Source organism: Sphingomonas sp. OTU376 (genome assembly GCF_038440415.1).
Lineage (GTDB): Bacteria > Pseudomonadota > Alphaproteobacteria > Sphingomonadales > Sphingomonadaceae > Sphingomonas > Sphingomonas kyeonggiensis_A.
In genome coordinates, this window is sequence record NZ_JASATQ010000011.1 from 1 (window position 1) to 56033 (window position 56033).

51 protein-coding genes (1 of these 51 running past the window's edge) are annotated in these 56033 nt (G+C 66.9%); 20 read left to right on the forward strand and 31 right to left on the reverse strand.

Annotated features, from left to right (window positions below; translation table 11 throughout):
* Positions 1-83: 83 nt before the first annotated feature.
* Entirely contained in the window at positions 84-1772 is a 1689-nt protein-coding gene (locus tag AAHM44_RS06875) for a hypothetical protein (RefSeq protein ID WP_342249494.1), read from the forward strand.
* On the opposite strand, the gene AAHM44_RS06880 is transcribed toward AAHM44_RS06875, so the two are convergent.
* Positions 1753-2766, reverse strand: coding sequence for an SGNH/GDSL hydrolase family protein (locus AAHM44_RS06880; protein WP_342249495.1), 1014 nt, complete (start codon positions 2764-2766; stop codon positions 1753-1755). The two genes, AAHM44_RS06875 and AAHM44_RS06880, sit on opposite strands and share 20 nt — an antisense overlap.
* 134 nt (positions 2767-2900) lie before the next feature.
* Here AAHM44_RS06880 and AAHM44_RS06885 point away from each other — a divergent pair, with 134 nt between their 5' ends.
* The 3 genes from AAHM44_RS06885 (at position 2901) to AAHM44_RS06895 (ending at position 8154) form a co-directional block, all read left to right on the forward strand.
* Positions 2901-4412, forward strand: a complete 1512-nt coding sequence (locus tag AAHM44_RS06885) for an acetyl-CoA hydrolase/transferase family protein (protein ID WP_269573045.1) — start codon at positions 2901-2903, stop codon at positions 4410-4412.
* Positions 4413-4455: 43 nt separating this feature from the next.
* Entirely contained in the window at positions 4456-6822 is a 2367-nt protein-coding gene (locus tag AAHM44_RS06890; protein WP_342249496.1) for a GH92 family glycosyl hydrolase, read from the forward strand.
* Positions 6823-6894: 72 nt separating this feature from the next.
* Positions 6895-8154 (forward strand): GGDEF domain-containing protein, encoded by a 1260-nt coding sequence (locus tag AAHM44_RS06895; RefSeq protein WP_342249497.1) that lies wholly within the window; start codon positions 6895-6897, stop codon positions 8152-8154.
* A gap of 3 nt (positions 8155-8157) precedes the next feature.
* Here AAHM44_RS06895 and AAHM44_RS06900 read toward each other — a convergent pair whose 3' ends face one another.
* A complete protein-coding gene (locus tag AAHM44_RS06900) occupies positions 8158-9039 on the reverse strand; it encodes an alpha/beta hydrolase (protein WP_342249498.1) in 882 nt (293 codons plus the stop codon).
* Between the two features lies 1 nt (position 9040).
* Complete coding sequence (gene murA / locus AAHM44_RS06905) at positions 9041-10324, reverse strand: UDP-N-acetylglucosamine 1-carboxyvinyltransferase (RefSeq protein ID WP_184164208.1); 1284 nt, start codon at positions 10322-10324, stop codon at positions 9041-9043.
* Between the two features lie 145 nt (positions 10325-10469).
* Between murA and AAHM44_RS06910 the strand changes: the two genes are divergently transcribed.
* Positions 10470-11204, forward strand: coding sequence for a Crp/Fnr family transcriptional regulator (locus AAHM44_RS06910; protein ID WP_311768416.1), 735 nt, complete (start codon positions 10470-10472; stop codon positions 11202-11204).
* Between the two features lie 361 nt (positions 11205-11565).
* On the opposite strand, the gene clpS is transcribed toward AAHM44_RS06910, so the two are convergent.
* From clpS to AAHM44_RS06925, 3 genes are all read right to left on the reverse strand, one after another.
* Positions 11566-11898 (reverse strand): ATP-dependent Clp protease adapter ClpS, encoded by a 333-nt coding sequence (clpS, locus tag AAHM44_RS06915; RefSeq protein ID WP_184165141.1) that lies wholly within the window; start codon positions 11896-11898, stop codon positions 11566-11568.
* Between the two features lie 229 nt (positions 11899-12127).
* Positions 12128-12880 carry a phasin family protein gene (gene phaP, locus AAHM44_RS06920; protein ID WP_184164205.1) on the reverse strand — a complete coding sequence of 251 codons (753 nt, stop codon included), beginning with the start codon at positions 12878-12880 and terminating at the stop codon, positions 12128-12130.
* A 118-nt stretch (positions 12881-12998) separates the two neighbouring features.
* Complete coding sequence (locus AAHM44_RS06925) at positions 12999-14747, reverse strand: PHA/PHB synthase family protein (RefSeq protein ID WP_446745965.1); 1749 nt, start codon at positions 14745-14747, stop codon at positions 12999-13001.
* A gap of 122 nt (positions 14748-14869) precedes the next feature.
* Here AAHM44_RS06925 and AAHM44_RS06930 point away from each other — a divergent pair, with 122 nt between their 5' ends.
* The 3 genes from AAHM44_RS06930 (at position 14870) to AAHM44_RS06940 (ending at position 17413) form a co-directional block, all read left to right on the forward strand.
* Positions 14870-16075, forward strand: coding sequence for an LL-diaminopimelate aminotransferase (locus AAHM44_RS06930; RefSeq protein ID WP_342249500.1), 1206 nt, complete (start codon positions 14870-14872; stop codon positions 16073-16075).
* Between the two features lie 12 nt (positions 16076-16087).
* A complete protein-coding gene (locus tag AAHM44_RS06935; RefSeq protein ID WP_269576518.1) occupies positions 16088-16864 on the forward strand; it encodes a sulfite exporter TauE/SafE family protein in 777 nt (258 codons plus the stop codon).
* A gap of 129 nt (positions 16865-16993) precedes the next feature.
* Positions 16994-17413, forward strand: coding sequence for an acyl-CoA thioesterase (locus tag AAHM44_RS06940; RefSeq protein ID WP_269573051.1), 420 nt, complete (start codon positions 16994-16996; stop codon positions 17411-17413).
* Between the two features lie 37 nt (positions 17414-17450).
* Here AAHM44_RS06940 and AAHM44_RS06945 read toward each other — a convergent pair whose 3' ends face one another.
* Positions 17451-17951: a winged helix-turn-helix transcriptional regulator gene (locus AAHM44_RS06945; RefSeq protein ID WP_184164193.1), complete on the reverse strand. Its 501-nt coding sequence runs from the start codon at positions 17949-17951 to the stop codon at positions 17451-17453.
* Between the two features lie 150 nt (positions 17952-18101).
* Here AAHM44_RS06945 and AAHM44_RS06950 point away from each other — a divergent pair, with 150 nt between their 5' ends.
* The gene (locus AAHM44_RS06950) at positions 18102-18413 is read left to right on the forward strand and encodes a CC_3452 family protein (protein ID WP_184164190.1); all 312 of its coding nucleotides are present in this window, start codon (positions 18102-18104) and stop codon (positions 18411-18413) included.
* Between the two features lie 115 nt (positions 18414-18528).
* Positions 18529-20619 carry a RelA/SpoT family protein gene (locus AAHM44_RS06955; RefSeq protein ID WP_269573052.1) on the forward strand — a complete coding sequence of 697 codons (2091 nt, stop codon included), beginning with the start codon at positions 18529-18531 and terminating at the stop codon, positions 20617-20619.
* Here AAHM44_RS06955 and AAHM44_RS06960 read toward each other — a convergent pair.
* The 4 genes from AAHM44_RS06960 to AAHM44_RS06975 form a co-directional block, all read right to left on the reverse strand.
* Positions 20616-21053, reverse strand: a complete 438-nt coding sequence (locus AAHM44_RS06960) for a Fur family transcriptional regulator (protein WP_342249501.1) — start codon at positions 21051-21053, stop codon at positions 20616-20618. The two genes, AAHM44_RS06955 and AAHM44_RS06960, sit on opposite strands and share 4 nt — an antisense overlap.
* Entirely contained in the window at positions 21004-21414 is a 411-nt protein-coding gene (locus AAHM44_RS06965; protein ID WP_269573054.1) for a MerC domain-containing protein, read from the reverse strand. The genes AAHM44_RS06960 and AAHM44_RS06965 overlap by 50 nt, the downstream gene beginning before the upstream one ends.
* Before the next feature lie 58 nt (positions 21415-21472).
* On the reverse strand, positions 21473-23467 hold the full coding sequence (locus AAHM44_RS06970; protein ID WP_342249502.1) for a TonB-dependent receptor domain-containing protein: 1995 nt from the start codon (positions 23465-23467) through the stop codon (positions 21473-21475).
* A 91-nt stretch (positions 23468-23558) separates the two neighbouring features.
* The gene (locus AAHM44_RS06975; protein WP_269573056.1) at positions 23559-23978 is read right to left on the reverse strand and encodes a DUF2946 family protein; all 420 of its coding nucleotides are present in this window, start codon (positions 23976-23978) and stop codon (positions 23559-23561) included.
* Positions 23979-24170: 192 nt separating this feature from the next.
* On the opposite strand from AAHM44_RS06975, the gene AAHM44_RS06980 reads away from it, so the two are divergent.
* A complete protein-coding gene (locus AAHM44_RS06980) occupies positions 24171-25742 on the forward strand; it encodes a tail fiber domain-containing protein (RefSeq protein WP_342249503.1) in 1572 nt (523 codons plus the stop codon).
* Between the two features lie 96 nt (positions 25743-25838).
* Here the strand turns inward: AAHM44_RS06980 and AAHM44_RS06985 are convergent, their stop codons facing one another.
* The gene (locus AAHM44_RS06985) at positions 25839-26795 is read right to left on the reverse strand and encodes a DUF6607 family protein (RefSeq protein ID WP_342249504.1); all 957 of its coding nucleotides are present in this window, start codon (positions 26793-26795) and stop codon (positions 25839-25841) included.
* A 23-nt stretch (positions 26796-26818) separates the two neighbouring features.
* Positions 26819-29035 (reverse strand): TonB-dependent hemoglobin/transferrin/lactoferrin family receptor, encoded by a 2217-nt coding sequence (locus tag AAHM44_RS06990; protein WP_342249505.1) that lies wholly within the window; start codon positions 29033-29035, stop codon positions 26819-26821.
* Between the two features lie 413 nt (positions 29036-29448).
* Between AAHM44_RS06990 and AAHM44_RS06995 the strand changes: the two genes are divergently transcribed.
* Positions 29449-30471, forward strand: coding sequence for a glycosyltransferase family 2 protein (locus tag AAHM44_RS06995; protein ID WP_342249506.1), 1023 nt, complete (start codon positions 29449-29451; stop codon positions 30469-30471).
* A 37-nt stretch (positions 30472-30508) separates the two neighbouring features.
* Here the strand turns inward: AAHM44_RS06995 and AAHM44_RS07000 are convergent, their stop codons facing one another.
* Together AAHM44_RS07000 and AAHM44_RS07005 are read right to left on the reverse strand one after the other, a co-directional pair.
* Positions 30509-31240 carry a class I SAM-dependent methyltransferase gene (locus AAHM44_RS07000; RefSeq protein ID WP_342249507.1) on the reverse strand — a complete coding sequence of 244 codons (732 nt, stop codon included), beginning with the start codon at positions 31238-31240 and terminating at the stop codon, positions 30509-30511.
* A gap of 1 nt (position 31241) precedes the next feature.
* On the reverse strand, positions 31242-31658 hold the full coding sequence (locus tag AAHM44_RS07005; protein WP_311768414.1) for a GtrA family protein: 417 nt from the start codon (positions 31656-31658) through the stop codon (positions 31242-31244).
* Between the two features lie 127 nt (positions 31659-31785).
* Here AAHM44_RS07005 and AAHM44_RS07010 point away from each other — a divergent pair, with 127 nt between their 5' ends.
* Positions 31786-33624, forward strand: coding sequence for an AcrB/AcrD/AcrF family protein (locus AAHM44_RS07010; RefSeq protein WP_342249543.1), 1839 nt, complete (start codon positions 31786-31788; stop codon positions 33622-33624).
* A gap of 92 nt (positions 33625-33716) precedes the next feature.
* Here the strand turns inward: AAHM44_RS07010 and AAHM44_RS07015 are convergent, their stop codons facing one another.
* The 7 genes from AAHM44_RS07015 to AAHM44_RS07045 form a co-directional block, all read right to left on the reverse strand.
* The gene (locus AAHM44_RS07015) at positions 33717-34358 is read right to left on the reverse strand and encodes a MarC family protein (protein WP_184164160.1); all 642 of its coding nucleotides are present in this window, start codon (positions 34356-34358) and stop codon (positions 33717-33719) included.
* On the reverse strand, positions 34355-34969 hold the full coding sequence (locus tag AAHM44_RS07020; protein ID WP_269573061.1) for a hypothetical protein: 615 nt from the start codon (positions 34967-34969) through the stop codon (positions 34355-34357). The genes AAHM44_RS07015 and AAHM44_RS07020 overlap by 4 nt, the downstream gene beginning before the upstream one ends.
* Positions 34966-35841 carry a bifunctional methylenetetrahydrofolate dehydrogenase/methenyltetrahydrofolate cyclohydrolase FolD gene (gene folD / locus AAHM44_RS07025; protein ID WP_269573062.1) on the reverse strand — a complete coding sequence of 292 codons (876 nt, stop codon included), beginning with the start codon at positions 35839-35841 and terminating at the stop codon, positions 34966-34968. Before folD ends, AAHM44_RS07020 begins: the two co-directional genes overlap by 4 nt.
* Positions 35831-36139: a DUF167 domain-containing protein gene (locus AAHM44_RS07030; protein ID WP_269573063.1), complete on the reverse strand. Its 309-nt coding sequence runs from the start codon at positions 36137-36139 to the stop codon at positions 35831-35833. The genes folD and AAHM44_RS07030 overlap by 11 nt, the downstream gene beginning before the upstream one ends.
* Positions 36140-36146: 7 nt before the next feature.
* The gene (locus tag AAHM44_RS07035) at positions 36147-36443 is read right to left on the reverse strand and encodes a YggT family protein (protein ID WP_184165130.1); all 297 of its coding nucleotides are present in this window, start codon (positions 36441-36443) and stop codon (positions 36147-36149) included.
* A gap of 88 nt (positions 36444-36531) precedes the next feature.
* Positions 36532-37428, reverse strand: coding sequence for an acetylglutamate kinase (gene argB / locus AAHM44_RS07040; RefSeq protein ID WP_269573064.1), 897 nt, complete (start codon positions 37426-37428; stop codon positions 36532-36534).
* Between the two features lie 38 nt (positions 37429-37466).
* Positions 37467-38456, reverse strand: coding sequence for a DUF1176 domain-containing protein (locus AAHM44_RS07045; protein ID WP_342249508.1), 990 nt, complete (start codon positions 38454-38456; stop codon positions 37467-37469).
* 59 nt (positions 38457-38515) lie between these two features.
* Here AAHM44_RS07045 and AAHM44_RS07050 point away from each other — a divergent pair, with 59 nt between their 5' ends.
* Positions 38516-39385, forward strand: coding sequence for a 3-hydroxyacyl-CoA dehydrogenase NAD-binding domain-containing protein (locus AAHM44_RS07050; RefSeq protein WP_269573066.1), 870 nt, complete (start codon positions 38516-38518; stop codon positions 39383-39385).
* On the opposite strand, the gene AAHM44_RS07055 is transcribed toward AAHM44_RS07050, so the two are convergent.
* Together AAHM44_RS07055 and AAHM44_RS07060 are read right to left on the reverse strand one after the other, a co-directional pair.
* Positions 39382-39975, reverse strand: a complete 594-nt coding sequence (locus AAHM44_RS07055) for a PilZ domain-containing protein (protein ID WP_342249509.1) — start codon at positions 39973-39975, stop codon at positions 39382-39384. The two genes, AAHM44_RS07050 and AAHM44_RS07055, sit on opposite strands and share 4 nt — an antisense overlap.
* A gap of 512 nt (positions 39976-40487) precedes the next feature.
* The gene (locus AAHM44_RS07060; protein WP_184164135.1) at positions 40488-41783 is read right to left on the reverse strand and encodes a NupC/NupG family nucleoside CNT transporter; all 1296 of its coding nucleotides are present in this window, start codon (positions 41781-41783) and stop codon (positions 40488-40490) included.
* A 464-nt stretch (positions 41784-42247) separates the two neighbouring features.
* On the opposite strand from AAHM44_RS07060, the gene AAHM44_RS07065 reads away from it, so the two are divergent.
* Positions 42248-42925 carry a queuosine precursor transporter gene (locus AAHM44_RS07065; protein ID WP_184164132.1) on the forward strand — a complete coding sequence of 226 codons (678 nt, stop codon included), beginning with the start codon at positions 42248-42250 and terminating at the stop codon, positions 42923-42925.
* A gap of 79 nt (positions 42926-43004) precedes the next feature.
* Here the strand turns inward: AAHM44_RS07065 and egtD are convergent, their stop codons facing one another.
* The 7 genes from egtD to gluQRS form a co-directional block, all read right to left on the reverse strand.
* Positions 43005-43982 carry an L-histidine N(alpha)-methyltransferase gene (egtD, locus tag AAHM44_RS07070; protein WP_269573068.1) on the reverse strand — a complete coding sequence of 326 codons (978 nt, stop codon included), beginning with the start codon at positions 43980-43982 and terminating at the stop codon, positions 43005-43007.
* A gap of 136 nt (positions 43983-44118) precedes the next feature.
* On the reverse strand, positions 44119-45384 hold the full coding sequence (egtB, locus tag AAHM44_RS07075; RefSeq protein WP_342249510.1) for an ergothioneine biosynthesis protein EgtB: 1266 nt from the start codon (positions 45382-45384) through the stop codon (positions 44119-44121).
* A 270-nt stretch (positions 45385-45654) separates the two neighbouring features.
* Positions 45655-46200, reverse strand: a complete 546-nt coding sequence (locus tag AAHM44_RS07080; RefSeq protein WP_269573070.1) for a cob(I)yrinic acid a,c-diamide adenosyltransferase — start codon at positions 46198-46200, stop codon at positions 45655-45657.
* Between the two features lie 43 nt (positions 46201-46243).
* The gene (locus tag AAHM44_RS07085; RefSeq protein WP_342249511.1) at positions 46244-47113 is read right to left on the reverse strand and encodes a class I SAM-dependent methyltransferase; all 870 of its coding nucleotides are present in this window, start codon (positions 47111-47113) and stop codon (positions 46244-46246) included.
* Between the two features lie 46 nt (positions 47114-47159).
* Positions 47160-47795 carry a LysE family translocator gene (locus AAHM44_RS07090; protein ID WP_342249512.1) on the reverse strand — a complete coding sequence of 212 codons (636 nt, stop codon included), beginning with the start codon at positions 47793-47795 and terminating at the stop codon, positions 47160-47162.
* A 41-nt stretch (positions 47796-47836) separates the two neighbouring features.
* Complete coding sequence (locus tag AAHM44_RS07095; protein ID WP_184000342.1) at positions 47837-48070, reverse strand: twin transmembrane helix small protein; 234 nt, start codon at positions 48068-48070, stop codon at positions 47837-47839.
* A gap of 9 nt (positions 48071-48079) precedes the next feature.
* Complete coding sequence (gluQRS, locus tag AAHM44_RS07100; protein WP_342249513.1) at positions 48080-48928, reverse strand: tRNA glutamyl-Q(34) synthetase GluQRS; 849 nt, start codon at positions 48926-48928, stop codon at positions 48080-48082.
* A gap of 98 nt (positions 48929-49026) precedes the next feature.
* Here gluQRS and AAHM44_RS07105 point away from each other — a divergent pair, with 98 nt between their 5' ends.
* The 5 genes from AAHM44_RS07105 to AAHM44_RS07125 form a co-directional block, all read left to right on the forward strand.
* Positions 49027-49593 (forward strand): HNH endonuclease, encoded by a 567-nt coding sequence (locus tag AAHM44_RS07105; RefSeq protein WP_184164112.1) that lies wholly within the window; start codon positions 49027-49029, stop codon positions 49591-49593.
* 162 nt (positions 49594-49755) lie between these two features.
* Complete coding sequence (locus tag AAHM44_RS07110; protein WP_342249514.1) at positions 49756-51342, forward strand: serine hydrolase; 1587 nt, start codon at positions 49756-49758, stop codon at positions 51340-51342.
* 279 nt (positions 51343-51621) lie between these two features.
* The gene (locus AAHM44_RS07115; protein WP_446745966.1) at positions 51622-53748 is read left to right on the forward strand and encodes a transglycosylase domain-containing protein; all 2127 of its coding nucleotides are present in this window, start codon (positions 51622-51624) and stop codon (positions 53746-53748) included.
* Between the two features lie 291 nt (positions 53749-54039).
* On the forward strand, positions 54040-54738 hold the full coding sequence (locus AAHM44_RS07120) for a hypothetical protein (RefSeq protein ID WP_342249516.1): 699 nt from the start codon (positions 54040-54042) through the stop codon (positions 54736-54738).
* Positions 54739-55072: 334 nt separating this feature from the next.
* Positions 55073-56033 carry the 5' portion of a threonine aldolase family protein gene (locus tag AAHM44_RS07125; protein WP_342249517.1) on the forward strand. Its footprint extends 41 nt past the window's final position, so only the first 961 of its 1002 coding nucleotides appear in the window; the start codon lies at positions 55073-55075; the stop codon falls past the right edge of the window.

Genomic DNA, 56033 nt, shown 5'->3' on the forward strand with positions numbered 1-56033 from the left:
CTCCCCCGGGGGAACTGCCAGGGAGACTGATTGAGGTTAGGGCTCGAAAGGCGTATCCTGCCGGTCCGAGGGGGAACTCGGCCATGATCCGTCTTTCGCGCTTTCTCGCACTGCTCGCCGCACCGCTGCTGGCCCCGCCTGCCGTCGCCCAGACGAGCGACATGGCCGGCATGCACGCCGGTCACGGCTTCCCCCAGACGCTCACCGATTGGGCGGCCGGCGCCCAGCTCTTCCCCGATCTCGGCAGCTTCCACCGCGATGCGGGTACCAAGGTCCTCGCCGCCCAGGCCTATTTCGACCAGGGCATGCGCCTGCTCTGGGCGTTCAATCATGACGAAGCCGCGCGCAGCTTCGCCAGGGCCGCCGAGGCCGATCCGAAATGCGGCATCTGCTATTGGGGCGTCGCACTGACGCTGGGTCCCAACTACAACATGCCGATGATGGCCGAGGGGCGCGCGCGGGTTGCCTGGGACGCGCTCAAGAAGGCCGAAGCCTTGGCGCCCTCCGCGACCCCGGCGAACCGCGCGCTGATCCTCGCGCTGGCGAAGCGCTACACCGGCCCCCAGCCGGTCGATCCGACGAACAGCGCCCCCCTGCTCGCCGCGTTCGGCGACGCGATGCGCGATGCCGCCAGGGCCTTCCCCAAGGATGACGACATCCTGACCCTGTTCGCCGAAGCGCAGATGAACCGTACGCCGTGGAAGCTGTGGAACGCCGACGGCACCCCGGCCAGGGATACGCCCGAGATCGTGACGACGCTGGAGACGGTGCTCGCCCGCAACCCGCATCATCCCGGCGCCAACCATTATTATATCCACGCCGTCGAGGCCTCGACCGCGCCGGGCAAGGCCATCGACTCCGCCGAACGGCTCAAGGCGATGATGCCAGGCGCCGGCCATGTCGTGCACATGCCCTCGCACATCCTCCAGCGCGTGGGCCGCTACGAGGAATCGGCCGAGGCCAATCGCCTCGCCGATGCCGCGGACAAGGCCTATTACGCGAAGACCGCGGCGATCGATTATTACCCGATGTATTCGGCGCACAATCTCCAGTTCCTCGCCGCCGCCGCATCGATGGAGGGTCGCAGCGCCGAGACGATCAAGGCGCTGCGCGACGTCCGCAAGGTATTCACCGACGATCAGGCCGCCGCGATGCCCGGCATGGATTGGAGCATCGGCTATCTCTACGAGGCGCTGATCCGCTTTGGCCGCTGGGACGAGATGCTGGCCGAGCCCCAGCCCGACGCCCGGTTGCTCGACCTTACCGTCAACTGGCTCTCCGCCCGCACCATCGCATTCGCCGCCACGGGCAAGCGCGAGGAAGCCAGGGCGGAACTGGCAAAGCTCAAGGCGAAGATCGCCGGCGCCCCTGCCGATGCGCTGGCCGGCATGAACATGGCCGCCCCGCTGTTCCGCATCGCCGAGCTGCGCGCGGAAGCGCGGATCGCCTGGGACAGCGGCGACAAGCCGGCTGCGCTCACGGCGCTACGCGAAGCCGTGAAGGTCGAGGATACGCTCTCGTACAACGAGCCTTCGGACGCGTTCTTCCCGAGCCGCCACTTGCTCGGCGCAGCCCTGCTCGGCAGCAACACGCCGGCGGAAGCCGAGGCAGTGTATCGCGAGGACCTCAAGCGCAATCCGCACAACGGCTGGGCGCTGTTCGGCCTCGTCCAGGCATTGAAGGTGCAGGGCAAGGATGCCGGCACGGCGGAAAAGGACTTCGCCGCCGCCTGGGTCCGCGCCGATGTGAAGCTCAGCGCTTCGGCGTTCTGAGCGTCGCAGCGAGCAGGTCCGCCATCACCCGGTGATCCTTGAGCGACGGGTGCCAGTTGCACCCGGTCATTTCGAGCGCTGGCACCTTCACCGGTGTTGCCGCCGTCGCGGCGGCGACGGCGGCAACATCGGCGTAGAAATTCTCGGCGCCCATCAGGAGGACGCGCGCGCCAGGCTGCGCTGCCTGCCGGGCCCTGACGAATGCGATGTATTTGGCCCGGTAGTCCGCCCGAAGCGCCGCGTCATCCGCCCAGGCCTCACCGGCATGGACCGGCGTCGAGAAATCGTTGGTACCGAGGTTGATGACGATCACGCCCGGCCGCCAGCCCTTGTCCGGCGCGGCGGCTCCGGCCTCGCCCGGAATGGCACGCGCATAGAGATAGGGCAGGTTCTCGCCCGGGAACTTGCCGGCATAGTTGCGGACGATGCCGTAGCCCGAATAGGCGATCACCCGGTAGTCCGCGCCCAGCCGCTTCGCCAGGACCGGCCCGAACGCCGCGCTGGTATCGGTCGTATCATGCACCTGCTGCGACTTGCAGTCGCGCGTGGGCGAGGTGTTGCCATAGCCGACGCTGTGCGAATCGCCGATGAACTCGATCTGGTTGCGCAGCGCCGGCGCCGCCATCGGCGTGCCGCTGGTGAAGAAGCCCAGGAAGATGCCACCGCCCGACTGGCTTTCGGTCAGCTTCTCCAGCCGGACCGTGTGCACACCGGGCTTGAGCCCCTTCACCCGCAGCTCGGTCCGCTCAGGCTTGGTCAAGGTCTGGAAGACCTTGCCGTCGATCAGCACGCGATAGAAATCGGTCCTGGTATCGAAGGCCACGGTCACGTCGGTGCCGCGGAAGCGTCCTTCGAAATAGGTTCCCGGCCAGCCGAAGCGCAGCGCCTTCCCCTCGGCCACGGCGCGGCCGCCGATATGCACCGGCAGGCGCTTGCCCTGCTCGGGCGCGGGAACCGAAAGGGCGACGGGCAGCAGCAGCGCGGCGATCTTCATGCCGCCAGCCTAGAGCGCCGGATGCGCCGCGTCAGCCCCCGTGCTCGCCTCGCGCATGCAGCATGCGAAACCTGCATTCGTGCATGCATCCGCCGTGCGCTAGCGAGCGGGCGACATCGCCCGAGAGGATGCCCATGACTTCGCGTATCGCCCATCCCGGACTTGCCGCCAAGGTCACCAGCGCCGAGCAGGCCGCCAGCTTCATCGACGATCACATGACCGTCGGCATGAGCGGTTTCACCGGATCGGGTTATCCCAAGGCGGTGCCGATGGCGCTGGCGAAGCGGATCGCCGACGAGCGCAAGGCAGGGCGCAACCTGCGGGTGAAGGTGTGGACCGGCGCCTCGACCGGCCCCGAGCTCGACGGCGCGCTCGCCGCGGCTGACGGCATCGAGCTGCGCCTGCCCTATAACTCCGATCCCACCGCGCGCGAGCGGATCAACAAGGGCGAGATGGAATATCTCGACATGCATTTGAGCCAGGTCGCACCGATGGCCTGGGAAGGTTTTCTCGGCCCGCTCGACATCGCGGTGATCGAAGTCGCCGGCATCAATGCCGATGGCTCGCTGATCCCCTCCTCCTCCGTCGGCAACAACAAGACCTGGCTCGATCGTGCCCATGCCGTGATCCTCGAGGTCAACAGCTGGCAGAACCCCGCGCTCGATGGGATGCACGACATCTATTACGGCACGGCGCTGCCGCCCAACCGCGTGCCGATCCCGCTGGTCCGCCCCGACGATCGCTTCGGCCAGCCGAGCTTCCGCTGCGATCCGGACAAGGTGATCGCCGTAGTCGAGACCGATGCGCCCGATCGCAACCTGCCCTTCGCCAAGCCAGACGAATGCGCGATGGCGATCGCCGGCCACATCATCGAGTTCTTCAAGCACGAAGTCGGCAAGGGCCGACTGCCCCCGAACCTGCTGCCGATCCAGTCGGGCGTAGGCAACATCGCCAATGCGGTGCTCACCGGGCTGCTCGATTCACCCTTCACCGACATGACTGCCTATACCGAAGTGCTGCAGGACGGGATGCTCGACCTGCTCGCCTCGGGCAAGCTGCGCATGGCGTCGTGCACCGCCTTCTCGCTCAGCCCGGATGCCGCGGCGCGGCTCAATGCAGAGATGGCGCAGTTCCGCGATCGCATCATCCTGCGCCCGCAGGAGATGAGCAACCATCCCGAGCTCGTCCGCCGCCTGGGCTGCCTCGCGATGAACGGGCTGATCGAGGCCGACATCTATGGCAACGTCAACTCGACCCATATCATGGGCTCGCGCATCCAGAACGGCATCGGCGGCTCGGGCGATTTCGCGCGCAACGCCTATCTCTCGATCTTCATGACCGGCTCCACCGCCAAGAACGGAAAGATCTCCACGATCGTGCCACATGTCAGTCATGTCGATCATATCGCCCAGGACGTGCAGGTGATCGTCACCGAACAGGGCCTGGCCGATCTGCGCGGCCTCGCCCCGCGCCGCCGCGCCGAGCTGGTGATCGAGAAATGCGCGCATCCCGACTATCGCCCGATGCTCCGCGATTACTATGACCGCGCGCTCAAGGGCAGCTACGGGTTGCAGACGCCGATGCTCTGCGGCGAGGCGCTGTCCTGGCATCAACGGTTCATCGATACCGGCACGATGAAGCTCTGATCTCGCTTGGACGCGGGCGCGGGCCATGCTCTAACCCGCGCTCATGAACGCCCCGCTCCGCACCGGCCTCGCCGCGCTCGCCCTGTCGCTCACCTTCGCGCCGGCATGGGCGCAGACCAGTCCGGATGCCGGCAGCGCATCACAGGGCGAACCGGTGCCGCCGCCCTGGTTCGAAGCGCCGCTGGTCGGCACCGGCGGCGAAGGACACACTTTCCCCGGCGCGGTCGCGCCCTTCGGCATGATCCAGCTCAGCCCGGACACCGATACCGGCTGCAAGATCCGCGAATGCTATGCGCACGCCGCCGGCTATCGCTACGAAGACCCGACGATCCAGGGCTTCTCGCTGACCCATTTCTCGGGCGCCGGCCATTCGGACCTGGGCGACTTCCTGATGATGCCGGTCGCGGGCGACACGGTGCCGCTCGAGCCGGGCGACCCCAAGCAGCCGGGATCGGGCTATCGTTCGCGCTTCAGCCACAGCCGCGAGATGGCGCGGCCGGGCCTTTATTCGGTGGTGCTCGACGATTCGGGCATCGGCGCCCGGCTGACCGCGGGCACCCGCGTCGGCGTCCAGCAATATGTCTTCCCCAAGGGCAAGGCCGCGCATCTGGTGCTCGATCTGCGCAGCTCGCTCTACAATTATCCGGGCAAGACGCTCTGGTCGTCGATCCGCATCCGCGCGGACGGCACGATCACCGGCTCGCGCGAGACCCGCGGCTGGGCGCCGGCGCGCAAGCTGTTCTTCGCGATCCGTCCTTCGGCGCCGCTGACCGGCCATGCCTTCCTGAACAAGGAGGAGAAGGTCGAATATAAGGGCTTTCAGGGCCCGAGCCGCGGCGCGGACGATGCTGCCCAGCTCGCCGGCCGCGCGCTGGTGGCGCAGCTCGACTTCGGCATGCTCGACCAGCCGCTCGAAGTGAAGGTCGCGATCTCCTCGGTCGACGAGGACGGCGCGATCGCCAATCTGGAGAGCGAACCGGGCGACTTCCGGGAAATCTCGAACAAGACGACCGCCGACTGGGACAAGGCGCTGGGTGCGATCCCCGTCCAGGGCTCACCAGCGATGGTGAAGACCTTCTACGCAGCGCTCTATCACACGATGATCGCCCCCAGCGTCTTCTCCGACGCCGACGGCCGCTGGCGCGGGCCGGACGATCAGGTCCATGCCGCCAAGGGCTTCACCTTCCACTCCACCTTCTCGCTCTGGGATACGTTCCGCGCCGAGCATCCGCTGCTGCTTCTTACGCAGGGCGAGCAGAAGAACGCCGATTTCGTCAATTCGCTGATCGCCAGCCAGCAGGTCAGCCCCTTCGGCATCCTGCCGGTCTGGCAATTCCATGGCCGCGAGACCTGGACGATGATCGGCTATCATGCCGTCCCGGTGATCGCCGATGCCTATCTCAAGGGCATCAAGGGCTTCGATCCGAACGCCGCGCTCGACGCGATGGTGAAGAGCGCCACCTACGGCCCCTATGGCGGCCTCGATCAGTATATGAAGCTCGGCTACGTCCCGATCGACAAGGAGCCGGAAGCGGCCTCCAAGACAGTCGAATATGCCTATGACGACTGGACCATCGCTCGCATGGCGAGCGCAATGGGCAAGGCCGACATCGCCGCGACCTTCGAGAAGCGCGCGGGCAACTGGCGCAACAGCTTCGACGCGAAGACCGGGTTCCTGCGCGCCCGCAAGTCGGACGGCAGCTACCGCATCCCCTTCGACCCCACGGCGATCAACTATGGATCGGACTATACCGAGGGCAATGCGTGGCAATATTCCTGGTTCGTGCCCCAGGACCAGGCCGGCATGTTCAAGCTGCTCGGCAACGACGCCGCGGTGGTGAAGAAGCTAGATGCGATGTTCGACTTCGACAATTCGAAGATCGACTACAGCCATGCCGAGGACATTGCCGGGCTTATCGGCCAGTATATCCACGGTAACGAGCCGAGCCATCACGTGGCCTATCTCTACAGCTATGCCGGCCAGCCCTGGCGCACCCAGGAGCGGCTGAAGCAGATTGTCGAGAGCCAGTACAAGCCGACGCCGGACGGCCTGTCGGGCAATGACGATCTCGGCCAGATGTCGGCCTGGCTCGTCTTCACCGCGCTCGGCTTCTATCCGGTCGCACCGGGCTCAAATCAGTATGTGATCGGCCGCCCCTTCCTCGATCGCGCCGCGCTCAACCTGCCGAACGGCAAGCGCTTCACCGTGGTTGCCGAGGGCCTGTCGGATGCCAACAAATATGTCGGCAAGGTCACGCTCAACGGCAAGCCGCTGGCCCGCGGCTATCTGACCCATGGCGAGATCGTCGCCGGCGGCGAGCTGAAGTTCACCATGTCCGCCACTCCCAACAAAAGCTGGGCGACCGGCAAGGCCGCCCGCCCCTATTCGATGAGCACCGCCACCCGCTGAGCCACCCCATCCGAGATCGCCCTATAATGAGTGGGTATGCCCGTTCGAGCGGGTACTCTCGGATGGGTGAAGATGAACTCGAAGTCCTCCCAAGCGCTTGACCGGCTGATGCGCGTCGTGCCGGCAGCGCTTGCCGGTTCGGTCGTCCTGATGATGGTCGCGCGCGGCACGAGCATGTTCGTGCAGGGCGAACTCGACCAGTTCATCGCCTATGCGGTCGAGATGCTGGCCGGCAGCGTCGCCCTGGCGATCCTGGTCTTCGCCACGCCGCGCAACAACGAAGGCCTGGAGCAGCGCCGCCTCGCCGCGGTCGAAGCCGAGGCGGAGCGCCGCCGCGTCCAGCGCCTGCTCCAGATGACCGACATGCTGCAGAGCGCCAATGGCTATGCCGACGCCAATGCCGTGCTGCGCGCCACGGTCGAGACCCTGCTCGCCGGCTTTTGCGGCGCGCTCTACATCTTCAACAATTCGCGCGACCGGCTCGAGCTGTCGACGAGCTGGAACTGGCCGGAGGACGAGCGGCTACTCAAGACGCTCTCGCCCTCGCTCTGCTGGGCACTCAAGCGTGGCAAGGCGCATATCAACGGCAACGGCCCCGGCATGCTCCGCTGCGAGCATCATGCGTCGGGCCTGACGGTGCTCGAAGTGCCGATGATGGCCCATGGCGAGATCCAGGGCATGCTCAAGGTCGCCACCAGCGCGGAGGACGCCACGGCGCGCCTCGCCGAGATCCGCCCGCTCGCCGAAGCGGTCGCCGACGCGATGTCGCTCGCCGTCTCCAATATCGCGCTGCGCGAGAAGCTGCGCACCCAGGCGCTGCGCGATCCCCTGACCGGGCTCTACAATCGCCGCTACATGGAAGATGCCCTGGAACGCTATGCCAGCCTTGCCGAGCGCAGCGGCACGCCGCTTTCGGCGATCATGATCGACCTCGATCATTTCAAGAAGCTCAACGACGAGCACGGCCATGCGATGGGCGACGCCGTGCTGCGCGCGGTCGCCGGCGCGATCATCGGCGCACTGCGCCCCTCCGATGTCGCCTGCCGCTATGGCGGCGAGGAGCTGGTGGTGATCCTGCCCGAATGCGACCATGCCGATGCGATGCAGATCGGCGAGATGCTGCGCACCCGCATCGAGGCGCTGTCCGCGATCCACGATGCCAGGATCTCGGCTTCGTTCGGTGTCGCCTCGATCCCCGAGACCACCCGCACCGCCGGCGACCTGCTCACCATGGCCGATGCGGCGCTCTATCAGGCCAAGGAGAATGGCCGGAACCAGGTCGCCTCGGCCCATCGCAAGGACCTGCCGCCGATCGCGATCGCGGCGGAATAGCCGCTAGGGCGCCCCGATCGTCCCGCGCAGGAAACCGCTCACCCGCCGGGCCCATTCGGCATCGTGCAGGTTGCTGACCTCGCCGTGGCTCAGCCCCGGCACCAGCCACAGCCCCTTGCGATGCGGCGCCGCCTCGAACAGCGCGCGGGTTTCCGTCGGCGGCGTGTAGCGGTCCGACGCCCCGCCGATCACCAGCACCGGCGCGGTGAAATCGCGGATCGTCGCGATCGGCGCGATGCGCCCGGGCCAGACGCCGTAGCGCGGCAGCGACTGGAAACTGAGCAGCGGCTCGGCGATCGTGCCGCCCACCGGCGTCAGCACCGAAGCCATGCGGTTGTAGATGGCGTGGCGGATGTCCGGGAACACGGCGACCAGCACCAGCGCGTCGGCCGGCACCGGACCGTCGCGGCCGATCAGCGCCGCCGCCCCGCCCAGCGAGACGCCGATCACCGCCACCTTGCCGCGATGCTGCCGCGCCTTCAGCCAGTCGAACGCGGCGCGTGCGTCCAGCCCCTCGTCGAGGCCATAGCTGTGATCGGTGATCGTCGATGCGCCATGCCCGCGCAGGTCGATCGCCAGCGCCGCATAGCCCTGCGCGACCAGCGCCTCGGCCATCGGCGCGGTCTGGTTGCGCGAGGCGCCGACGCCGTGGAGCAGCAGCACCGCCGGCGCGTTCGCCGTTCGGCCCGGCCAATAGGTGCCGGCGATCGCGACGCCGTCTCGTGCCGTCAGCTTCACCTGCTCGGCCGGCGCCGCTGCCGGCGTCACCACCGATGCATGGCCGGCGGCGATCTTGGAGGCGAGGAACCAGCTTGCGGCAAGCACAAGGGCCGGCAGCAGCGCCGCCGATCCCATCGCCAGCCTGATGCCCCGCCCCCGCGGCATCCTAGCCGTCGCCGACGCGCTCGATATCGGCGCCCACGGCCTGCAGCTTCTCCTCGAGCCGCTCATAGCCGCGGTCGAGATGATAGACGCGATTGACCTGGGTCTCGCCCTCGGCGGCCAGGCCGGCAAGGATCAGGCTCATCGAGGCCCGCAGGTCGGTTGCCATCACCTGGGCACCGACCAGCCTGGTCGGCCCGTGCACCACGGCGGTGCGGCCGCGCACGTCGATATGCGCGCCCATGCGGGCGAGCTCGGGCACGTGCATGTAGCGGTTCTCGAAGATCGTCTCGGTGAACACGCTGGCGCCCTCGGCAACCAGCTGCATCGCCATGAACTGCGCCTGCATGTCGGTCGCGAAGCCCGGGAAGGGCGCGGTCGACAGCGTCAGCGGCTTGAGCGGGCCATTGGCCGCGACGCGGATGCCGCCCTTGGTCTCCTCGACCGTGACGCCGGCCTGCACGAGTGCATCGAGAGTCGCGCGCATGTCGTTCGCCTCGGCGCCGACCAGCTCGACGTCACCGCCGGTGATCGCGGCGGCGCACGCATAGCTGCCGGCCTCGATCCGGTCGGGCATCACCGCATAGGTCGCCCCGTGCAGACGATCGACGCCTTCGATCTCCAGCCGCTCGGTGCCGATGCCGCTGATCTGCGCGCCCATCGCGACGAGCAGGTTGCACAGGTCGACGATCTCCGGCTCGCGCGCCGCGTTGTCGAGCACGGTGGTACCCTTGCAGGTCACCGCCGCCATCAGCGCATTCTCGGTCGCGCCGACCGAAACCACCGGGAAGCTGAAGCGCCCGCCCTTGAGTCGCCCGCCCGGCGCGCTTGCCTTCACATAGCCGGCAGCGATCTCGATCTCGGCGCCCATCGCCTCGAGCGCCTTCAGGTGCAGGTCGATCGGGCGGTTGCCGATCGCGCAGCCGCCGGGCAGCGAGACGGTCGCCTCGCCGGCACGGCCGAGCAGCGGACCCAGCACCAGGATCGAAGCGCGCATCTTCCGCACGATGTCATAGGGCGCGACCGTCGAGGTCAGCTTGCCCGCGCGCACCGTCATCACCCGCCCGAAATCGGTCGGCCGCGTGCCCTCGATCGCCGTCGAGGCGCCCAGCTCGTTGAGCAGGTGGCCGAAGCTGTCGACGTCGGCCAGGCGGGGCAGGTTGCGCAGCGTCAGCGGCTCGTCGGTGAGCAGCGCGCAGGGCATCAGCGTGAGCGCGGCGTTCTTGGCGCCGGAGACGGGAATCTTGCCGGAGAGGCGATTGCCGCCACGAATGAGAATACGGTCCATGCCGGGCTTCTAGTCGCTCGCCCGCTGCACGCAAGTCTGAGGGGGCGCTCCGCTCGGGTGAAGGCGTTTTTTGCGCCCTTGATCGATTTTAATGCATTGATTCAATTGCACTGCTTTGCATCGGCGCGTGGGGGGAAGCCATCGCGTGTCCGGCAGTTGTTTTGCGGAAAAGCTGAGCGAGCTGATCGATCTGACCGAGATCGAGCAGAATGCGCTCGAAAAACTGGAGGAACGCCAGCGGCATGTGCGTCGCGGGGCGGTGCTCCAGCGTGAGAATGAGGGCTGCAGCGAGCTCTACATCCTGCGCAAGGGCCTGATGATGAGCTATGTGCTGCTCGACGACGGCAGCCGCCAGATCCTGCGCTTCATGTTCCCGGGGGACATGCTCGGCGTCTCCAGCGCCGTCTATCAGGAAGCCCCCGAGACACTCGCCGCGCTTTCGGACTGCGTCGTATGCCCGTTCGATCGCGGCGTGCTGTCGGATCTGATGCTCGCCCATCCCCGCCTCTCGGCGATGGTGTTCGTCTATTCGCAGATCGAGCGGGTGGCGCTCACCGACCGGCTCGCCGCGCTCGGCCGCACCAGCGCCAAGGCGCGCGTCGCCGCCCTGCTGCTCGAGCTGCGCAATCGCCTGCGCGCCACCGACAAGAGCCTGGCCAATGTCTTCTCGCTGGGACTGACGCAGGAGGAAGTGGGGGACGCCACCGGGTTGACCGCCGTGCACGTCAACCGGATGCTGCGCCAGCTCGAGGAGGAGCATTTGATCGCGCGCGAAGGCGGTCGCGTCACCTTGCTCGACGAACGCGCGCTCGCCCGCGCCGCCAATTACGTCAATCGCTATGAAGGGCTCGATCTCAGCTGGCTCCCCAGGGCGCGCTGAGCGGCATCCATCGATTCTCGGAAAAAGTCGGGCCGGACGTCAGCGGTGACAAGTCGCGCCGTCCGGCCCTGCGTTCCCGCCCAAAACCCCCCGGTTCCCAGGAACTAAGGGCCTTTTACCGATTCGCCCCGAAGCTGTGTCGCCCGGAAAAACGCCTACGCGGACAAGCCCTTAGGCGGGGGTGTAACGATCAAAGGGCCCGTCATCACGGGTCCAGCGGGCGATCATACGCCGTTCCCCGGCGGAGGCCGGGATCCAGTATCAACCAACGGTCGACGGCGCCGGAGACTCTCGAACTGCACTGCGGCTGGGCCCCGGCCTTCGCCGGGGAACTCCAATCACGCGAAAAGTCAGGAAAGGATCAGGCCTTTTCCAGCGTGCACTGGAGCGGGTGCTGATTCTGCCGGGCGAACTCGATCACCTGGCTCACCTTGGTCTCGGCGACTTCATAGCTGAACACCCCGCACACGCCCACGCCGCGCTGGTGGACGTGGAGCATCACCCGAGTCGCCTCTTCCATGTCCATCCGGAAGAAGCGCTGCAGGCACAGCACGACGAACTCCATCGGCGTGTAATCGTCGTTGAGCATCAGCACCCGATAGGGCGTCGGCTTCTTGGTGCGCGTGCGAGTACGCGTGGCGAGGCCGATCGAGGGGTTGTTGCCCCGATCGTCGTCATTGCCGTCCTCGGCCATGCGCAGCGGCATGTTGGTGTCGAATGTCACGGGATCTGTCACGCCGCGGAAAATATGGGCTCGCGTCCCCAAGGGCAAGGCCACGCCGCACGCGTAAACCCTGATTGAGAACAGCCGGGTGCTTTTCGCAAAAGGAAAGGGCGGCCCTTCCCGAAGGAAAGGCCGCCCTGATCCTGTGTCTTCCGGCGCCGATTTGTCCGGCTTGCGCCGGTTGGCGGGAAGCGCCGGCTTACGCCGCGGTCTTCACCTTCTCGGCGGCGACGGCAACGCGGTTCGACAGCGGCTGGGCCGCGTCGCTGGCGAGCTTGATCAGCGCCTCGGTGTTCTTCGAAGCCTCGGCGACGTACGAGTCGAACGCGCCGCGGAAATAGTCGCTCTGCAGCTTGAAGAAGTCGGCCGGCGTCTTGGCCGACGAGAAGCTCTTCAGCGCGGCAGTCGCGCTTTCGAAGCTCTTGCGGCTATACTCGGCGGCGTCCTGGCCAAGGCCTTCGAAGCCCTTGGCGGCGATGCGGCCCGACTCGACGAGTGCCTCGACATTGCCCTTGGCGAAGTCATTGGCTTCCTCGACCAGCTTGGTCGACTTCTCGACAGCGGCCTTGGTGCGGTCGTTCCACTCGGCGAACAGAGCCTGGGCCTTGCCGGTGGCGTTCTCGATGGTGGTCATCACTTTTTCCTTCACTGCCGGCGCGGCGACCGTCTCTTCGACGATCTCCACGGCGGTGGTTGCGGTTTCCGTGACGGCCTCGACGATCGGCTCGACCACGGCTTCAACAGTTTCAGTCACTTCCTGCGTTGCGTCCGCAAGGACCGGTGCCGGCTCGGCGACGGGGGCTTTCACGATCGTCTCGACGATCGGTTTGGCAACCTTCTCCTGCACGGGCGTCTCAGCCTTGGGCGCAGCAACCTTCGCCGGCGCGGCCTTGGCGCGCGCCGCAGGCTTCGGAGCGGCTGGCTTGCCGGTCTTCGGTCCCTTGGTGGCCATGATATGCCTTCCCTAAAAGCTATTGCTGCGATGCAACATGTAGGCTTTTCCGGCAGGCATTGCAAGCATTATTGTGCAGTGCACAAAAATACACAAAGCGTTAAAATTAGATGATAAATCAGCGCGTACGCACGTAGCTGCCGGGCGCATCTTCCAGCGCCGGAAGCTTCCCCTTGCCGGGCACGCGAGCGCCCTTTGGCGGCACCTTTTCCGAATCGATTGCTGCAAGCCATTCGATCCAGTCGGGCCACCAGCTCCCCTTAGTCTCTTTTGCGCCCGCAAAGAACTCCGCGAGCGTCTCAACCTTGTCCGAATTGGTCCAATACTGGTATTTTTGCGCCGAAGGGGGGTTCACCACCCCCGCGATATGGCCGGAGCCCGCCAGCACGAACTTGAGCGGCCCCTTGAAGTAATGGGTCATCTTCCAGACGCTCTGCGCCGGCGCGATATGGTCCTCGCGCCCGGCCTGGACATAGGTCGGCGTCAGCACCTTTGAGAGGTCGAGCGGCGTCCCGTTGATCGTCAGCGCGCCGGGCTGGACCAGCTTGTTGTCGCGGTACAGGTCGGTCAGGTAGCTCATGTGCCAGCGTGCCGGCAGGTTGGTCACGTCCGAGTTCCAGTGGAGCAGGTCGAACGGGGCATAGTCCTTGCCCATCAGGTAGTTGTTGGTGACGTAGTTCCAGATCAGGTCGCGGCCGCGCAGCAGGTTGAACGTCGCCGCCATGTAGCGCCCGTCGAGAAAGCCGTCGGCGCTCAGGTTGCGGATCATCGCCAGCTGGTCGTCATCGACGAACATGCCGAGCTCGCCGGCCTCGGAGAAATCGACCTGCGCGGTGAAGAAGGTCGCGCTCGCCACCTTCCTTGCCTCGCCCCGCGCGTGCAGCACCGCCAGGGTCGCCGCGAGCGTGGTGCCGGCGACGCAATAGCCGATCGTGTGCACGCCCTCGACGCCGAGCAGATCGCGGACCGTGTCGATCGCGTCGATCTGCCCGCCTTCGACGAAATCGTCCCACACCACGTCCTTCATCGTGGCATCGGCGGACTTCCACGAGACGACGAACACGGTCAGCCCCTGCTCCACCGCCCAGCGGATGAAGCTCTTCTCGGGGTTGAGATCGAGGATGTAGAAGCGGTTGATCCAGGGCGGGAAGATCAGCAGCGGGGTGGCGTAGACCTGCTTGGCGCCCTCGGCCGGCGCATACTGGATCAGCTCGTAGAGCGGCGTGCGCTTGACCACCTTGCCCGGCGTCATCGCCAGGTTGCGGCCCAGCTCATAGGCGCCTTCCGCCGTCTGGGTCATCTGGCCCTTGGCCATGTCGCCCATCATGTTGGACAGGCCCTTGAGCAGACTCTCGCCCTTGGTCTCGACGATCTTCTCGAGCACTTCGGGATTGGTCGCCGGGAAGTTGGTCGGGCTCAGCGCATCGATGAATCCCCTGGTCGCGAAGCGCACCTGCTCCTTCTGTTTCGAATCCATCCCCTCCATCGCGTCGATGCCACGCAGCATGTGATCGGCGATCACGAAATAGCTCTGGCGCAGGAAGTCGAACACCGGCTCCTCGCGCCATTGCGGCGCCTTGAAGCGCTTGTCGCGCGCCTGCTCGGGCGATTCCTCGAAAGGCTCGGCATGGCTCGGGTCGAGGAAGCGCTGCCACAGCTTCATCGTGTCCGCCCAGAAATCGGTGCTCGCCTTCACCGCCGCCGTCGGATCGAGCAGCGCGCCGAACGGCGGCGCCGCCGGCATGTGCTCCACCCAGTCGAAGCCGTGTTCCAGCATCATCTGCTGGGCCCGGCCCAGCACCCAGGTCCAGTGCTGCAGGTCTTCCAGGTCGGGAATCGGCGGGGTCGTCGTCTCGGCCATGCGCATCCTCTTCAAGCGCTGCTTTAGCGCACCACATCCAACTCGTCATTCCCGCAGACGCGAACATGGCGTAGGGAACCCGAACGGTACAGCGTCGTGCCGCGCTCCAACCCCTGAGAGATGAGGAAATGTCCGAAGAATTCTACCGCATGAAGCGCCTGCCCCCGTATGTCATCGCCGAAGTGAATGCGATGCGGGCAGCGGCGCGTGCGGCGGGAGAGGACATCATCGATCTCGGCATGGGCAACCCGGACCTGCCGCCGCCGCCACACGTGATCGAGAAGCTGGTCGAAGTCGCGCAGAAGCCCGATGCGCACGGCTATTCCCAGTCGCGCGGCATTCCCGGCCTGCGCCGGGCCCAGGCGAATTACTACGCCCGCCGCTTCGGGGTCGAGATCGACCCCGAGACCGAAGTCGTGGTGACCATGGGCTCGAAGGAGGGCCTGGCCAGCCTCGCCACCGCGATCACCGCGCCGGGCGACGTCGTGCTGGCACCCAACCCCAGCTACCCGATCCACACCTTCGGCTTCATCCTCGCCGGCGCGACGATCCGCGCGGTGCCGACCACGCCGGACGAGCATTATTTCGAGAGCCTCGAGCGCGCGATCGCCTTCACCGTGCCGCGCCCCTCGATCCTGGTGGTCAACTATCCGTCGAACCCGACGGCGGAGACGGTCGGCCTCGCCTTCTACGAGCGGCTCGTCGCTTGGGCGCGCGAGAACAAGGTGTGGATCCTTTCCGACCTCGCCTATTCCGAGCTCTATTTCGACGGCAAGCCTACTGTCTCGATCCTGCAGGTCAAGGGCGCCAAGGACGTGGCAATCGAGTTCACCTCGCTCTCCAAGACCTATTCGATGGCCGGCTGGCGCATGGGATTCGCGGTGGGCAACAAGAAGCTGATCGCGGCGATGACCCGAGTGAAGTCGTACCTCGACTACGGTGCCTTCACGCCGATCCAGGCCGCTGCCTGCGCAGCGCTCAACGGCCCGCAGGACATCGTCGAGGCGAACCGCCAGCTCTACCACAAGCGCCGCGACGTGCTGGTCGAGAGCTTCGGCCGCGCCGGCTGGGATATCCCCAGCCCGCCCGCCTCGATGTTTGCCTGGGCACCGCTGCCCCCGGCGCTGGCGCATCTCGGCAGCCTCGAATTCTCCAAGCAGCTGCTCACCCATGCCAAGGTCGCGGTCGCGCCCGGCGTCGGGTACGGCGAGAATGGCGAGGGCTTTGTGCGCATCGCGATGGTCGAGAACGAGCAGCGCCTGCGCCAGGCGGCGCGCAACGTGAAGCAGTATCTGAAGTCGATGGGCGTCAACACCCCGGCAAAGGCAGGCTGAGCCCAGCCAGTGCTGCATATCGACCTGCTCTATTCGCTGGCCGGGATCCTGGTCGGCCTGCTTGTCGGGCTGACCGGGGTTGGCGGCGGATCGCTGATGACGCCTTTGCTTGTCCTCGCCTTCGGCTTCCACCCGGCCACCGCGGTCGGCACCGACCTGCTCTATGCCTCGGGCACCAAGGCGGTTGGCACCGCCGTCCATGGCTGGCGCGGCTCGGTCGATTGGCGAGTGGTCCGCCGGCTGGCGACCGGTAGCGTACCCGCGACGATCCTCACCTTGCTCTATCTCGCCGCCGCCCACCGCGACGCCAAGGATACCGGGCACCTGATCTCCGTCATTCTCGGCGCCACGCTGGTATTCACCGCAGTTGCAGTGCTGTTCCGTGTCCAGATCGTCCGCGCCGCGGGCCGGCGCTTCGCCAAGCTCGACGAGCAGGTGGTGGCGGCGCTCACCGTGCTGCTCGGCGTGGTACTTGGCGTGCTGGTCTCGCTCACCTCGGTCGGCGCCGGCGCGCTGGGGATGACCGCCCTGCTCGTCCTCTATCCCGGCTCGCCGGTCGCCCGGCTGGTTGGCTCGGACATAGCGCACGCCGTGCCGCTCACCTTCATCGCCGGGCTCGGCCACTGGTCGATGGGCTCGGTCGATCTGAACCTGCTGGTGGCGCTGCTGCTCGGCTCGATCCCCGGCATCGTCGTCGGCAGCCTTATCGCGACCCGCGTGTCCGACCGGGTGCTCACGCCGATCCTGGCGACGGTGCTGGCGATCGTCGGCGTCAAGCTGCTGACCTAGCCTTCCCTCCTGTTCCCCGGAAGCCGGGGCCCAGGGCCTCAGGCGACACGGAAGCGAAATCCTGCCCCCGGCCTTCGCCGGGGAACCGCCCAGGTTGACGCGCCGCCCACACCGCGCCAACCCACCGCCATGCGCCCAGGCTTCCAATTCTCCACCCGCTTCCGTGTCCGCTATTCCGAGATCGACGGGCAGAAGATCGTCTTCAACTCGCGCTATCTCGAATATGCCGACGTCACCCTCGGCGAATTCTGGCGCTGGGCGGACCTGGGCGATATCGGCCCCGACTGGCTCGACGCCGAGTTCAACGTCGTCAGAGCGCGCGTGGATTACCGCAAGCCCTTCGTCTTCGACGACATGGTGGAAGGCTTCGCCCGCGTCGAGCGCATCGGCACCTCGAGCATGACGATGCGCATCGAACTCTGCCACGCCAGTACCGGCGAGCTGCACACCGAGATCGAGATGGTCAGCGTCCATGTCGACCTGGAAACGCGCAAGTCGAAGCCGATCCCGGATGGCGTCCGCGCCCGGCTGGAGGCGTTGGGCGGTTAACCTTCAGTCCTTCCCCGCCAGGGGGAGGATAAGAGATTTACTCCGCCGCCTTCACCTCGGCCAGTTCCTCGTCGCGCACAACGTCCTCGGGCAGCGCCCAGAGCAGGTCGCCCTTGCCCAGCGCGCGCCCGTCATGGCTCAGCACCTGCACCGGCCGGATCGGGCGGCTGTCGCGGGCATCGACCAGCACTGGATAGGCCGGGGTGCCGGTCTCCCAGCGCTCGCCCCATTGCCTGAGCGCGATCATCGCCGGCAGCAGCGCATAGCCTTTGTCGGTCAGGCGATATTCGATCTTGCGGCGATCGTCGGCGCAGGGCTCGCGGACCAGGATTCCCTTGTCGACCAGACGCGCCAGCCGATTGGCGAGGATGTTGCGCGCGATGCCCAGCTCGGACTGGAATTCCTCGAAATGGTGAAGCCCGTTGAACGAGCCGCGCAGGATCAGGAACGACCAGCGCTCGCCCATCGCTTCCAGTGCCGCCGGAAGGCTGCAGTCATTCGCCAGCTGGCGCAGGGACTCTCGAATGGCACCACCCATGACTTGTCACCCTATCGCAATTTATGACGCTACGGAATGCCGTAACTTCTTGCATTGCAGCAATAGTTTCTCGTTGCAACTTACCTTTGTGTCAATTAGATATTGAGTCGCAACACCCGTTGCAGTGTGATTCGACCCCAGGAGGTTTCCATGACCCGCTTCTTCGCCGCAGCGGCCGCGGCCACGCTGGCCCTCGTCCCCGCCGCCGGCATCGCGCAGGGTGCCCCGAACGGCTATTACGCCGCCACTCCGGTGAGCGCGCCGGCCAAGGCCAGCCTCGTCACCCGCTCGACCCTCTGGAAGTGCAATGGCGGCACCTGCACCGCCGCCAAGGCCAATGCCCGCGACGGCATCGTCTGCGAGCTCGTCGCCCGTGAAGTCGGCAAGCTTTCGGCCTTCCGCGCCAATGGCACCGATTTCGACGCTGCCAGCCTCGAGAAGTGCAACGCCAAGGCGCACTGAGCCTATGGCGCCGGCGCCACACCAGTTCGGCTAAAGTGATTGAGCGCGGTCCGAAATTCCCGGATCGCGCTCAATTTCATTGCAAAGCAGCAGCGCAGCGCCCCATTTAGATATCGTGCTGCGTCAATATGAACTTGTAGACCGGGTCCTCAGCTACGACCCCGATGCCGATGAAGCTATGCTCAACCGGGCCTATGTCTTCTCGGTGAATGCGCACGGCACCCAGAAGCGCGCCTCGGGCGACCCCTATTTCAGCCACCCGATCGAAGTGGCCGGCATCCTCACCGACCTGCACCTCGATGACGAGACGATCGTCACGGCGATCCTGCACGACACGGTGGAAGACACGGTTGCCACGCCCGAGGACATCCAGCGCCTGTTCGGCGACAATGTCGCGCGCATGGTCGATGGCGTCACCAAGCTCTCCAAGATCGAGGCGCAGACCGAGAGCGAACGCGCCGCCGAGAATCTGCGGAAATTCCTGCTCGCCATGTCGGACGATGTCCGCGTGCTGCTCGTCAAGCTGGCCGACCGGCTGCACAACATGCGCACGCTGGTCCACATCAAGAACCCGGACAAGCGCAAGCGCATCGCCCGCGAGACGATGGAGATCTACGCGCCGCTCGCCGAGCGGATCGGCATGTACGAGTTCATGAAGGAGATGCAGACGCTCGCCTTCCGGGAGATCGAGCCCGAAGCCTATGAATCGATCTCCAAGCGGCTCGACAGCCTCAAGGTCGAGGGCGAGGACCGGATCGCCAAGATCTCCTCGGGCCTGAAACTGCTCCTCTCGCGCGGCGGCATCGATGCCGAGATCACCGGCCGAGAGAAGCATCCCTATTCGATCTGGAAGAAGATGTCGGAGCGGCACGTGTCGCTCGAACAGCTTTCGGACATCATGGCCTTCCGCGCGATCGTCGATACCGAAGAGGAATGCTATCGCGCGCTTGGCGTGATCCACCGCCGCTGGCCGATGGTGCCGGGCCGGTTCAAGGATTACATCTCCACGCCGAAGCGCAACGGCTATCGCTCGCTGCACACCACGATCATGCATGCTGGCGACACGCGCATCGAAATCCAGATCCGCACGCGCGACATGCATGCCCAGGCCGAGTACGGCCTCGCCGCCCACTGGGCCTACAAGACCAGCAATGTCCGTCCGGATACCCAGGTCAGCTGGATCAAGGACCTGATCGAAATCCTCGAGCATGCCGACAGCCCCGAAGAACTGCTCGAGCATACCCGGATGGCGATGTACCAGGACCGGATCTTCGCCTTCACGCCGAAGGGCGAGCTTATCCAGTTGCCCAAGGGCGCGACGCCGATCGACTTCGCCTATGCGGTGCACTCGAACCTGGGCGACCAGGCGGTGGGCGCCAAGATCAATGGCCGCGTCGTGCCGCTGCGCACCGAGATCGAGCAGGGCGACCAGGTCCAGATCCTCCGCTCCAAGGCGCAGGAGCCGCAGGCCAACTGGCTCAACTTCGCGATCACCGGCAAGGCGCGCGCGGCGATCCGTCGCCATATCCGCCTGAAGGAGCGCGAGGAGACGATCGCGCTCGGCCGCAAGCTCTATGACGAGATCGTCGAGCGCCTGCCGACGCCGCCGGGCGAAAGCGCGATCCCCGATGCGCTCAAGCGCCTCAAGGTCCAGGACGAGGCGACGCTGATGGAAGCGATCGCGCGCCGCCAGTTCACCGATTTCCAGGTGATGGAAGCGCTGATGCCCGGCTCGACCGAGGGCGAGGACGAGCATGACCTGCCGCCGCAGCAGCACGCGATCGAGATCAAGGGCCTCACGCCCGGCGTGGCCTTCCATTTCTCGCCCGATTGCCGCCCGGTGCCTGGCGACCGCATCGTCGGCATCCGCCGCCCCGGCGAGCCGATCGAGGTCCACCGTATCGATTGCCCGAGCCTGGCCGACACGATCGAGGAAGACTGGGTCGATCTGACCTGGGGCGACAAGGCCGAGGGCGGCATCGCTCAGATCGAGATCACGCTCAAGAACGAGCCCGGCGCGCTCGGCGCGGTCGCCACGCTGATCGGCCAGCAAAAGGCGAACATCCTCGGCCTGCGCATGGATAATCGCGACACCACGTTCCACACCAACACGATGGACCTGGAAGTGCGCAACGCCGCGCATCTGATGCGCCTGCTCGCGGCGCTCCGCGCAGCCGATGTGGTGAGCTCGGCCGAGCGGAGCTAGGCCGGGTTCCGCCCTGCGCACCTGCCGCAGAGCCCCGGCACCTCGACCACGCTGCGCACGTCGCGCATCCCCGCCTCAGTCGCCCCCGCCTCCAGCCGCGCGAACAGTTCGGGACACGCCACCGCGTGCACCGTCCCGCAGCCGCGACACCAGAACAGCATCGCTGGCGCCGGACCGGCCGGCACATAGCCGCCCGCGACCAGCACCTTGCACGCCTCGCCCGCGTCGATCAGCCGCTTGAGCGCGCGATAGACCTGACTCGGCGGCACCACTTCGCCCGTGTCGAGCAGCATTTCGACCAGCTCGAGCCCGGTCAGCGGCCGCGGGTAGCGCAGCTCGAGCAGCCGCAGCACCCGCTCGTGGAGGAAGCCGGCGCCGCGCTTCCTACCCGCCATGCGGCCGCCCGCCATGGCGCCGCCGCCAGTTGCCGACATGCGCGGCGACCAGGCTGATGCTCCCCGCCATCGTCGCCAGCGTCTCGTATCGCCCGCCCTCCAGCAGCAACGCGCCGACAGCCAGCAGGGCCAGCCCGATCGTGCCGGCGAGGACCGGCCACAACGCCCGGTGTTGACGGAAGCCGAAGAACAATGCCGATCCCGAAGCCGGCACGGCAAAGGCGAGCAGCCACAGATGCAGGCTCTCGGGGAGCGCGAGCACGCGCGACAATGCCGGCAGCACCGCCAGCAGCAGCGGCAGCCCGGCGCAATGGATCAGGCACAGGATCGACGCACTCGCCGCCGCCCGCTCGAACCAGTCGAGCCGCGACACGCCCCTCTCCCGCGGTACGCAACGCATGGGAATCTCCCTGCACGGCACCGCCGCCGCGAACCCGTCACGGCGGCGGCACGGCGGCTCAGAAGGTGGCGACGCGCAGCACGAAGCGGACGGTGCGCCCCGGCATCACCACATCTTCCTTGTTGAAGGCCGATGCGTTGCGGATCACGTCGTTGGTCAGGTTCTGGCCCACGATCGCCAGCTCGATCCCGGGCTGGCTCTTGAACGGCCGCACCGCCAGATTGGCGCTGAGGTTGTTGTAGCCGTCGGTCGGGGTGTCGAAGACGCCGAACTTGTCCTGTTCGCCGACATGCATCCACAGGAAGCCGGCATCGAACCGGTCGCTCTTCCAGTTGAGCCCGCCACCGATCCGGTAAGGCGGGATGCGCGGGACATTGTTGCCGTCGTCGAGCTTGGCCCGGGTATAATCGCCCAGCACATGTGCCTCGAGCCCGCCGGCCGCAGTCTTGAACAGCTGGTAGCGCAGGTCGCCCTCCAGCCCCCAGAAATGCGCGCCCTGCTGGCCGTAGTTGAGCTCCTTCAGCTCCTCGCTGTCGCCGACCACGCACGCGCCGTCATCGTCGCAGGTCCGCCCGGTCAGGTCGCCATAGATGTAGTTGTGGAACCAGGTGCCATAGACGCTGCCTTCGAAGCGGAACGGCCCGGAGTTCACGCGGATCGTGCCTTCGAGCGAATTGGCCCGCTCGATCTTGAGCGCGGGGTCGCCCGTCTCGAAAGTCTGCGGCCCGTCATGCCCGCCGCGCGCGAACAGCTCGGTCAGCGCCGGCGCGCGGCCCGTGCTCGAGAAGGTCACGCCCAGCTTCACTGCCGGCGTCACTTCGAGCAGCGCGCCGATCGCCCCGCTCAACGGCGTATAGTCGCGCTTGGTGAACACGTCCGATGCCGGCGTGCCCTCGATATGGACATTCTCCACCCGCCCGCTCGCCTGGATGTGCAGCACACCGCTCAGCGGGATCTCGGTGAACAGATAGGCCGCTTCGCTCTGCGACGTCGCCGGCGACAAATACGAGCTGTCCGCGCCGATCGCCGAGAAGTCGCGGTGGCCCACCTGGATGCCGAGCGCGGTCTTGGAGAGGAAGCCCATCTGGCCGAGCAGCAGCTCGGCGCGGCTGTCGAACTCCTTGTTCTTGAAGGTCGTGTTGACCGAGCCGTCCGGGTTCTTCTCCTGGTGCTGGTAATCGCCATAGCTGGCATCGACGTCGAGCGACTTGAGCAGACCGTCGCCCAGCGCGAACGACGAGCGGCCGATCACCTTGGTCTGGCGCATGTCGATCCAGGCGGTGTCGGCTGGGATGCCGTATTCGCTGTCGTAGTGGATCACCGCGGCGCCGATATGGCTGCCCTTGTCCGGCCCGAAGAACACCGAACCACCCAGCGACCCGCCCCAGCCGCGCACGAAGCTGTTCTCCTGCGTGCCGAGCGGCGTCTCATAGTCGCCGGCATGCCGATAGAAACCGTCGGCGTGCAGCGCGAGGTCGCCGGCCTTGGCATCGACGAGGCCCGCCGTCTGCCAGGTATCGGCATTGGTCGCATAGCTGCCGCTCAGCTCGCCCGACAGGTCCTTGGTCGGCAGCTCGGTCGGCACGCGGTTGTTGAGCACATTGACCACGCCGCCGATCGCCTGGCTGCCATAGCGCAGCGTCGCGGCACCGCGCACAACCTCGATGCGCTGCGCCGAGAGCGGATCGATCGGCACGCCGTGATCGGGGCCGATATCGGAGACGTCGGAAGCGCTGCTGCCATCCTCGAGCATGCGCACGCGCGTCGCGTCCATGCCGCGGATGATCGGCCGGCTCGCGCCCGAGGCAAAGCCGGTGCCGGCGATCCCGGGCACCTGGCTCAGCGCATCGGCGATATTGCCGCCGCCGGTCTGGACGATCGTGTCGCGATCGACCGTGGCGACGATCGTCGGCGTCTGCGAGCCCAGCGGCGATCCGGTGACGATGATCGTGTTGCTGTCAGGCTTGGGCGGCGAGGCAGGCGCGTCCTGCGCGGAAGCGACGGCCGGGATCAGGGCAGCGGAAGCCGCGCCCAGCAGGAAGAGATAACGCATGTAGACAAACTCCAAGGACCTTGGCGTCGGGCGCGCATCAGCGGCCCGGCGGGGTGCGAGGGCATGCTCTGCCCTTCGCGACTATGTGGGTTCAGGCCTTGGAGCGGAGGGGCGGCGCGCGACTGCGCCAGGCATGCGATTGCTGGCGCAGCGCCAGCGCGAGCAGCAGGGTGACGGCAAACCAGGCGGCAAGCGCCGCCGGCGGCTGGAAGGCGATCGGCGCGGGCAGCAGATAGGCGCCGCCATGCGCGATTTCCTGGCAGATCGGGCAATTGTCCGGCGTATCGGCCGGCGCCTGCCCACCCTTCTCGACGCGGGTCCCGCCCAGCTGCTGGACGGACAGCGCAAGCGAAACGCCAGCTTGCCCGAAATGCCGATGGGTCTGGGTGACGAAGCTCTGCCAGCCAAAGGCGAACAGCGTAAGCAGCAGCATCGCCGCCCAGAGCGCGCGCAGGCCGGCAAGCCGACCTCCGCCACGCGCCCAGGCGCTCCGCTGATACCGCAAGCTCATATCGCCAACACGACCATAGCGCGCCGCCGCACATGCCGCAGCGCAAAAATCACCGTTATGTTGTACTATTACATTGGTCAAGCCCATTGCCCGTCATCCGCCGGCCCGGCGCCCTTGATTCCGGCGCTTGCAATGTAGGATTTTGACTAAGAACATAATGGGAACATCGATTCGCAACCAAAGGAGATCGCGATGTCCCTGCCTTCCTTCCCCACCACTCCGACCACGATCACCACACCGATCGTCATCAAGGGCGACCTCGGCGGCCCCGCGGCGCTGGACGCCGGCAACGTCAAGATTACGTCGACGCAGGATGGGCCGGCGCTGAAACTGGGCGACCTGAGCGACCCGGCTCCGGAGTATCGGCTGAACCTCCGGCTCCATAACCTCAATCTCACCGGCCCGGACCGCAGCACGACGACCAGCTCGGTCGGCATCGCCGTCAACGACACCGCCGATGTCTATGTCCAGGACGGCCTGGTCTCGAGCTATGACTACGCCCTGAAAACCACCGGTGGCCTGATCAGCGACTTTTACGGCCTGACGCTTCGCGACAGCGGCTTCGGCTTCCACCTGAGCGAAACGGCCAGCTTCGCGCCCAACAGCCTGGGCTTTTTCGGGCTCCGCGCGATCAACAATGATCGCGGCGGCTATTCGCACGCCAATCCGAACGGCATCGTCAACTTCTTCAATTCCGAGATCGAAGGCAACAACCAGCTCGGAACCGACAGCGACGGGATCAAGGTCACCGAACATGACGATGCCGGCAACATCAACTATTTCGGCTCGCACTTCGAAGCCAATCCCGGCCAGTACAACCTCTACTACAACGGCGCCGACACCACGAAGAACCTGCTGATGGCAGGGTGCCAGGTCGTCGCCGGCGCCGCCCGGCAGGTGCATGTCGAGCGCGGCCGCGCCACCCTGATCGCATCCCGCATCGCCACCGGCGGAAAGCTCGGCACCTATTTCGGTGCCAACGCTTCGGGCACGCTGATCGACGTCGAGGGCGATATCAACGGCACGCTGTCCGGCGTGATCTGCATCCGCTCGGGCCGCCTCGGCTTCGGCATCAACCCGACACCGAGCGATCCCTGCATCAATATCCAGTCCGCCAGCATCGTCGCGGCATCGAACATCGCGGCGAACTTCCGATCGGATGTCGTCCAGCTCCGTTTCGAAAGGGCGAACGGCACCCGGGTCGGCTATTTCCAGACCTCGGCCACCGGCGATCATTATCTCACCAACGACAATGCGGCCGGCGGCATCGCCCTGGGCGGCCATGGCGTGACGCTGCTCTTCGTCGGTCGCGGCGGCGGCAATGCGATCGAGCCCGGTGCGGATAATACCGTCACCAACGGCTCCGGGCCGCTGCGCTGGTCGACCATCTATGCCGCCAGCGGCACCATCTCCACCTCCGACGCCAATGCCAAGGAGCAGATCCGCGACCTCGACGCGGCGGAGCGCGCGGCCGCCATCCGCTGCAAGGCGCTGGTCCGCGCCTACAAGTTCCGGGACGCCGTCGCCGACAAGGGCGACGATGCCCGGTGGCATTTCGGCGTCATCGCGCAGGAGGTGCGGGACGCCTTTGCCCAGGAAGGGCTGGACGCCCACGCCTATGGCCTCTTCTGCCACGACACATGGGCGGATCAGCCGGAGCTTCTGGACGATGACGACAACGTCCTGAGGCCCTTCGTGCCGGGCGGGGAGCGCTACAGCCTGCGCTACGAGGAGTTGCTGACCTTCATGCTCGCCGCGCTGTAACGCAGGTAAAAAAGGGGGTGCGCACGGGCTTGGGAACCGTGCGCACCCCCGACCCGCTCCGACCAAGGAAAGCGGGCCTTTTCCCGAGGGGGAACTCTAGTTGGCGGCCCTGGTCGCCTGATCCATCAGCGCCTTGGCGGTCTTGATGCCGTCGGCCTCGCTGGTCTTGCCCTGCTGGATCTCGTCGGCGATCTCGAGCACGCGGCCGGCGATCACCGTGCCGTGATCGGCTTCCTCGGTGATGCGGATGCCCTTTTTCGTCGCGGCGATCCGGTCCCATTCACTGCGGATCGCTGCCCAATAGCCCTTGGTCGCCGCCCAGTAATCGTCCGCCGCCTTCACATCGAAGTCGCTGAACCTGGTGTAGCTGTTGAGGACATATTCCTGGACGACCGGCGTGGTGGCGCCGTCCATCTTCAGATTGTCCTGCCAGTGGATCCAGCCGGCCGGCGAGACGGCATGGCGGTTGACGCCCAGATAGCGGTCATAGACCGGCCCGCGCACCGCGTCGCGCCGGGCAAGCGGGCGCCAGGTCTCGTTCGACACCCAGCGGCGCTGGCCGCCAACCGCAACCCACTTGCCCCAGCCGCCATAGCGCGGCGAGTCATCCACCTGGTAGACGGTCTGCGACCAGGCGCCCTTGCGCTCGGCGGCGGGCACGTCGGTCCAGGTCCAGGCGTCGCGGTCCGAATAGACCAGCACCTTCGCCGGCTCATACTGCCAGTCCTGGCGCCAGTGCTTGATCACCATCTTCTTGCCCTCGCCCATGTCGACGACGAGCAGGTGCTGGAGGCGGATGGTCTTGCCATTGTCCTCGATCACCCGGACGACTTCGTTGCCGCCCGACACCTTAACCGGGATCGGGGTGTAGTCGGCACGCCAGGAGGTGCTCTCCTGCATGTCGAACTTCACCTTGTAGGTGCCGGCCATCGCCAGGATGTCGGCGCGGTCCGCCTCGAAGGCGGGCTTTGCCACCGGAGCGGCGCCGGTGGTCTGGGCCAGCGCCGGCATCGGCGCGAGCAGCGAAAGGGCAATCGGGAGCAGCAGCTTCATGATCTTGGTCCTCAGAAGCGGGGTTAGAAACGATAGCTGATCGAGACCGAGCCGTTGCGGCCCGGCTGGGTATAGGCGTCGCGCACCGTGGAGTTCGCAGCCAGGCCGCGAATGTCCTGCCACAGCCAGTATTTGCGGTCGGTCAGGTTGAACACGCCGCCGCGCAGCGTCACGTCGTTGGTCACGCGAACATAGGCGGTGAGGTCTAGCGTGACGAAGTCGGTGCCGGTGAAGCAGCCCGGCGCCGTGCCGGTGTAGCAGCTCGATCCGCGCGTCCGGGCGATCTCCTTCTGCCCGCCATAGGTCGCCATCAGCCGGCCGCCGAAGCGCCGGTCGGCCGCGTCATAGCCGATGCCGCCCACCACCTTGAGCGGATCGACCGACTGGAGCGGCAGCTTCGCGCCATTGGTGCCGATCGTGTCGCCATGGGCATAGGACAGCGCCAGCGTCGCGGTCACGCCCTGCACCGGGCGCACTTCGGTGCGCGCCTCGAAGCCGCGGATCTTCACCCCGCCCAGGTTGCGCCACTGGTAGATCCAGGGATTGGCCGGCGACGGGAACGGGCGGCCGGTCGTTTCCACCTGGTCGATGAAGTCGTGATAGCGGGCGTAGAAGCCGGTCAGGTCGAACGAAACGAAGTCGTTGAAATAGCGGAAGCCGCCTTCGAAGCTCTCGCTGGTCTCGGGCTTCAGGTTCGGGTTCGAGATGCTGGTGTAGCCGACCGGCGGATTGGCGAAGAAGTTGTTCACCTGGCTGGGCTCGGGCGCCTTGAAGCCCTGGGTATAGTTGGCGAACAGCCGCACGCCTTCGGTCAGCTTGATCACCGCGCCCACCTTGGGCGAAACGCGCGATCCGTCCTGGCCCGATGCGACGAAGGTCGGCAGCAGCGGATCCTTCTCGGGCGTCAGCTTGTACGCATCGAAGCGCAGAGCGGGATAGAGCGTCAGCGGCCCGAAGGTGACTTCCGCAGCGGCGACCAGGCCGGCGAGCATATAGTCGGTCTCGGGGAAGGCACGGGTCGGGAAGGTCTCGCCCGCGGGCGGCGTCACGCCGTCGCGCAGGCCCTTCTGGTTGGTCCAGCTGATATCGCCGGCCAGCGTCAGCTTGGCGTGCAGCCCGCCCTCGGCGCCGAAGCCGAGGCGCACTTCGCCCGAGGCGCCATAGACGCGGTTCTCGAAGGTGTTGAGGCGCTCGCGATCGGCGACGGGGCTGCGGTCCTCGTCGGTGAACTGACGATCCTTGCTGTTCTGCCAATAGCCGCTGAGGCGCGCGAACTCGAGCGTGCCTTCGCCGTTCCAGGTCCAGTCGCCGGCGATGCGGCCGCGCTTACTGGTGTCGCGCGCCTGCAGCAGGTCGATGGTGGTGCCGGTGGCCGGCAGCGGCGTAAGCCCGGTCAGCACATTGGTGGCGAGCCGGCTGTCGACATATTCGCCGGTGATCCGGAAGCGGTTGTGTGCGTCGGGCTCATAGACGAGCCGGCCGAGCGCCGCATTGGAGTGGCCGTCCTGCGGATTGGGCTCGGTGCGGGCCGTGCCGATGCCGCCGGTAGTGCCCTTGTTGTCGAGCTCGTGATAGTCACGGCGGGTATAGGCGACCATCGCGGACAGGTCGCCGAAGCGGCCGGCGATCACGCCGGTCTCGGAGAATTCATCGTCCGCCGAGCTATAGGCGGCGCGCGCCAGCCCGCCGACCTTCTTGTCGCCCTGCAGGAAGTCCGCGGGGTCGCTGGTGGTGAAGCTCACCGCGCCAGCCAGGCCATCGCTGCCGTACAGCGCCGATGCCGGGCCACGCAGGATCTCGACCGACTTGACCAGGCCGAGGTCGACATAGTCGCCGCGCCCGGTGGATTGCGCGCCAAAGGCGAAGCCATCGGGCACGCGCACGCCGTCCACCTGGATCAGCACGCGGTTGCCGCCGATGCCGCGGATGACGAAGCCTTCATTGCCCGCGCGGCCGGTGGTGCCCTGGGCCGCGCCGAAGCGGGTCGGGCCGCGCGGCACGCTGATGCCGGGCTCGTAGCGGACCAGGTCCTTGATGTCGGTGGTCAGCTCGTCGGCCATCTTGCGCTCGTCGATCACGGTGACCGTGGCGGGCACTTCCTTGACGTCGGCCGGGATACGCGTGGCAGTGACGGTGATCGTCGAGTCCTGCTGCTCGGCGTCCTTCTTGTCCTGCGCCTGCGCCGGCAATGCCGCCGCCAACGCCCAAAGACTGACCCCAAGCGCGATATGCCGCCCCATGCCCGTAAACCCCTTTATGCTAATGCAAGTGATTCTCAATCGCGTGTTCGTTAGGCGCGGGGGCAAAGAGCGTCAACCCCGTAACGAGGTCGCCGGGTGAAAGGCCTGTCCTACAGGGCCTTGTTCCGCTAATGTTCTTACAGCCTCAGGGCCGCTCTTTGACTCAGTGGATCCCAAGCGCAGCACTGCGCGAACGCCCGGAAATGCGCGGGTTCCGCCACGGGCGCGATGGAGCCGCGCAACCTTTCGCGGTTGGATGCGTCTGCTGGCGCAACCGCGCCGCTCTCGCGGACGATATCGTTTCCGGCTTCCGCCGAAGGACGACTCGCGCAACGGATGCAAACATCCGTGTCCACAAGCCTGTGCAACGGGCCGCTCGACGTCGGCCCGTCGCAGCGTTAGAGCGTCCGGTCATGCAAAAGCGTCCCAAGCTCTCCGTCGTCATCCCCTGCTACAATGAAGAGCAGTGTCTCGAGATGCTGCACAGTCGCGTCTCCGGCGCGGCCAAGGCAGCGGTGGGCGACGATTACGAGATCGTGCTGATCAACGACGGTTCGCGCGACAAGAGCTGGGAAGTCATGCAGCGCCTCTCGGCCGGCGACCCCCGCCTCGTCGCGATCAACCTGTCGCGTAACCACGGCCACCAGCTCGCGCTCACCGCCGGGCTCGACCTCTGCTCGGGCGACGAGATTCTGATCATCGACGCCGATCTCCAGGATCCGCCCGAGCTGCTGACCGACATGCGCGCCGCGATGCGCTCGCAGGGTGCCGACGTGGTCTATGCCGTCCGCCGCAAGCGCGACGGCGAGACGATCTTCAAGAAGATCACCGCTGCCTTCTTCTACCGCATGCTCGACAAGATCACCGACACGCCGATCCCGCTCGACACCGGCGACTTCCGCCTGATGACGCGGCGCGCGCTCGATGCCTTCCTGTCGCTGCCCGAGCAGGCGCGCTTCATCCGCGGCATGGTCGCCTGGGTGGGCTTCAAGCAGGTGCCCTTCCCCTATGACCGGCACGAGCGCCATGCCGGCGAGACCAAATACCCGCTCGGCAAGATGATCCGCTTCGCCCTCGACGCGATCACCGGCTTCTCGACCGCGCCGCTGCGCTTCGCCAGCCATGTCGGCCTGATCCTCACCGGCCTGTCGGCGCTGCTGGTGCTCTACATCGTCGCCGGCTGGCTGATGGGCGCGGCGATCCCGGGCTGGACCTCGCTGATGCTGGTCGTGGTGGTACTAGGCGCGGTGCAGATGTTCGTGCTCGGCATGATCGGCGAATATCTCGGCCGATTGTACGTCGAGTCCAAGCGCCGTCCGCTCTACATCGTGGCGGATGTCGCCGGCCCCGTGATGGGCCACGCCTCGCTCGGTTATCGCTACGCCGATTCGGGCGAAGTCAGCGTCTCGCCGGTGACGCCGCGCAGCGAGAGCTAGTCCAATTCCGTCATCCTGGCGAAAGGCGGGATGACGGTTACTTCTTCGGCTCGGCCAGCACGATGATCGACAGGCCCGGCGGCATCGGCAGCCGGCCGAGCAGGTGGCGCTCCAGCCCGAACACCGCCTCGAACGCGGCATTGAGCGGCTTGGGTGGCGGCGAATCGTCACTGTCGTCCTTGCCCGTCAGCTTGCCGACGAAGCGCGCCGCCACGGCGACCGGGAACAGCAGCGAGTTGAACCAGCGCAGCTTGCGCCAGCCCAGCCCCGCCTTTTGCAGCGAAGCGACCAGCGTGCCCTTGGAATAGCGGCGCTTGTGGTGGTTCACCACGTCATGTGCGCTCCACATCCACTGGTGCGCGGGCACCGTAATCAGGATCTTGCCGCCCGGCTTGAGCACGCGCGCGATCGCCTTCAATGCCGCGACATCGTCCTCGACATGCTCGACCACGTCGAGCACCGCGACCAGGTCGTAGCTCGCATCGGCCACACCGGTCAGCTCAGGCAGCGGCGAGGAGCCGACCTGTTTGCCCAGCCGCTCGCTCGCCTTGGCGGCGGCGGTCTCGTCGATCTCTATCGCGTCGATCTCGCCGAACTGGGCGAGCATCGGCAGGTTGTGGCCGGTGCCGCAGCCGATCTCGAGGATGCGCGCGCCGTCTGGAAGCGCGCCGTAGCGCGTCAGATAGTCGGAAAGGATCTCGCGGCGGGCGCGGTACCACCAATGGGTGGTGTCATGCGCGGCCATGCGCTCGTAGACGATGCGGTCCATCTTATTTGAACACCAGATAACGGTTGAGCGCGAAGGTAACGACAGGGGTCACGAAGACCACGGGCAGCAGCGGAACCCAGGTCGGCTGATGCAGCGGGCCGGTGCAGATCCAGGTGAAGGTAGCGTTCATCGCCATGCCGACCGACTGGACCGCGACGAACTTGGACTGGGTGCCGACGCCGCCTTCGGCCTCGTGCCCCTTGAAGCTCCAGCGGCTGTGGAAGACATAGCCGAACACGACCGCAACCAGGAAACCCGCGATCGAGGCGAGCACCGGCGGGATCGCATAAGTGGCGAGCGGCCAGTAGACCAGGGCATAGACGAAGGTCGACGCCAGTCCCACAATGCCGAAGCGGACGAGCTGCCCCAGCACGCCATTCGCCCACATCTCTTCAAATCGCTTGAGTACTGCTGTCACTATCGCTTGCCCAGTGCCGAGCGCCGGCCCTAATGCCTGCATCAATGCGAGGGAAGCGATTTTGAAGCCGGACGTACTGGGCGGGTTCCGCCTCGATCGAGAATTGGACCGCAACTGGCTGCGCTGGATGGCGCTCTTCTGGCTCTGCGTCGTCGCCTGGTTCCTCCACGATCGCCAGGGCAACATCTATTGGCTGCTGCTCGGCGATACCGACGACAACATGCGGCTGATGCAGGTCCGCGCCTGGCTGGCCGGCCAGGGCTGGTACGACCTTCGCCAGTATCGCCTCGATCCGGCGCTGGGCGGAGCGGACATCCACTGGTCGCGCCTGGTCGATCTGCCGCTCGCCGGGCTGATCCTCGCCTTCAAGCCGTTCGTCGGCATCGCCACGGCGGAGCGCTGGGCGTGCGGACTCGCGCCGTTGCTCCCCCTGTCGGTGGCGATGGCCGGCCTGTCGCTCGCGGTACGCCGGCTGATCGCGCCCTGGGCCTGGCCGGTGGCGCTGGTCGTGCTGATGGGCTGCACCTCGACCATGTCGATGTACGCGCCGATGCGGATCGATCATCATGGCTGGCAGCTTGCCTTCCTGGCGCTCACCGTCGCCGGTCTGGCGGACCCGAAGCGCGCCCGCGGCGGCGCCACGGTCGGCCTGGCCAGCGCCGCCTCGCTCACTATCGGGCTCGAGATGCTGCCCTATTGCGCGATGGCCGGGGCGATCATCGCGCTGCGCTGGATCTGGGACCGCGAAGATGTCCGCCGCATGCAGGTCTATGCGCTGACTCTCGGCGGCGGCTCGGCCTTCGGCTTCGCGGTCTTTGCCTCCAACGCCAACCAGGTGCTGCGCTGCGACGCGCTCACCCCGGTCTGGCTCACCGTCATGATCGCCGCCGGCGCGCTGCTGTTCGGGCTGTCGCTGCTCAACCCGGCCAATCGCTGGGTCCGCCTCGCCGTGGCCGCGGCCGCCGGCGCGGTGATCGTCGCCGGCTTCGCCCTGCTCTTCCCGCAATGCCTGGGCCGACCCGAGCAGGTGTCCGACGAGCTGGCCAATACCTGGCTCAACAATGTCCGCGAGGCGCGGCCGATCTACAAGCACGCCTTCAAGACCGCCTTCCCGATGGCGGTGCTGCCGGTAATCGGCGTGATCGGCGCGCTGTTCGCCACCTGGCGCGCACGCCGCAGCGAGGCGCTGGTCGGCTGGGCGGCGGTTGCACTGTTCACTGCCTTCGCCAGCGCGATGCTGCTCTGGCAGGTCCGCGCCGCCCCGGCCGCACAGCTGCTCGCCGTGCCCGGCTCGGTCGCGCTGCTGGTGGTGATCGTGCCCTGGTTCCTGGGCATCCGCGAGCCCTTCGCCCGCTGGATCGGCGCGGTGCCCGCGCGCATCCTCGGCGTGCTGATCCGGGTGTTCGGCACCGTCCTCGCCTTCCTGCTGTTGTCGGGCCTCTGGGCCGGCCTGGTCATGCCCTTCTTCTCGGCGGACAAGGGCGTGAAGCCGGGCAAGCCTGCCGCACCGGACAAGATCGTCGCCGCCAATGCCGCCTGCGCCCGGCTGAGCAACCTGCGCATGCTCAACGACATCCCGGCCGCGACGATCTTCACCCATGTCGATCTCGGGCCGCGCCTGATCGTCACCACGCACCACAGTGCGATCGCGGGCCCCTATCATCGCAACGGCCGGGCGATCCTCGACGTCCACCACGCCTTCACCTGGCCGACGCCAAACTTCCGCCCGATCGCCAAGGCGCATGGCGCGCAGTATCTGTTGATCTGCCCGAACATGTCCGAGACGACGCTCTACCGCGCCCGCGGCCCCAACGGCTTCTACTCCCAGCTGATCAAGGGCCAGGTGCCGAACTGGCTCGAGCCGGTGACGCTGCGCGAAGTCCGCCCGGGCACGCCGCTGCCGTTCCAGCTGTGGAAGATCCGCTACGACTTGCCGGATGCGCCGGCGAAGGCCGCTACTCGCTAACCTACACCGTCACCCCGGCCTTGAGCCGGGGTCCCGCTGTCTGGCTGCCAAAGAAGAAGCGGGATCCCGACTCAAGGCCGGGATGACGAAACCTAGTGCCCCGTAACCGCCCGCCCGGCGACCAGCGCGGCGCTGATCCCGTCAATCACGAACTGCACCGCCAGCGCGCCGAGCAACACGCCGAGCAGCCGCGACACCACCGCCTCGATCTTGGCGCCGACCACCCGCATCAACGGGCCCGCGGCCAGCAGCGCAAGCAGGGTGAGCACCAGAATCGCCGCCATAGCCGCCAGCACCACGGCGGTGCGCTCGATGCCGTTGTTCTGCGACATCAGCAGCATGGTCGAGGCGATCGAACCCGGCCCCGCGATCATCGGCATCGCCATCGGGAAGATCGAGATGTCGGTCGGTTCCTCGGCCTTGATCTTCTCGGCCCGGTCCTCGCGCCGCTCGGTTCGCTTCTCGAACACCATCTCGAGCGCGATCAGGAACAGCATGATGCCGCCGGCGATCTTGAAGGCATTGAGGCTGATGCCGAGCGCACGCAGCAGCGCCTCGCCGAACAGCGCGAAGCCGAACAGGATGATCGCCGCGACCACCACCGCACGCAGCGCCATGGCGCGGCGATGCGCCACGCTGGTGCCCGCAGTCAGCCCCGCGAAGATCGGCGCGCAGCCCGGCGGATCGATCACCACGAAGAAGGTGATGAAGGTGGAGATGAAAAGCTCGATCATTTGGCGGGCGCCGCGATGTCGTCGGTCAGGACGGAGGTATCTGCCTCGCCGTTCCAGATCGAGGCGTTGAAGTGCCGCGCGCCGTCAGGCGTAACCTGCCAGTACCAGCTGATCGTTGCATCGGGCGACTCGCCATAACCGACCTTCGCATCGGCGGGTGCGGCAATCGATGAGATGCTCCCCCCGTCGGGTCCGCAGGTCGCCCGTACGACGATCGGCTCTGCCGGGCGCGGTCGCGCCTCCTTCAGGGCGTCCCCGCCATCGACGATCCATTTCCAGCTGCCGCCCGTTTCCTTGCGCCACACCGTGCTGAAATAACCCACCGACCCGTCCGGCCGCTTCCAGCCACCGGTATTCACCGCCAACCTGCCGTCGCACGAGACATAGCTCGCCGTCGGCCACCACTCGACCGACTTGGGCGGGTCCTTGCGATCCTTCAGCCAATCCTGCGCCTTCACCGGTTGCGGCACGAACATCGTCGCATCGCTCGCGGCAAATTCGCGGAACGCCGTCCACTGCCCCTTGGCCTGCGCAGCGGCATTGAACGCCCGCTCGGCATCCACTGCAGTCTGCGGAGCAGTGGCCTGAAGGATCAGCGCGGCAAGAATCATATCGTGCCCTTCTCAAGTGCCACGCCCGCATTGCGGTGTGCGGCCACCAGCGTGTTGCGCAGCAGGCAGGCGATGGTCATCGGCCCGACGCCGCCCGGCACCGGCGTGATCGCCCCCGCCACGCTCGCCGCGCTGTCGAAATCGACATCGCCGACCAGGCCCGCATCGGTGCGGTTGATGCCCACGTCGATCACGGTCGCGCCCGGCTTCAGCCACTCGCCCTTGACGAAGTGCGCCCGGCCCACCGCTGCCACGACGATATCGGCATGCTTCAGATAATGCGGCAGGTTGCGCGTCCTGGAATGGACGATGGTCACCGTCGCGCTTGCCCGGGTCAGCAGCGCCGCCATCGGCTTGCCGACGATGTTCGAGCGGCCGATCACCACCGCATCGAGCCCGGTCAAATCGCCCAGCCGGTCCTCGAGCAGCATCAGGCAGCCGAGCGGCGTGCAGGGAACGAAGCCATGCAGGCCCGTCGCCAGCCGCCCGGCATTGACCGGGTGGAAGCCGTCCACGTCCTTGTCCGGGTTGATCCGCAGCAGCACCGCCTGCTCGTCGATATGCTTCGGCAGCGGCAGCTGGACGAGGATGCCGTCCACTGCCGGATCGGCATTGAGCTGATCGACCAGCGCGATCAGTGCTTCCTGCGTCGTCTCGGCGGGCAGCTTGTGCTCGAAGCTCTCCATGCCGCACTCGCGGGTCTGCTTGCCCTTGGAGCGGACATAGACCGCACTCGCCGGATCCTCGCCGACCAGCACCACGGCCAGGCCGGGCACGCGCCCTGCCGCCGCCTGGAATGCGGGAACCAGTTCGGCCACGCGGGCGCGAAGTCCCGCAGCGAACGCCTTGCCGTCGATGATGTCAGCCGTCATGCGCCCCGCCATAGAGACGTTGCGCCAGTTCTTCCAGCGCTGTGGGGTCGCCTTCGACACGAAGTCGCTTGAGCCGCGACGTATCGCCCGCGATCAGCGTCACCTCGCGCTTCGCTACCCCGAACGCCTTGGCGACCAGTGGCACCAGCGCCGAATTGGCCGCACCCTCGACCGGCGGCGCGGCGAGCCTTGCCACGAAATGCGCGTCGGTGCCGGCAAGGAAGGCATCGCGCGACGCGCGCGGCGTCACGCGGACCGCGATCTCGATCCCATCCGCGATGCGCCGCCAGGCCGGCACCGGCCGATCAGTAGACGGCTGGAGCGAGTTGGGCGATCGCCCAGTTCAGCACATAGTCCTTGAGGATGATGATCAGCAGCAGGGCGACCAGCGGGCTCAGGTCGAGCGCGCCGAAATCGGGCATGATCCGCCGGATCGGCCGATAAATCGGCCGGGTAATCGCCTCGAGCGTCTGCCACACCGAGCGGACGAAGTCGTTGTACGTGTTGATCACGTTGAACACGATCAGCCAGGACAGGATCGCCTGGACGATGATGATCCAGCTGAGCACCCACAGCAGATACTGCGCGACCTGCAGGAGCATGATGAGAAAGGACAAGGCGATCTCCGAGAATGGTTGGGCGGGAACTTAGGCAAGGCCGCGCCCCGCAACAACCCCGGCGCTTGCCGGATCAGGCGTGGACCAGCGTTCCCGCGCCCTGGCGGGTGAAGATCTCGAGCAGCATCGCGTGCGGGATGCGCCCGTCCAGGATCACCGCCGCGTCAACGCCCGACCTCACCGCGTTGACGCAGGTTTCGACCTTGGGGATCATGCCGCCCTTGATCGTGCCATCGGCCTTGAGCACATCGACACGTGCAGGATCGAGATCGGTCAGCAGTTCGCCCTGCTTGTCGAGCACGCCGGCGACATCGGTCAGCAGGAAGAAGCGCGACGCACCGCAGGCGCTGGCGATCGCGCCCGCCATCGTGTCGGCATTGATGTTGTAGGTGTGGCCGTCCGCGCCCAGCGCGATCGGCGCGACCACCGGGATGAAACCCTGCGCCGCCAGCGAATGCAGGATCGCCGGATTGACGCCGGTCGGCTCGCCGACAAAGCCCAGGTCGACATGGCGCTCGATGCCCTGCAGCGGATCGGCCTCGCGGCCGGTGACCTTCTCGGCAGTGACCAAGCCGGCATCCTTGCCCGAGATGCCGACGGCGCGACCGCCAGCGGCGCCGATCCAGCTGACGATTTCCTTGTTGATCGAGCCGGCCAGGACCATCTCCGCGATGCGCGCGGTCTCGGCATCGGTGACGCGCAGGCCGCCGACAAAGTTCGATTCGACACCGAGGCGCTTGAGCATGGCGCCGATCTGCGGGCCGCCGCCATGGACGACGATCGGGTTGATGCCCACCGCCTTGAGCAGCACCACGTCCTCGGCAAAGTCGCGCTGCAGCTCCGGATCACCCATCGCGTGGCCGCCATATTTCACGACGAAAGTGGCACCGGCATAGCGCTGCAGATAGGGCAGCGCCTCGGTGAGCGTTTCGGCCTTGGCAAGCAGTGCGGGATCGGGGGCGTTGGTCATGCCGGCCCCATAGGGCCAGTGGGACGCGCCCGCAACTTTCAGCGGAAGACCGCCGTCGCGCGGTAGGTGATAAGCCAATTGGACGAGCCGCGGCACTCGCACATCGAGCGTGCCTCGATCAGCCGGAAGCGCCGTCCATCCCACACATAGACTCCGGCATTGCCGCAATCCCCAACGCCGCGCCCCTTGTTGTAGCTGGAGAGCCGGCCGTTGCCGAAGCCGGCATTGACCAGCGTGCCGTCGCCGCCATCGAACACGGCGCGCACCGCTTTGCCGCCCGCGACGATGAAGGCGACGCTGCTGAAATTATAGGCCCCCGCGCCGCAGGGCAGCAGCGCCAGCGTCTTGCCGCCGCCGAGCGCGAAGGTCTCGACCTCGGGCACGCTGTCAGCGCCGTCATAGAGCCCGCCGCACTCGCTCTGCTTTTCCATGCCCGCGCGCATCGCCTTGGTCACGACGGCCGGCGCACCTGCAGGGCGAATGCCCATGACCCGCTCGGCTACCGGAGCGGCAGGCACGACGCCGGCCGGCCTGCTACCCTTGGCCACCACTGCGGTCACGGTGCCGGCTCGGCCCTGATTGGCATCGATATGCCGCAGGGACGCCGAGGAGCCGGCAAGCGAGATGCGCGCGGCAACCCTGCCGTCTGCGCCCGTCACCACCAGCGCCTTGCCATTGGGCATGGCGGCGGCGATCCGCGCCGCGTCGGCGCCGGTAAAGATCACGCTCTCATCCTTGGCGAGCGCGGTGGCGAGCGCGGCATCGTCGATCTTGAGCGTGACCTTGCCACCCAGCTTGCCGGATGCCCAGACCTCGACGGTGAAACCGCCGGCCGGACCGGCAGCGCGAGTGAGCGACATGCTGGCGTCCCAGGCCGAATCGTCCTCGGGCACCGGCTGGTCGCCCGGCTGGAGCGAAGTCATCTCGCAGCCATGCAGATTGTCGCAGGCCACCACCCAGTCGCCGTAGAGCTTTTCGGGATCGTCTTGCGGGGCCGGGACGGCGAGGAGGAGAGCGAGCAGCAGCATGCGCCAAGCCTAGCCGATTCGACTCCGAATCGATAGGAGCGGCCCAAAGGAGAGACGGCATGAAGACGGTTGGCGTTATCGGTGCAGGGCAGATGGGCGCGGGCATCGCGCAGGTTTCGGCCCAGGCGGGCTATGCCGTGCTGCTCTCGGACGTCGATCAGGCGCGCGCCGAAGTGGGCAAGGCCGGAATCGCCAAGCAGCTCGCCCGCGCGGTCGAGAAGGAAAAGATCAGCGCCGCCGATGCCGAGGCGGCACTGGCGAATATCCGTTGTGTCGGCGGCACCGATGCCTTCGCACCCTGCGACCTGGTGATCGAGGCGGCGACCGAGCGGGAAGCGATCAAGCGCCAGATCTTCGAGGCGGTGGGCAAGGTGCTGGGCGCCGACGCGATCCTGGCGAGCAACACCTCCTCGATCCCGATCACCCGCCTCGCCCAGGCATCGCCCGATCCGGCGCGCTTCATGGGCGTGCACTTCTTCAATCCGGTGCCGGTGATGGGCCTGATCGAACTGATCCGCGGCCTTGCCACGTCGGACGCCACCGTCGCCGCGGTCGAGAAGTTCGGCCAGTCGCTCGGCAAGCGCATCGTCCATGCGAACGACGCGCCCGGCTTTATCGTCAATCGCGTGCTGATGCCGATGCTCAACGAGGCGTGCTTCGCGCTGGGCGAGGGCGTGGCGACGATTCCCGACATCGACGCCGCCTGCCAGCTCGGCCTCAACCATCCGATGGGGCCGTTCACCCTGGCCGACTTCATCGGCCTGGACACCTGCCTCGAGATCACCCGCGTGCTGTTCGAGGGTACCGGCGATCCCAAGTTCCGCCCGGCGCCGCTGCTGGTGAAATATGTCGAAGCCGGCTGGTATGGCCGCAAGACCAAGCGCGGCTTCTATGACTATACGGGCGCGGAGCCGGTGCCGACGCGCTAGGCGCCGCCGGCTTCCGCCAGCTCGGCCTGGCGGTCGAGCGCCCATTTGGCGAGCGTGTCGAACGGGATCGCCGCAAGGAAGGCGATCCCCGCGCGACCGTCATGCGCCCAGCGCACGATGCCGCGGCGGCCCTCAAGCCCATGCACGCCGACGACGACCTCGTCGCCTTCGCGCAGGAAATCGGCTTCCACCTTCACTCCGCCCTGCGACACGTCGATCAGGGTGACGCTCACCCGCATGCCCTCGGCCACCAGGCTTACCGGGCACGCGATGTGCAGCCGCGGCATGCGCTGGACCAGGCCGGGCTCGCCGTGCACCGGCGCATGCAGCACCTCGAGCACGTCGATCTTCTCGTCGAACTGCACGCCGACCATACCGTCAGCCGACCAGGCGACGCGGCCCGCGATATGGTTTCCCGATCGGATCTCCACCGTCACCGGCTCGTCGGGCGGCAGGCTGGTGTGGAGCTTGCCCATCAGCCCACCCGGCGAGATGTTGCGGATCAGGCACAGCGCCTCATAGCCATCCCATCGCAGCATCGCCGATCGATAGACCGAGATTTTCGAACGGTCGTCGGTTCTGCGGTCCATGGTCGGCACTTCGGGCTGGAAGGAGATTTCGGTGCGGATGTCGGCCTCCGACGGCGTGATTGTTGTGACCCGCGGAGAATATGCTTCCGTCAGATGTCTGGAACGTTTCGTAGTCGCAACGAGGCGTGGTAAATGCCGCGACGCATGCGGACCGGCGGCGGTGGCGGGTTCAAAGGCCAGTGCCAGGCAGTCCCGAACCCGCGCCAGCGCCTCCTCGCCGGGCGTGGGCGGCGGTCGTCGCAGGATGCGGAGCGGACGGGCGTCCGGACCGGTGGCAATGAAATTGGTCACGCTTTACTCCAGGTACTGAGGTGCTGGAGAGCGCACATCCGACGCCAGGCCGCGGAGCATCCACGGCACGTACGTTCGATGGCGCGCGACCCGCTCTCCATCCGATGTCGGTTGTTCTTGGCAGGTACAGCGCGCCCCCGGCGCAGCGTTGTGCCTGCGAATATACGTAATTTTACGAGGTGCCGGTATCCAAAAGGTTAACGCCGGCACCTCGCAAGGGATCAGGGCAGCAGCAGGCCCGCCAGTGCCGCGCTCATCAGATTGGCCAGGCTGCCCGCGAGCAGCGCGCGGATGCCGAGCTTGGCGATCATCGGCCGCTGGTTCGGCGCCAGGCTGCCGGTGGCCGCCATCTGGATCGCGATCGAGCTGAAATTGGCGAAGCCACACAGCGCGAAGGTGATGATCGCGCGGGTGCGCGGCGCCAGATCGGTCATCCCGCCCAGGTCGATGAAGGCGACGAACTCGTTGAGCACCACCTTGGTGCCGAACAGCCCGCCGGCCGCGGTCGCCTCGTGCCAGGAGATGCCGAGCAGGTACATGACCGGGGCGAAGATCGTGCCGATGATCTTCTGGAAGCTCAGATTCTGCAGGAAGCCCGCCCAGGCGGCATGGCCGGTCAGGTCGTAGATCCAGTTGCCGGCACCGGCGAGCAGGCCATTGGCCAGCGCGACCAGCGCGACAAAGGCCAGCACCATCGCACCGACCGCGACGGCGATCTTCACGCCGGTCGAGGCACCAGAAGCAGCCGCCATGATGATGTTGGCGGCGCGCTCTTCCTCGATGTCATGCTCGGCGACCTTGATCGCCGCGTCCTCGGCATCGTCGCCGAGCGGAAGCTCGCCCGCCTTCACCGGCTCGTCGGGCATGATGATCTTGGCCATCAACAGGCCGCCCGGCGCCGCCATGAACGAGGCGGCGAGCAGATAGGGCAGCGAGGCCGGTCCAAGCAGGCTGGCATAGGCGGCCAGGATAGTGCCGGCGACGCCCGCCATACCGACGCTCATCACCGCGAACAGCTGCGACGGGGTGAGCCGGGCGAGATAGGGGCGGATCACCAGCGGCGATTCGCTCTGGCCGACGAAGATGTTCGCGGCCGCGCACAGCGATTCGACCTTGGTGGTGCCGACCACCTTCTCGATCGCGCCGCCGATCCAACGGACGACGAACTGCATCACGCCCAGATGGTAGAGGATCGACACGAGCGCCGCGAAGAAGATGATCACCGGCAGTGCGGCGATCGCGAAGCTCTGGCCGCCCAGCTCGGGCTTGGCGAGCGGGCCGAACAGGAAGCTGGTGCCGGCGCCGGCATAGCCGAGCAGCGCCGAGACACCGTTGGACAGGCCGTGCAGCGCTGCCTGGCCCCAGCTGGTCCGCAGCACCAGCGCGGCGATGCCCGCCTGGAGGACAAAGGCCGCGCCGACCACGCGCAGATTGATCGCGCGCTTGTTCGACGAGAACAGGAAAGCGATCCCGAGGATCGCGACCACGCCGAAGATGCCGATCGGAAACTGATTCAACTGCTTATTCCCCCAGGCAAACGCCCAAGTCTCTCACCATACACGCTGGAGGGCGCAAGGCCAGAGCCCAGCCGCTCCATTCCCCGCACAAGCGGACACATCCATACGCGGACGTTTGCGAAGCTTGTGCGGAGCGCGCCTGCAATATCCCGCCGGATGCTATGGAACCCGGCCAGGAACAGCAGGAATCCTGCGGAGTCGAAAGTTGCGCCCAAACGCCAGACGACACGGAAGTTCACACCGGACCGGTGCGTGTTGCAGGGTGACGCATTGATTTCACACCGGAACTCCGGCGCAAATGTCAGCGTATCGACGGTTCAAAGAGCGGCGCCACCCCGAGAGGCGGCAACCAAGGAACAATGCGCGAACATTCCCTACATTGGAAGCCCGTTGCCACCCAGTGGGTGCCCGAGGTCCATGACCCCGGGGCTTGCGATGCGGGCATTTCTCGCTAGCGTCCGCCCATGGACACCATTCGCATCCCGCGTTCGCTCTTCTTCCTGTCGATCTTCTATGGCGGCATGGTCTGCATTGCCGGCGTGCTGGGCAACAAGCAGGTCTCGCTCGGTCCGATCTCGCAGATCGGCAACTGGGTGGGCGTCGGCCCGCTTGCCGTGGAAGCCGGCATCTTCGCCTTCCTGCTGCTCGTCTCGGTCTCCAGCGCCGTCGCCGAGCTGCACGGGCCGGACACCGCCCGCCGCCTCGTGCTGATCGGTTTCGTCCCGCTGGTCACTTCCGTACTGCTCTCGATGCTGGTGCTGGCACTCCCCGCCTCGCCGAGCATGGAGCCCGACCGGCTGCACGCCTTCGAGATGATGATGAGCGGCACCCCGCGCATCTGGCTGGGGGGCATCATCGCCTATGGCATCTCGCAGATCCTCAACGTCACCATCTTCTCCGCGCTGAAGAGCGGCGGCGGCAAGCTGCTCTGGCTGCGCGCCGCGATCGCATCGGTGCTGAGCCAGATCGCCGACACGCTGATCTTCATCACCGTCGCCTTTTACGGCGTGTTCCCGATCGGCGAGCTGCTGGTCGGCCAGATGCTGAGCAAGGTGGTGCTGAGCATCGTGCTGGTGCCGGCCGCGATCTATCTGTTCGTCGCGTTCGGCCGCAGCCTGGACCGGCGCCGGGCGCTGAATTGAAGCCTTAGGCACTTAGCCGTTCCCGCTCCCCGGCTTTCGCCGGGGAACAAGGAGCCTCGCTACGCAGTGCCCGTTCCAATCACGGCGCCACCCGCAGCGGCTGGGCTTCGCAGAGGATCAGCGCGAACCAGTCATTGTCGTCCGTCCACTCCCGGATCGGGGTCCAGCCGCCGGCGCGCAGCAGCATGCGGGCACCGTTGCGGCCATATTTATGGCTGTTCTCGGTGTGGATCGTCTCGCCCGCCGCCATGTGGAACGGCCGGCCCTCGACGGTGAATTCCATGTCGCGCACCGCTTCGAGATGCATCTCGATCCGCGCGGCATCGTCGTTCCATAGCGCGACGTGACGGAAGGCCTCGACCGGAATCGTGCCGTCGAGCTCGCGGTTGATCCGCTCGAGCAGGTTGAGGTTGAACGCCGCGGTGATGCCCTGGGCATCATCATAGGCCGGCACCAGCACGTCGGGCGACTTGACCCGGTCCATCCCGATCAGCAGCCGTGCGCCGTCGCCCAGCCATTCGCGCATCGCGCGCAGCAGGTTGACCGCATGCCAGGCCTGCATGTTGCCGATCGTCGAGCCGGGGAAGAAACCGAGCTTGGGCATGCCGGTCACCTGCTCGGGCAGCGGCACGGGGCGCAGGAAATTCGCCTCGACCGGATAGACCGGCAGGCCCGGAAAGGCCTGGCCCAGCTCGGCGGCGGACTGGCGGAGGAAATCGCCCGAGATGTCGATCGGGACATAGGCGGCGGGATCGATCGCCCGCAGCAGCAAGGGCGTCTTCACCGAGGAACCCGAACCGAACTCGACCACCGCCGCGCCGCGCGCCGCCAGCGCGCCCAGCTCGGGGCCGGTCTGGCGGAGCAGCTCGGTCTCGGTGCGGGTGGGGTAATATTCGGGGAGCCGGGTGATCTCCTCGAACAGTTCCGAGCCGCGGCGATCATAGAACCAGCGCGCCGGGATCGCCCGCGGCCGCGCTTCCAGGCCGCTCAGCACATCGGCGCGGAAATGCGGATCGGCCAGGCTGGTCTGGCCGTCTTCGAGTTCCTGTTTCAGCATTATCGGCCGGCCTTTCTGCTTTGTCCGTCATCCCCGCGCAGGCGGGGATCCAGAGCCCCGGGCGACGCGGAAGAGAAACCCTGGATCCCCGCCTGCGCGGGGATGACGATGAAGGGGTGCTGGCGCCCGGAACCCATCACAGGTCCTTCGCCAGGCGCACGCCGGTGAACTGCCAGCGCTGATGGGGGTAGAAGAAGTTGCGGTAGCTCGCCCGGCTATGGCCGCGCGGCGTGGCGCAGGAGGAGCCGCGCAGCACGAACTGCCCGCTCATGAACTTGCCATTATACTCGCCGACCGCACCCTCGACCGGACGAAAGCCGGGATAGGGCCGGAAGGCGCTGCCGGTCCATTCCCAGACATCGCCGAAAAAGGCCGGGCCGCCGGTGGACGGGCGCGGCTCGACCGGGCCGGCGGCGTCGAGCTGGTTGCCGCCCGCAAGGTCGAAGGCGGATGCCGCCGCTTCCCATTCGAACTCGCTGGGCAGGCGCGCGCCGGCCCAGCTGGCATAGGCATCCGCCTCGAAGAAGCTGACATGGGTAACCGGTGCAGCGGGATCGACCGGGCGCCGGCCGTCGAGCCCGAAGCGGGTCCAGACATCGCCGTCTCGGCGCCAGTAGAGCGGCGCTTCGATCCCCTCCGACTTCACCCAGGCCCAGCCATCCGACAGCCAGTGGCGCGGGTCGCGATAGCCGCCATCGGCGAGGAACGCCGCCCATTCGCCATTGGTGACCGTGCGGTCGGCAATCGCATGCGGCGTAAGCAGTGCCTGGTGGCGCGGCCCCTCGCAATCGAACGAAAATGTTGAATCGCTTGAATCGAATCCCGCATCCACCAGGCCGGCACGCCCCTCGATCCAGCCGACCGGGCCGGGCATCGCCACCGGAACCTTCGGCGCGCCCTGCCAGACGGCGGGCTCGAGCGGATTGACCGAGAAATGGTGGAGGATGTCGGTGAGCAGCAGTTCCTGGTGCTGCTCTTCATGATTGCAGCCGAGCAGGACCAGCGCCTGCGCCGCCGGCGGCAGATCGGGGAGCGCATCGGCCAGCGCGGCATCAACATGGGCACGGTACGCCAGCACCTCGTCGAGGCTGGGGCGCGAGAGCATTCCTCTGCGAGGACGCGCATGGCGCTGGCCTTCGGCTTCGTAATAGCTGTTGAACAGGAAGGGCCAGCGTGTGTCGTGCAGCGCATAGCCCGGCACATGATCGCGCAGCACGAAGGTCTCGAAGAACCAGGTCGTATGCGCGAGGTGCCATTTGGCGGGCGAGGCATCGTCCATCGACTGGATCGTCGCGTCGGCATCGGAGAGCGGCCGGACCAGCGCTTCGCTCAGCCCGCGGGTGCGAAGGAACTTCGCGCCGAGCGCGCTGGAAGCCGGAGCGGATCCCGTTTCCGTTCTCATTATGTTCTCCTAGCGGCGCGCGCAATCACCGTCAACCGGCGAGATATAGGTGTCCGGATTGCCCCCGGTAGTCGAGTCAACGAAAGCCCCGGCGATTTTGTTCACGCAAAAGCCTGTTCATTTACCGGGAGATAGCGCGCACCGGCGCGGCGCAAAGCTATGCCAAGGTATCGCTTCGCGCGGATTCGAATTAGATCGAATCCGTGCGATTTATCTTTTGTTTTTCGCATTTTCCGGGTCGTCAGGCGATTCCGCCTGACTAGAAAATGCTCAGCGCGACGCGCCGGGCACCCAGAGTACGTCCCCCGCCTCGCTCTGGTTGACCGCGCGGGCAGCGACGAACAGCAGATCGGACAGGCGGTTGAGATAGGCCAGCGGCTGCACCCCGGCGCCGGCGGCGACAGCGGTGCGCTCGGCCCGACGGGTGACGGCGCGGGCGAGATGGAGTTCCGGGGCACCTGGAGCGCCGGCCGGAAGGACGAAGCTGGTCAGCGGTTCGAGAGCCGAATTGATATGGTCGATCCGCTCCTCGAGCCAGGTGACCTGGCCGGGGGTGATGCGCAGCGCGCCTTCGATCCCCGCGGGCGTGGCGAGATCGGCGCCCAGGTCGAACAGGTCGTTCTGGATGTGCGCTAGCATGCCGCCGAACGCATGATGGCCGAGCGTCGCGCGGGCGACGCCGATCGTGCAGTTCGCCTCGTCGACATCGCCGATCGCCGCCATGATCAGGCTCGCCTTGGAGACGCGCGAGCCGTCCACCAGCCCGGTGGTGCCGTCGTCGCCGGTGCGGGTGTAGATCTTGTTGAGCTTGACCATCGCCCGGGACTCTACGCCCCGGGCGATGACGGGGGAAGCCGGATCAGGCGGCCCGGGCGATATCCGCGCGGCGCGGCGGCAGGAAATGCTCCATCCCCAGCGCGGGATGGGGATAGAGGAACTGGTTGGCCGCCATCGGCAGCACCACCCCCTCGGCCACGCCGGGCATGAAGTAATTGCCCTGGAAGCGGTTGGGCCGGGTCATCTCGGTATCGCCGTGATAGGCGACGCCGATCGAGGCATAGTTCAGCTCGGTGCCGAACACCGCGTAGAGCGCCAGATCGACGAAGTTCATCTCCTCGAGCGTGCCACGCAGATGCGTGTCCTGCGCGATCAGCGCTACCAGATCCTCCCTCGCGAAGGACAAGGCGGAGAAGTCCTTCACCACCTGGTTGAAATCATGCGCGCCGTCGTGATGGACGATGTTCCGGCGGCCGCGCTCCTCGAGCATGACATGGCGGACATAGCTGGGCACGTCGCCATGGAAGAGGCGGATGCGGCGCGCGGCTTCCGGGAACATGCGGCGGACGCGCTCATAGGTGAAGAGCAGGAATTCGGAGCGGAAATCGACCAGGTCGAGATCGAAGTCGAACGCATCGATGCAGCCGGCGAGATAGGCGGTGGAGCCGCCCATATAGACGCCGACTTCGACCAGCCGATCGAACTGGCCGTTGAAGTCGCGCAGGGTGCGGACGATGTCGTAATAATATTGGGGCGAGCACTGGTCCTCATAGGCGAGGCTGAGCAGGCGGACCCGTTCGGCGATCGAATCGAAGATGCGGTTCTGGCCGAGCAGCTCCGATATCTGGTGGCGCGTCTGATAGCCCGAGAGGATCGGCACGCCGAGCTTGGCGGCAGGATCCGGGACGTCGTGAAGCGTGGTGTCAGGCGCGATGAAAGTTCCGAAGGTCATGGGGCATCCTCCTGTTTACCCCAAACTTATAGGAAGCGCCGCGGACTCAGTTGTGCCGGAAACGTAGCAGCAACACACCAAAGCCGATGAAGATCGAGCCGGTAAGTCTATTGAACCATTTCTTGAGCGACGGCCGCTCGAGATGACGGGCAAGTCCGCGGCCGCCCAGCGCATAGACCAGATACCAGAAGCATTCGACCACGGCGAAGGTGAGCACCAGTATCGCGAACTGCGGGGCCTTGGGCGCGGCGGCGCTGACGAACTGGGGGAAGAAGGCGGCGGCGAAGAGCAGCGCCTTGGGGTTGGAGATGCTGATCGCGAAGCCGCCGCGGAACAGCTGGGCGGCGGTGAGGCGCCGGTCAGCGAGCGCGGCATCGTCGCCGACGTCGAGCGGCGTCGGGTCGGCGCGCCATGCCTTGATGCCGAGCCAGACCAGATAGGCGGTGCCGCCCCAGCGCAGCACTTCGAACGCGCCGGGAATGGCGAGCAGCAGCGCCGTCAGGCCCGCAGCCGACGCGGCGAGGATCGTCACCAGCCCGGCCAGGCACCCGGCCATCGCGGCGACGGTGCGGCGCAGGCCGAAATCGACGCTGCGCTGGAGAATATGAAGCATGTTCGGCCCCGGCGTTCCCGACAGCAGGAACACGGCCATGACGAACAGCCACCAGGTCTGGAGAGTCATTGCAGGCAACCTTGGGAATGAAGGGCCAGTGGCCCCGCGCGTCAGCCCTTGGCCGACATCATGATCAGGATCAGCGCGATCACGGCTATCGCGATCGCCTGGAACAGGATGCGCTGTTGCATCAGCTTTTGCGATTTGAGCGCGCGCGGGCTCGGGCCGTCGCCGGTGCCCTCAAGGTCCTGGCTCGTCGTCTGCGCCATGTTCACCAGCCCCTTGATGAGGATGAACAGGGTGGCGAACATCGCCGCGAGCAGCAGGAAGGCCAGGAAGATCATGCGCGGACTCTACGCCTGTGCCGCGGCGATGCCAACTGGCAGTTGTCCTGCGCGCAATCGCTCGGCGAGCGCGCGGCCATCCTCCCCCGCCAGCCGCATCGCCTCGAGGCTGGGCGCGCCGTGGCGCTTGGCGAGGCGGGTGCCGTCGGGGCCGAGGAGGAGCGGGTGGTGGCGATACTCGGGTGTCGGCAGGCCGAGCAGCGCCTGGAGCAGGCGGTGGACATGGGTGGCGGCGAACAGGTCCACCCCGCGCACGACATGGGTGACACCCTGCGCGGCGTCATCGACCGTGACCGCGAGGTGATAGCTGGCCGGCGCGTCCTTGCGGGCGAGGACGACGTCGCCGGCCGAGGCGGGGTCGGCGCGGACCTGGCCGGCGAAAGCGTCGTGCCAGAAGAGTTCGGGATCGCCGAGCGACGCCAGCGCCTTCGCCACATCCAGCCGCCAGCAATGGGGCTTGCTCAGGTCGGGCGCTTCAAGCCTGCGGCACGTCCCCGGATAGAGCGCGCCGTCGGGACCGTGCGGAGCGGTCAGGCTCGCGGCGATGTCGGCGCGGGTGCAGAAACAGGGATAGAGCAGGCCGCGCGCGCGCAGATCGTCGAGAGCTTCCTCGTACAGGCCAAGCCTCCGGGACTGGAACGTCACCTCGCCGTCCCAGCCTAGCCCCAGCCACTCCAGATCGCGCAGGATCGCCTCGACATGCTCGGGACGCGAGCGGGTGCCGTCGATGTCCTCGATACGCAGGGTAAACGCCCCGCCGTTCGCCCGCGCGAAGTCGTGCGCCTGCAGCGCCGACCAGGCATGGCCGAGGTGGAGGCGCCCCGTCGGGCTCGGTGCAAATCTGGTGTGGACAACCATCAGAACGGCCCTTGACCGCGAGTCGCGGCATATGCTGTCATCACCGCGTCACGCTTCTCGGCGAGATGCGTGCCACCACGAACTGGGCGAGGGAGCGCATGTATCATCCCGATCTGATCCGCCATCCGGACAGCTGCCCTGCCCTTGTGCTCAACGCCGATTATACGCCCCTGAGCTATTATCCGCTGAGCATCTGGCCCTGGCAGACGGCGGTCAAGGCGCTGTTCCTCGATAGAGTGGATGTCGTCTCCTATTACGAACGCGAGGTGCGAAGTCCCAGCGCGAGGCTGAAGCTTCCTTCGGTCATCGCGCTCAAGCAATATGTCAGACCTTCGCAATTCCCCGCCTTCACCCGGTTCAACCTGTTCCTTCGCGACAAGTTCGCCTGCCAATATTGCGGCAGCCACCGCGACCTCACCTTCGACCATGTCATTCCCCGCGCCCAGGGCGGGCGCACCACCTGGGAAAATGTCGCCACCGCCTGCGCGCCCTGCAACCTCAAGAAGGGCGGGCGCACTCCCCAGCAGGCCGCGATGCCCCTCTATCTCCAGCCGATACGGCCGACCAGCTGGCAGCTCCAGGAGCATGGCCGGCGCTATCCCCCCAATTATCTCCACGATACCTGGCGCGACTGGCTCTACTGGGATGTGGAGCTGCTGGCGTAGCCCTGTTCTGGTGTTCCCTGCCCCGTCACCCCGGCCTTGAGCCGGGATCCCGCTTCTTCTTCTGCGGGGCAAGGCAGCGGGACCCCGGCTCAAGGCCGGGGTGACGAAGCGAGAGGCGCGCGCTAGCATCCTCGCAAACCATGTCTTGCGGGGAATAGGAACATGAGCGGTTTCACCATCGACCGGCGCACCGCGCTGGCGCTTTCGCTGGGCGGCGCGGCTACGGTCGCCTTCCCCCGCCTCGCGCTCGCGGCGGCGCTCGACGAAGCGGCGATCGATGCGATCGTCGCACCCTTCCTCACCGCGTTCGAGACGCCCGGCGTCGCGGTGGCGATCGTCCGCCCCGGCATGCCCGCCTTCACCAAGGGCTATGGCGTCCGCACCCTCGGCAAGCCCGGCGCGGTCGATGCGCATACCCGCTTCGGCATCGCCTCGCATTCCAAGGCGTTCACCGCCGCCGCGCTCGCGCTGCTGGTCGACGAGGGCAAGCTCGGCTGGGAAGACCCGGTGGTGAAGCACCTGCCCGAGTTCCGCATGTCCGATCCCGCGGTCACCCAGATGATGACGGTGCGCGACCTGCTGGTCCACCGCTCGGGTCTTCCCCTGGGCGCCGGCGACCTGATGTTCTTCCCGGCAGGCCTCCACGTCGCCGCCGACGTGCTCAACGCGCTGCCCCATCTCAAGCCCGCGCGCGGCTTCCGCGCCGGCTATGACTATGACAACATCCTCTACATCGTCGCCGGGCTGCTGATCGAGCGCGTCTCGGGCACGCCCTGGGACAAGTTCGTCGAGACGCGGATCTTCGCCCCGCTCGGCATGACGGACGCGGTCGGCTCGCGCCTTTCGCTCAAGACCGACAATGTCGCCGGCCGCCATGCCCGGCTCGGGCCGCCGGTGCGCGGGATCGGCAAGCAGGAAGTGGTGCAGCCCGACGAAGGCAAGATGGTCGACGCCGCCGGCGGCATCAACGCCAGCGTGAGCGACATGGCCAAGTGGCTGCAGGTCCAGCTCGCCCAGGGCAAGCTGCCCGACGGCAGGCAGCTCTGGTCCACCGCGCAGGCCAAGGAAATGTGGAAGCCCCAGACGATCACCTCGGCGAGCGACGGCCCGACCGACACCAACCCCGCCCGCCCGGTGCTTGCGGCCTATGCACTCGGCTGGTTCGTCCAGGATTACCGCGGCATGCGGCTGGTCCAGCACAGCGGCGGGCTTTCCGGCCAGGTCACCTACAGCGGCATGCTCCCGTCGCGCGGCATCGGCGTCTCGGTGCTGAGCAATGTCGAGGAGAGCGTCTCCGCCGCGATCCGCAACGCGATCCTCGACCGGCTGATCGACGCGCCGGCGTTCGACTGGGTCGCCAGCTACCGGACCCGGCAAAAGGCCGCGCAGGACGAGGCGCTGGCCAGCGTCGAGGGCGGCATCGACAAGGCGCCGGCCGGCGCGCCCTCGCTGCCGCTGGCGAGCTATGCAGGGCGTTACCGCGATCCCTGGTACGGCGATGTCGTCGTCAGCCAGAAGGCGGGCAAGCTGTGGATCGACTTCACGCCGACCCCGGTGTTCAAGAGCGTGCTCGAGCCCTGGGGGCCCGACACCTTCCGCACCCGCTTCGCCAAGGATGCCGGCGAGGACGCGATCGTCCGCTTCGAGATCAAGGACGGCAAGGTCACCGGCATCACCATGGAGGCGCTCTCGCCGCTCGCCGATTTCAGCTATGATTACCAGCACCTGGCATTCGTGCCGGTCTCGTAATCAACTGTATTATTGTAGTAACACAGATGCTGCGCTAGAAGGGCGCCATGCACGCGGCGGATTCGACGAGTAATGGCTGACGGCAACGATCCCCGGAACGTGCGCTTCCCGCTGCGCCGGGGCGGCGACGATGCCGATCCGACGCCCGCACCGGCGCCGAAGCCCGAGCCGCGTGCCTGGCGCCCGCCCTCGATCGACAAGATCGGCGCGGGGATCGGCGAAGCCCTGAAGCGCGTGACGCCGCAAAAGCCCGAACCGCCGCTCGAGCTTTCAGGTGGCATGCCCGCGCCCGAGGACTATGCCCCGCGCTGGCGCCGCGCCGCGACTCCGCCGCCGCCGCCTCCACCCCCGCCGATCCAGCCCGGCCTGGCCGCGCCGCTGCCCGCCGGCGGCTACACGACCAACCTGCCGGTGGTGCTCAAGAAGCGCAGCTGGCTGCGCTATGCGAGCTGGGCGATCGCCGGGCTGCTGGTGCTGTTCTTCCTCGCGGTCGGCTGGCTGGCGCTGACCGCGCCGCTCTCCAAGTCGCTGCAGCCGCCGGCGCCGCCCTCGATCACCCTGCTCTCCGCCGAGGGCAAGCCGATCGCCCGGCGCGGCGCGGTGATCGCGGCCCCGGTCGATGCGACCAAGCTGCCCGACTATGTGCGCAACGCGTTCGTCGGCATCGAGGACCGGCGCTTCTACGGCCATTGGGGCGTCGATCCGCGCGGCATCATGCGCGCCTTCGTCCACAATGTGACCAGCGACGGCGGCTCGCAGGGCGGCAGCACGATCACCCAGCAGCTCGCCAAGAACGCCTTCCTCAACTCGCAGCGCACCTTCGGGCGCAAGGCGCAGGAAGTGCTGATCGCCTTCTGGCTGGAGGCCTGGCTGAGCAAGGACGAGATCCTCTCGCGCTATCTCTCCAACGTCTATTTCGGCGACAACGTCTATGGCCTGCGCGCCGCCGCCCGCCATTATTTCAGCGTCGAGCCCGAAGACCTCAGCCTGAGCCAGGCGACGCTGCTCGCCGGGCTGGTGCAGGCCCCGTCGCGCCTCGCGCCGACCGGCAACCTCAAGGGCGCGCGCGACCGGCAGAAGCTGGTGATCGCCTCGATGGTCGATGCCGGGCTGCTGACCAGGGCGAAGGCGGACGCGATCCGCCCGGCGGTGCTCAACGTCACCAAGTCCGAGGACGACCTGCCCAACGGCACCTATTTCGCCGACTGGGTGCTGCCCCAGGCGCGCGACCGCGCCGGCGGCGTCGGCACCGAGCAGACCGTGCAGACCACGCTCGAGCTGAGCGCGCAGCAGGCCGCCGAGCGCGCGGTGCGCGGCGCCGGGCTCAACAAGTCGCAGATCGCGATCGTGGCGATGCATCCCGATGGCCGGGTGATCGCGATGGTCGGCGGCCGCAACTATCGCGAGAGCCCGTTCAACCGCGCCACCCAGGCACGGCGCCAGCCGGGCTCGACCTTCAAGCTGTTCGTCTATCTCGCCGCGCTGCGCGGCGGGATGGAGCCGGACAGCATGGTCGATGACAGCCCCGTCCAGATCGGCGACTGGAAGCCCGAGAACTCCCACGGCGATTACGCCGGCGAGATCACGCTGCGCCGCGCCTTTGCCCGCTCGTCCAACGTCGTGGCGGCGCGGCTGACCCAGAAGTTCGGCGTGCGCGCGGTGACCCAGGCGGCGCGTGACCTCGGCATCTCCACCCCGATTGGCGACGACGCCTCGATCGCACTCGGCACCTCCACCGTCTCGCTGCTCGAGCTGACCGCCGCCTATGCCTCGGTCGCCAACGGCTCCTATCCGGTGCGCCCGCAGGGGCTGAGCGAGGACGAGGCGGCGAGCGATTGGCTCGCGCGGCGCCTGGGCGGGCCGACCCGGTTCAACGGCCGCCAGCTCGACGACCTGCGCAGCCTGCTCGGTACCGTGGTCGAGGCCGGCACCGGACGCGGCGCGGCGCTGCCGATCCCGACCTATGGCAAGACCGGCACCACCCAGGACAATCGCGACGCGCTGTTCATCGGCTATGCGGGCGGCATCGTCTGCGGCGTGTGGCTGGGCAATGACGACAATTCGCCCAATCCCGGCCTGTCGGGCAGCGGCCTGCCGGCACGCGTCTGGCGCGACTTCATGACCCGCGCGCTCGACCTGCGCATCCCGCCGCCCGAGCCGACGGTGGAACCCGACGGCAATGATACCACGCTCGACGATGTGCTGAACGGCGTCGGCGAGTTCATCCAGGGCAGCGGCATCGAGACCCAGGTGGTACCGCAGGGCGTCGATCCCGACGAGCAGGGCGAAGCGCCGATCGACGCGCGCCCGGCCGAGGACCGCAGGCCACGGCGCGACCGTGCACCGGATACGCCGGGACCGCAGGATCGCGCGCGGCCGGATGACCGGCGGGGCGAGGAGCGCTAGGGCGTATCGAAATCCAGTTCTCCGGCGAAGGCCGGGGCCCAGTTGCAATGTCGTTCGAGAGGTTCCCGCGCCATCGATGGTTCGTCGGACCTGGCCCCGGCCTTCGCTGGGGAACCAAGGAAACTGAAAGCTGGTACCGCCCGGGTTTGGGGGCCTTGGCCGTCCTCCGTTCAGCTTGGCAGCAGCAAGGGCGGCGCCGAACGAACGGCAATGGATGGATACTGCGCGCACGGATAGCGAATCCAACCTGGGGAAAGCGCACCGATGATGAGAGACACCAGAGTCCGATCCTTGAAACTCGCGGCATTGTGCCTCGGGGTGCTCGCTGCATCGTCCGGCGGTACGTCCGCGCAATCCCGGGAACGCGCGGCGACATCCGCAAGGAGCATGTCGCTCGACAGAGCGGAGATCACTGCAGTCGGTGTCGATGCTTCCCGCGTGAGGTATCGTGGTGCGCGCGCGCTTCGCCTGGAGGTCGTTCGGGCCGGTGCCACCAGTGATGCCACGTTCGCGCGCCTCGATGGGGTTCAGGCCAGGGATTTCACGATCGACCTGGTGCTGGCCGGGCAACCGGTCAAGAACGATACGGATGCCAGGGGGTTCGTCGGAATCGCCTTCCGGATTTCGGAGGATTCGAAGAAATTCGAGGCCATCTACATCCGCCCGACCAATGGCAGGGCCACCGACCAGCTGCGGCGCAATCACAGCACCCAATATATCTCCCATCCCGACTATCCCTGGCATCGGCTGCGGAAGGAACATCCGGGACAATATGAATCCTATGCCGATCTGGAATCCGGCGCATGGACCAGGCTCAAGCTCGTGGTCCGCGGCACCACCGCGCAACTCTACATCAATGGCGCCGGCCAGCCGAGCCTGATCGTCAACGACCTGAAGCTTCCCGCGGAGGAAGGGCGCATCGGCCTGTGGGTGGGGCCAGGGTCCGAGGGCTATTTCAAATCGATGACCATAAGGAAGCGCCAGCCCTAGCAGGTATCGGCATCCGGCTTTCGCCGGGGATCGATTGAGCTAATGTCGGGTAACGCCCCCTGACCAGCCCTTCCGCTCGCCGTCCATTTCCGATAGCCCTGCCCCCGGAGCCACTTGCACGCGAGACAAGTCCATGGGCAGTCTTTGGTGGATACTCCCGATCGGCGCGCTGATGCTCTGGTGCGTCATCCAGTTCCTCAGGGGCGGCGGGCCGCCCTCCGGCAGGGATGAAAGCAGCACATCGCTATACGACTGGGGTAACGGGAACGAGTGAGGGACCTGGCTGCGGCACTGGTTTGTTGACCTTGGTGCGCGGTCCTCGCATGGACCGGCCATGCGCTTCTTCTCCGACAACGCCGCCGCCGTCTGCCCCGAGGTCTTCGCCGCGCTCGGCAAGGTGAACCAGCTCGACACCGCCTATGACGGCGACAAATACTCGCAGTCGCTCGACAGCGCGTTCTCGGACCTGTTCGGCACTGCGGTGCGCGCGCTCTGGGTGCCGACCGGCACGGCGGCGAACAGCCTCGCCTTGGCGGCGCTCTGCCCGCCCTATGGCGGCGTGGTCTGCCACCGCGATGCGCACATCAATGTCGACGAATGCGGCGCACCCGAATTCTACACGCACGGCGCCAAGCTGCTGGTCGGCGAAGGCGCAGGCTCGAAGCTGACCCCGGACGCGATCCGCGCGGTGATCGATCCGATCCGGCCGGACGTCCACCAGGTCCAGCCGCACGCGATCTCGATCACCAACGCGACCGAATATGGCCTGGCCTATACGCCCGACGAGGTCGCGGCGATCGGGGCGCTGGCGAAGGACCGCAAGCTCGGGCTGCACATGGACGGCGCGCGCTTCGCCAATGCCGTCGCGCATCTCGGCTGCCATCCGGGTGACGTGACCTGGCGCGCGGGCGTCGACGCGCTGAGCTTCGGCTTCGTCAAGAATGGCGGGATGAGCGCCGAGGCGCTGGTGTTCTTCAAGCCCGAGCTGGCGGACGCCACGCTTTATCGCCGCAAGCGCGCAGGGCTGCTCTTCTCCAAGGGCCGCTATCTGGCGGCGCAGATCCTCGCGCTGCTCGAGGACGATCTGTGGCTCCGCCACGGCCGCGCGGCCAATGCCGGCGCGGCGCTGCTGGCGCAGGCGGCGGGCGAGCGGCTGGTGCACGCCGTCCAGGCCAACGAAGTGTTCCTCAAGGTGAGCCCGGCGGAAGCCGCGGCGCTGCGTGCGCTCGGCTTCGACTTCTACGACTGGGCCGAAGGCGAAGTGCGGCTGGTGACCAGCTGGGACCAGAGCGAGG

Bases quoted from the DNA above. Each gene is read 5' to 3' on its own strand.
- AAHM44_RS06875 (WP_342249494.1), top strand. From the start codon at position 84: ATGATCCGTCTTTCGCGCTTTCTCGCACTGCTCGCCGCACCGCTGCTG.
- AAHM44_RS06880 (WP_342249495.1), bottom strand. From the start codon at position 2,766: ATGAAGATCGCCGCGCTGCTGCTGCCCGTCGCCCTTTCGGTTCCCGCG.
- AAHM44_RS06885 (WP_269573045.1), top strand. From the start codon at position 2,901: ATGACTTCGCGTATCGCCCATCCCGGACTTGCCGCCAAGGTCACCAGC.
- AAHM44_RS06890 (WP_342249496.1), top strand. From the start codon at position 4,456: ATGAACGCCCCGCTCCGCACCGGCCTCGCCGCGCTCGCCCTGTCGCTC.
- AAHM44_RS06895 (WP_342249497.1), top strand. From the start codon at position 6,895: ATGAACTCGAAGTCCTCCCAAGCGCTTGACCGGCTGATGCGCGTCGTG.
- AAHM44_RS06900 (WP_342249498.1), bottom strand. From the start codon at position 9,039: ATGCCGCGGGGGCGGGGCATCAGGCTGGCGATGGGATCGGCGGCGCTG.
- murA (WP_184164208.1), bottom strand. From the start codon at position 10,324: ATGGACCGTATTCTCATTCGTGGCGGCAATCGCCTCTCCGGCAAGATT.
- clpS (WP_184165141.1), bottom strand. From the start codon at position 11,898: ATGGCCGAGGACGGCAATGACGACGATCGGGGCAACAACCCCTCGATC.
- phaP (WP_184164205.1), bottom strand. From the start codon at position 12,880: ATGGCCACCAAGGGACCGAAGACCGGCAAGCCAGCCGCTCCGAAGCCT.
- AAHM44_RS06925 (WP_446745965.1), bottom strand. From the start codon at position 14,747: ATGCGCATGGCCGAGACGACGACCCCGCCGATTCCCGACCTGGAAGAC.
- AAHM44_RS06930 (WP_342249500.1), top strand. From the start codon at position 14,870: ATGTCCGAAGAATTCTACCGCATGAAGCGCCTGCCCCCGTATGTCATC.
- AAHM44_RS06940 (WP_269573051.1), top strand. From the start codon at position 16,994: ATGCGCCCAGGCTTCCAATTCTCCACCCGCTTCCGTGTCCGCTATTCC.
- AAHM44_RS06945 (WP_184164193.1), bottom strand. From the start codon at position 17,951: ATGGGTGGTGCCATTCGAGAGTCCCTGCGCCAGCTGGCGAATGACTGC.
- AAHM44_RS06950 (WP_184164190.1), top strand. From the start codon at position 18,102: ATGACCCGCTTCTTCGCCGCAGCGGCCGCGGCCACGCTGGCCCTCGTC.
- AAHM44_RS06960 (WP_342249501.1), bottom strand. From the start codon at position 21,053: ATGTCGGCAACTGGCGGCGGCGCCATGGCGGGCGGCCGCATGGCGGGT.
- AAHM44_RS06965 (WP_269573054.1), bottom strand. From the start codon at position 21,414: ATGCGTTGCGTACCGCGGGAGAGGGGCGTGTCGCGGCTCGACTGGTTC.
- AAHM44_RS06970 (WP_342249502.1), bottom strand. From the start codon at position 23,467: ATGCGTTATCTCTTCCTGCTGGGCGCGGCTTCCGCTGCCCTGATCCCG.
- AAHM44_RS06975 (WP_269573056.1), bottom strand. From the start codon at position 23,978: ATGAGCTTGCGGTATCAGCGGAGCGCCTGGGCGCGTGGCGGAGGTCGG.
- AAHM44_RS06980 (WP_342249503.1), top strand. From the start codon at position 24,171: ATGTCCCTGCCTTCCTTCCCCACCACTCCGACCACGATCACCACACCG.
- AAHM44_RS06985 (WP_342249504.1), bottom strand. From the start codon at position 26,795: ATGAAGCTGCTGCTCCCGATTGCCCTTTCGCTGCTCGCGCCGATGCCG.
- AAHM44_RS06990 (WP_342249505.1), bottom strand. From the start codon at position 29,035: ATGGGGCGGCATATCGCGCTTGGGGTCAGTCTTTGGGCGTTGGCGGCG.
- AAHM44_RS06995 (WP_342249506.1), top strand. From the start codon at position 29,449: ATGCAAAAGCGTCCCAAGCTCTCCGTCGTCATCCCCTGCTACAATGAA.
- AAHM44_RS07000 (WP_342249507.1), bottom strand. From the start codon at position 31,240: ATGGACCGCATCGTCTACGAGCGCATGGCCGCGCATGACACCACCCAT.
- AAHM44_RS07010 (WP_342249543.1), top strand. From the start codon at position 31,786: ATGGCGCTCTTCTGGCTCTGCGTCGTCGCCTGGTTCCTCCACGATCGC.
- AAHM44_RS07015 (WP_184164160.1), bottom strand. From the start codon at position 34,358: ATGATCGAGCTTTTCATCTCCACCTTCATCACCTTCTTCGTGGTGATC.
- AAHM44_RS07020 (WP_269573061.1), bottom strand. From the start codon at position 34,969: ATGATTCTTGCCGCGCTGATCCTTCAGGCCACTGCTCCGCAGACTGCA.
- folD (WP_269573062.1), bottom strand. From the start codon at position 35,841: ATGACGGCTGACATCATCGACGGCAAGGCGTTCGCTGCGGGACTTCGC.
- AAHM44_RS07035 (WP_184165130.1), bottom strand. From the start codon at position 36,443: ATGCTCCTGCAGGTCGCGCAGTATCTGCTGTGGGTGCTCAGCTGGATC.
- argB (WP_269573064.1), bottom strand. From the start codon at position 37,428: ATGACCAACGCCCCCGATCCCGCACTGCTTGCCAAGGCCGAAACGCTC.
- AAHM44_RS07045 (WP_342249508.1), bottom strand. From the start codon at position 38,456: ATGCTGCTGCTCGCTCTCCTCCTCGCCGTCCCGGCCCCGCAAGACGAT.
- AAHM44_RS07050 (WP_269573066.1), top strand. From the start codon at position 38,516: ATGAAGACGGTTGGCGTTATCGGTGCAGGGCAGATGGGCGCGGGCATC.
- AAHM44_RS07055 (WP_342249509.1), bottom strand. From the start codon at position 39,975: ATGGACCGCAGAACCGACGACCGTTCGAAAATCTCGGTCTATCGATCG.
- AAHM44_RS07065 (WP_184164132.1), top strand. From the start codon at position 42,248: ATGGACACCATTCGCATCCCGCGTTCGCTCTTCTTCCTGTCGATCTTC.
- egtD (WP_269573068.1), bottom strand. From the start codon at position 43,982: ATGCTGAAACAGGAACTCGAAGACGGCCAGACCAGCCTGGCCGATCCG.
- egtB (WP_342249510.1), bottom strand. From the start codon at position 45,384: ATGAGAACGGAAACGGGATCCGCTCCGGCTTCCAGCGCGCTCGGCGCG.
- AAHM44_RS07080 (WP_269573070.1), bottom strand. From the start codon at position 46,200: ATGGTCAAGCTCAACAAGATCTACACCCGCACCGGCGACGACGGCACC.
- AAHM44_RS07085 (WP_342249511.1), bottom strand. From the start codon at position 47,113: ATGACCTTCGGAACTTTCATCGCGCCTGACACCACGCTTCACGACGTC.
- AAHM44_RS07090 (WP_342249512.1), bottom strand. From the start codon at position 47,795: ATGACTCTCCAGACCTGGTGGCTGTTCGTCATGGCCGTGTTCCTGCTG.
- AAHM44_RS07095 (WP_184000342.1), bottom strand. From the start codon at position 48,070: ATGATCTTCCTGGCCTTCCTGCTGCTCGCGGCGATGTTCGCCACCCTG.
- gluQRS (WP_342249513.1), bottom strand. From the start codon at position 48,928: ATGGTTGTCCACACCAGATTTGCACCGAGCCCGACGGGGCGCCTCCAC.
- AAHM44_RS07105 (WP_184164112.1), top strand. From the start codon at position 49,027: ATGTATCATCCCGATCTGATCCGCCATCCGGACAGCTGCCCTGCCCTT.
- AAHM44_RS07110 (WP_342249514.1), top strand. From the start codon at position 49,756: ATGAGCGGTTTCACCATCGACCGGCGCACCGCGCTGGCGCTTTCGCTG.
- AAHM44_RS07115 (WP_446745966.1), top strand. From the start codon at position 51,622: ATGCCCGCGCCCGAGGACTATGCCCCGCGCTGGCGCCGCGCCGCGACT.